The sequence below is a fragment of the Sphingobium sp. TomMM35A genome (genome assembly GCF_054771735.1).
Genome location: NZ_BSRC01000001.1, coordinates 1,415,289 through 1,472,012, shown reverse-complemented (window position 1 = coordinate 1,472,012; position 56,724 = coordinate 1,415,289). Strand labels below are relative to the sequence as shown.

Sequence of the window (56,724 nt, the reverse complement as noted above, 5' to 3'; positions counted from 1 at the left end):
AGATCGGCGGGAAGACCGTGATACACCGTCCCGGCCCAGTTCACCGGCGGCATCGGCAGCCTTTGATGATCGGAAATGGACACCAGGCTGTGGTTGGGGAAGGTCTGGTAGAAGGGGACCAGATCGGGAAGGTCCAGACGCCCATGCAAGGTGGTGATGCATCGGCCGATAATGTCCTGGAACAGCGGCATGTGAACCAGATCGATGTGAAAATGCAGCGCATCGAATTCGTCGGCTCGTTGGCGCACCGCGTCGAGCAGCATCATGTGATAGGGGATGGGGTCGCGGACATGGGGATTGAGCCGCAACGCCATGTCCGTCACCGGAACCAGTTCCGCGCGCGTGATGGAATCTCCGCTGGCGAACAAGGTCACGTCATGGCCCTGGTCGATCAGGGCTTCGGTCAGGTAGGAAACGATACGCTCGGTTCCGCCATAGAGCTTTGGCGGCACGCTTTCGGCCAGTGGAGCGATTTGCGCGATTTTCATTCGGTAACCCCATCATTGGACTTGAAAGCCGCCACAGCACGGAGCCGTTGACGTGGGTTAAAAACTTAAATGTTGGTTCGGTTGCATAGGATTGTACGGCCAGTCGCGGTTCAGGGGCGTACCGTGGAACGGTGCGCCGTCAGCAATGCGGCACATGCCTTTCAAAGCCCTCCAGCAACAATTTGTAACATTCGGCAAATTTCAGAGACATTTGCGCGTCCTATGCGTGAGCCGGTTGTCTTTCGTCGGCAGGAGTTGGTTCGGATGTTTCCCATCATTGTGTCAGCCGCAGCCTTGACATTGACCGCTCCTGTCCACAGCGCGGACATCAGCCACGGCGCCACGCGATATCGCGCCAGCTACGAGACGATATCGACGGTTCATTTCCAGCAAGTGGAGCCGCGCTTTGCCACGCGTTCCGCGACGCCCGTTTGCCGTTGGCAAGCGAATGTCGGCGTCGCTCGCACGGTCAATTCGGAAGGGCATGCTGTTTCCGCCTTGGGCAAAGCCATCCACCGCTTCACGCCGCTGTCGGGCAGCTATGCCGGCGCCTGCGCAAGTGCGCGCAGCCAAATAGATGCAGAGATGGATCGCTATGCACGGGCGAACGCGGCCGAGGCGCTGATGGTAGCACAGCAGGACAGCGCAACCGTTTCAGGAGAACTCCAAGCCCTCCACAGCCTGTCAGTGAAGGGTGGATGAGCGCACCCCTGATCCTGATTGCCGAGGAAAAGCCGGATCTGCGCGAGCAGGTACGCGAATATCTGGAGCAGAGCGGCTTTCGCGCGCTGCCCGCCGGATCGGCGGCGGACATATTCAACGCGATCAAAGCCGTGCCGGTAGGCGCGTTGGTGCTGGATGCGGCCTTGCGCGGTGCCGATGGCCTTGACCTGTGCCGGGACGTCCGGGAACGGAGCGACATTCCGATCATATTGGTAGGCGCGGGTGGCAGCGAGGTCGATCGGGTCGTCGGGCTGGAACTGGGCGCGGACGACTATATGGCCAAGCCCTATTCGAACCGGGAACTCGCCGCCCGGCTGCGCGCGGTGCTGCGCCGCAGCAAGAAAGACCGGCTCATCGGCCTGCGAGCCAGCACGCTTGCGCAGTTCGATGGATGGCAGGTCGATTTCGCCCGGCGTGAGGTGCGGGACGGGGAGGGCGCGCTGATCGCACTCACGGCGGCTGAATTCGCATTGCTGCAAGTGTTGCTGGATCATCCGCAAACGGTGATCCCGCGCCTTAGGTTGATGGAATTGGCTGGAGTTCGCGACGCGCCGTCGTCTGACCGCAGCATAGATGTGCTGGTCAGTCGCGTTCGCCGGAAGCTCAGCGTTGGCGGCAGGCCAGCACCGATCGTCACTGTCCGGGGCGCCGGATATATGCTGAGCGCCGCCGTTGAACGGCAGTGACGACAGAAAATCCAGTCAGACATAATATTTAACAAAAGCGCTGCGACGCAGCAAAGGGCCGTTCCTATCCTTCAAACTACGCCGGTCTGTCCCCCTGACCGGCAACCAGTAAAGAAGGATAGAAGCGATGAACGAGCTAATCGGTCGCGTCTTCAGTTTCGAAAGCCAGGTCTTTTCGAAGAAGAGCGCGCTCTACAACCAGCTTGCCAGCCATGGGCAGAACCCCAAGGCGCTGATGATATCCTGCGCCGATTCCCGCATCGTGCCGGAACATATCATGCAGGCCGATCCGGGCGATCTGTTCGTGTGCCGCAACGCGGGCAACATCGTTCCCCCGCATGCGAGTCAGCTGGGCGGCGTCACCGCGACGGTCGAATATGCCGTCATGGTTCTGGGCGTGCGCGACATCATCGTATGCGGTCACAGCGATTGCGGCGCGATGAAGGCGCTGGCGACTGACGCCGACCTGACGTCGATGCCCAATGTCGCCGCTTGGCTGCGCCATTCGCACGCCGCGCAGAAGGTGTGCCGGGAAAGCTACCCGTCCGACCTCAGCGACGCTGAAAAGCTGCGCAACATGGCGCTTGAAAATGTCGTGGTGCAGCTGAACCATCTGCGCACCCATCCGTCGGTGGCGTCGGGCATGGCGCGCGGGGAAATCGCGCTGCACGGCTGGTATGTCGATATCCATGCGGGTCAGGTGCTTGGGCTCGATGGCGAAACCGGGCGGTTCGTCGCCATGCGTGAAGGCCAGCCGCTTCCCGTCGCTCAGGCGCAGTCGCGCCGCCTTGCTGGCGAAACCAGCATCGCCGTGGCTGCGGAGTAAACCATGTTGAAAGCTCTTTCCGGCGGCACTTTCAGCCGCGACTTGACTGCTTCCATCGTCGTGTTCCTGGTGGCGATGCCGCTCTGCATGGGCATTGCGGTCGCATCCGGCGTGCCACCGGAAAAGGGCCTGATCACCGGCATCATCGGCGGCATCGTCGTTGGTCTGCTGGCCGGTTCTCCCCTGCAGGTCAGCGGCCCTGCGGCAGGCCTTGCCGTCATCGTCTTCGAAATCGTGCGCGAACAGGGGCTGTCCGCCCTCGGCCCGATCCTGATCCTTGCGGGCGCGATCCAGGTCGTCGCCGGCCTCCTGCGCGTCGGCGGATGGTTTCGCGCCATTTCGCCTGCGGTCGTCCACGGCATGCTGGCGGGGATCGGCGTCCTGATCGTCGTCGGTCAGTTCCACGTCCTGTTCGATGACAAGCCGTTGTCGAGCGGCCTTGCCAACCTGGTTGCGATGCCGGGCCAGATCTTCGGCCTCAGCAATCAGGACGCAGCGACTGCCTTTGCCATCGGTCTTGTCACAATCGGCGGAATGTTGGGTTGGGAAAAGATTCGCCCCGCTTCCATGAAGCTGCTGCCCGGCGCATTGGTCGGCGTCGTGCTGGCGACGCTCGTGGCATTCCTGTTCAGCCTGCCGGTGGCACGCGTCGTGGTGCCCGAATCCATCGTGGCGGCGGTGACCTTGCCGGGCGAGGGTCTGCTTCAGCAGTTGATGAACCCGACGATCATCACCACTGCCGTCGCGATCGCCTTCATCGCGAGCGCGGAAACGCTGTTGTCGGCGGCTGCGGTGGACCGGATGCATAATGGCGTGCGGACCAACTATAACAAGGAACTGAGCGCCCAGGGTGTCGGCAACCTGCTGTGCGGCGTGGCTGGTGCCTTGCCGATGACCGGCGTTATCGTCCGCAGCTCCGCCAACGTCCAGGCTGGCGCGAAGACCCGGCTTTCCGCGATCATGCATGGCTTCTGGATACTCGGCTTCGTCGCGTTGCTCCCCTGGCTGCTGCGCGAAATCCCGATGGCTGCGCTCGCGGGCATATTGGTGGTGACGGGTGTCCGGCTGGTCAGCCTGGATCATGCTAAGCACCTGCTGCACCGCTATGGTCCGCTGCCGGTGGTCGTCTGGGCCGCGACGTTGATCATGGTCGTTGCTACCGACCTGCTGACCGGCGTGCTGGTAGGCATCGGCCTGTCGCTTCTGGAACTGCTGCCCCATGCCCGCCGCCTGAAGCTTGGCGTGGACGACGAGCAGCGCGGCGATACGCATGAGCTGGCCCTGCATGGCACCGCGACCTTCCTGACCTTGCCGAAATTGTCGGCCAAGCTGGAAGCGGTTCCTGCCGAGCGCCCTGTCATCCTGAATGTCGAGCGATTGCTGCACATCGACCATACCTGTGCCGAGATGGTGCGGGAATGGATGGATCGGCGCCGGGGTGCCGGCAACAGTGTCGAACTGGCCGGCGCTGCAGGACGCCTGCGCAATCTAGCCGCCTGAACTGTCACCCCCCGTCAGGCGACGTTGCCGCCGCGCCCCTCCGAGGCGCGGCGGCATTTTTTACATTTATGTGCGATGTGGAAATGAAATAGACATATTCAGAATGAATATGGACAACAACCGTGCCTTTTGCGGCACGCTTTTGCTGTTGCCTTCGCAGGTGCAGTAAAATGGCATTCCGCTTTCGGGCGGCGCGACATAGCCTGCTGTCAATCCGCCGGTAATCGCAGGCAAGACGACCTAAGAACCAGCGCGGACGCAGGACGGAACATTCTTACCGAAAAAGGGGAATGTTCATGAAATACCAGATCGCCTGTGCGGCTCTCGCCCTCTTGTCGAGTGCCCCGGCCTTTGCCCAGGAAGAAGCCGAAGGACCCGTCACCGTATCGGGCAGCGTCGCGCTCGTTTCCGATTATCGTTTCCGCGGCGTGTCTCAGACTGACCAGGGCATGGCCATTCAGGGCGGCATTACCGCCACGCACGAAAGCGGCGCCTATGTCGGCACCTGGGCTTCGAACCTTGCTGGCTGGGGCCAGTTCGGCGGCGCCAACATGGAACTTGATCTGTTCGCGGGCTACGCCATTCCGCTCGGCGGCGCGACGCTGGACGTCGGCCTTACCTGGTACATGTATCCGTCGGGCGCGGACAAGACCGACTTCGCCGAGCCCTATGTGAAGCTTTCCAGCCAGCTTGGTCCGGTCAAGGGTCTGCTCGGCGTCGCCTATGCGCCCAAGCAGCAGGCTCTGGGTAACTGGTGCAGCGACGCGGCCTGCACGGTCGCAAATCCGGGTGACAAGGAAGACAATCTCTACATCTGGGGCGATATCAGCGGTTCCATCCCCGAAACCCCGCTCACGCTGAAGGCGCATTTGGGCTATTCGGACGGCAACCCCGGCCTTGGCCCGAACGGTACGTCGATCGCGCCTACGGGCAAGTATCTCGACTGGCTGGTCGGCGCTGACCTCGCGATCCCCGGCACCCCGCTGACGCTGGGCGTTGCTTATGTCGATACCGACATCAAGCGTTCGGAAGAAAACTACATCCGCCCGAACTTCATGGTTCAGGACGGCGACAATTTCGGCAAGTCGATCGCCCGCAGCCAGGTGGTCTTCTCCCTTACGGCCGCCTTCTGACAGAAGCATGCCGGGCCCTCATATGCGGGCCCGGCATGATAATCTGCATGATTTCGGGGGAAGAATGTCCCCGGCATGACAAAATATTGCTGAACCTGTTTCCAAGGGTTTCTGGGGCAAGCATCGGTTGACCCCCTTGGCAGCGCTCTCTATCCCGAACGGCATGAGCCGTTCCCGTTGCGCACCCTTTCCGGCATGACCGCTCCCACGATCATACTTGTCGAAGACGATCCGCCGCTGCGTACGCTGACCGCGCGCGCGCTTCAGGAACATGGCTATCAGGTCCGCCCTGCCTCTTCGGGTCCGGAAATGTGGGTTGCCTTTGATGCTGGACCGGTCGATCTGGTCGTGCTGGACGTCATGCTGCCCGGCACCAACGGCATCGATCTTTGCCGCCAGATCCGGCGCAAAAGCGACGTTCCCATCATCTTCATCAGCGCGAAAGGCAGTGAGACCGATCGCATCGTCGGGCTGGAACTGGGCGCGGACGACTATCTGCCCAAGCCGTTCGGCACCCGCGAGCTGATCGCGCGGATCAGGGCGATCCTGCGCCGTGTCGGCGTTGAGCGTGGCCCTGACGAACATCGGGAAAATGAAGCGCGCTTCGACGGCTGGATCGTGAACTTCCCGCGCCGCGAACTGCGTTCGCCCACTGGCGCGATCGTGGACCTGACCGGCGCCGAGTTCGACCTGCTCGGATCGTTCCTCAGCCATCCGCAGCGCGTCATCGCGCGCGAGCGCTTGATCGAATTGTCGCGCACCCGCATGGGCGACAGTTCCGACCGGAGCATCGACGTGCTCGTCAGCCGGTTGCGGCGCAAGCTTTCGACCGAAGGCTCGGCAGCACCCATCACCACGGTGCGTGGCGTGGGCTATATGTTCAACGCGGAAGTCAGTAGGGCTTGAGGCTGCATGTGAGCCGGTCGGTAGGCCTGGTTGGACGGCTTCTGGCAATCCTGCTGCTGGCGCTGACGCTCGAATTCGCCGTCGGGACTCTGATTTACGAGCGGGCAGGGCACCTGTCCCTGCAGGATGACGAAGCCCGGCGGTTGGCCGAGCATCTGGTGATCGCGCGCAAGCTGGTGACGGAGCAGCCGCCGGGCGAGCGGCACGCCATGGCCATCCAACTCACCACCGACCGCTACGACGTGCACTGGACACCCGCATCCCCGCCGCCACCAGCGCTCGCACCGGAGCTGGAGCGCATGCGGCGGCAGATCATCGCGTGGGAGCCAAGCCTTGAGCAGTCCAGCCTCTGGCTGCGCCTGGCGTCACCGGGCCGCAGTTCGCAGATCAATGGCGGCTTGCAGCTGCCTGATGGCAGCTGGCTCTATTTCGGCATGCGCCACACCGGGGGCCAATGGACCTTCACTATCGGCCGGATGGGGCTGGCGCTCATCCCGCTGGTGGCGTTGATGGTGGCGGGCGCGATGATGATACGGCGGACGCTCGCGCCGCTCAAGGACCTCACCAAGGCGACGGAGCATATTGGCCTGAGCGATGAGGTCGTGGTTGCGGAGGGCGGCACCAGTGACGTGCGGGACCTGATCCGCGCGTTCAACGCGATGCAAAAGCGCATCCACCGTCTGATCACTGAACGGACCGAAACATTGGCGGCGGTCGGACATGATCTGCGCACGCCGCTCGCCCGCCTGCAACTGCGTCTTGAGGCCATTAAGGATGACGAAGCGCGCGACGCCATGGCCGAAGATCTGGCGGAAATGGGCGCGATGATCGAATCCCTGCTCGCGTTCCTGGGCGGGGAAAAGAATGGCGAGGCTCCGGTCCGGGCCGATGTCGCCGTCACTGTGGCGACCGTGGTCGACGCTTTTCAGGATCAGGGCGCGGATGTCAGCTATGAAGGGCCCGATCATCTGGAGATGAATGCCCGGCCGCTCCACTTGCGCCGCGCGGTCATGAACCTGGTGGAAAATGCGCTTCATTATGGGCAGCGCGCCTATGTGACCGTTGAGCGCCGCACCGGCAAAGTGCTGATCCGGGTGGAAGATGACGGCCCCGGTATCCCGGAAGACAAGATGGAGGAGGTGCTGAAGCCCTTTGCGAGGCTGGACGAGGCGCGCGGGCGCAACACAAGGGGCTTGGGTCTGGGCCTGGCGATCGTCGCGAAGGCGGTGGAACAGGAGGATGGCGAGCTCATCCTGGCGAACCGGCCGACCGGCGGACTGAGCGCCGAAATCCGCCTGCCTCTGGGGTAAGCGGCTCCCGTCCGCTGCAGCAAGTGGCCCGCTTCGGCGAAAAGAGAAGCTTCGGGGCTGCAAGCAAAACTCGTTTACCGAACAGCCCGATCGCGGTCTATGCCACCCCTTGTGGAACAAGAGGCGTATATGACGGCAGAAGGCGAAGAAGATCCGGTGGTGGAAGGCTATTGGGACCTCGACCGGCTCGTGAGCGATCTTGGGGCGGTGCGCACCCGCTGGCGGGAAGCGCAGCAGCATCATGCCGAATATGGCGCTGAAGGTTTTCCCTCGCGCGCCAACCTCGCCAAGATCATGAGCTCGCTCTGCGGCGCACTCTTCCCGCTCCGCCTGGGGCCGAGCTTCGTGCGCATCCACAATGAAGATGCCTTTGTGGCGCAGACGTTGCAGACGGCGCTCAGCCGCCTCTACGGCCAGATCCGCCTTGAACTGCTCTACGCCATGCATGGCAGCCCTGCGGCGGAGATCGATCGTGAAGCGTCGCAGATCATCGGCAACTTCGCCCAAAGCCTGCCGGGTCTGCGCGAATTGCTGGACACGGACGTGGAAGCCGCGTTTCTGGGTGATCCCGCCGCGCGCAGCGTTGATGAGGTGCTGATCTGCTACCCGTCGATGCTGGCCATCATCCATCACCGGCTTGCGCATCGCCTCTATGATCTGGGCGCGCCCTTGGTAGCGCGCATCATATCGGAAATCGCCCATTCGCGCACCGGTATCGACATTCATCCGGGCGCGACGATCGGCCGCAGCTTCTTCATCGACCATGGGACCGGCGTGGTGATCGGCGAAACGGCGATCGTGGGAGACCGGGTGCGGCTATATCAAGGCGTGACGCTGGGCGCGCGCAGCTTCCCCGCTGACGAAAGGGGCGCGCTTGCCAAGGCGTTGCCCCGGCACCCGATCTTAGAGGATGACGTGGTGATCTATGCCGGTGCAACGATCCTAGGCCGCATTATCATCGGCAGCCGCTCCGTCATCGGCGGCAATGTCTGGCTGACCGACAGCGTGCCCGCGAACAGCAATGTCCGCCAGGCTAAGGCCCAATATGAAGTGACCAGCCGGGTCGAAGTCTCCGCCCCGCACCGCGTCCATGCTCTGGTCGACGCGGAGCGGGATGGGTTCGCGGAAAATATCTGACCTTATCTCCCGGCGCAGCTATCCTCTGGCCCGGCGATCAGGTCCAGGCACCGGCCGTCAATCTCGCTCCGGAGCACGGGCAAGCCAATCAGCGCGGCAAGCGTCGGCATGATGTCCACCGTCTCAACCCCCAGCGGCTGTTCGAAAGGGCGCATCCCCTTGCGCCAGAACAGGATAGGGACGCGGCGATCCGTGTCCCAGGGAGAGCCGTGCGTGGCGACGGAGCCGTGCGAGGGGTCGGTGATCGGCGTTATCCGGGGTTTCAGCAGCAACAGAAGGTCGCCCGACCGCTCGGGATCGAAACTGGCGCGCGCCTCCTGAATCAGGCTCCAGCTTTCCGGCGGCCCCGAAGGCGAGGGAGTGGCCGCAAGCTGCGCCTTGGTGAACACGGCTTCCACCTGGGGATGCGCGCGGAGCAGCGCGAGGGTCGCTGCTTCCACCTTGGCGCGCTGGGCAGGCGTCAGCCCAAGGTTGAAATAAAGGTCGCCCGAAGGCCCATCGCCCAGGATAAGCCCTTTTACCTCCATTCCGGTGCGAGCGGCCACGGCCTTTGCAAGCGCGCCGGGCAGCAGCGCCGCGTCGACGCGCTGCTCCATCGGCATGGCATTTTGCTGGTGGCGTTCGGGAAGGTCATGGCCGCCATGGTCCGCCGTCAGGACCACGACATAATCCAGACCCTGCTGGTCGAGCCGGTCGAAGAAGGCGCCCAGTTCGCGGTCCAGCCGATCGACCTGGATGCAGCTTTCCGTTCCTTCCGTCCCATAGGCGTGACCGATGACGTCCGTTGCCGAAAGTCCGATGGAGATGATGTCGGTCTGGGGCTGCTTGCCAAGGCCCATCGTCTCGATCGTGGCCGCCGCGAATGCGAGCGTCATCGCATCCTGTTCAGGCGACGCGCGGAACGCATCATAGCGGCCTGCGGGCCTTTCTAAGCGTCCTGTACCCACCGTGCGATCCGGCGCCACGCGCACCGGAAAGTCCTTCGCGGCGCATTGCGCAGGCAGTTCGAACCCGGCATTGGGCTCAGCCAAACGCTGCTGGAATATCTCATTGACCCGCGCGACCAGCGGCGGCGTGGCGATGCCGGGATAGCTGACATAGCCCTTGGAACTCAGCCACCAGATCTGGTCCGCCTTTGCGCCGCCCATCATGATGGCAGCGCGATCCTTGCCAGCGATGGCGATGTTGCGGGTTGCCGGATTTGCCGCTTTCATGCGCTCGCCCAGCGTGGGCACGCGCAGATGGATGGGGGAGGCGACATAGTTGGAGCTGCTGCTGCCCGCCTGGCTCTCATCCTCCGCGCAATAGATCGTCTTGTCGGCCCGGCCAGCCTTCTGATCGATCCAGCTATTGGCGATGATGCCCGTGCGGGAAGGGCGGCTGCCCGTCAGGATGGTGCTGTGGCCAGGGCAGGTTTCGGTCGCGGCATGGCTTTGATAGCCGCGCGGAAACACTGCGCCCCCACTCAATCGCTTCAGACCGCCCGTGTAATAAGGGCGATATTCGCTGAAGAGATCAGCGGAAAACTGGTCGACGGAGATGGCGATGATCAGGCGGGGCGGCGTGCCGGAACCCGTCGGCGCTGCCGGTTGCGCCAGCACGGGCAGGGGCGCCAGCAGCAGGAGGGTATGAAGCACTTTCCCGAACATCTTTTCCAATCCCTTCTGGCGCCTTGACGGCGCAACCCTGCGGACCTAGCCCGCTGTGATCTACGCGAACAGAGGCCCGATGCGGATTTTCCATGTCCTCTTGATGACGCTGGCGCTCTTTGTCGCGCCGGCCGCTAGCGCCCAGGGCGCATTCGGATCGGGCAGGCCGCACATCGCCCTGCAACTCGTTCCCGAAAGTCCAGCGCCTGCCCCGGGATCGGCGAGCCTGATCGCCTTCGCCATGACGCCCGAAGCGGGCTGGCACGGCTATTGGCAAAATCCGGGCGATGCGGGCTTGGGCATGACGGTCAAATGGTCGTTGCCAAAGGGCGTCAGCGTCGGCCCGCTCCGTTACCCCGTGCCAGAAACCCTGCTGATCTCCGGCCTCATGAACCATGTCTATGAAGGTCCCTACGCGCTTCTTGCGCCGTTACGCATTGCGCCAGAGGTGGCCGAGGGCACGCGACTGCCGATCCGTGGCAAGGCGGAGTGGCTGGCCTGCACTGACAAGATATGCGTGCCCGAAAGCGCGGACATCGCCCTTGATCTGATCGTAGGTGACGGCACCGTGTCGCCTGCCGTTCAGTCCCGGTTCGATACATGGCGCGCGCGCCTGCCCCGGCCGCTGGGGAGCGAGGCGGCCTATGCTGTTGCCGATGGCAAGTTGCTTGTGTCCATTCCCTTTCCCCGGGAAGCTGCGGCGGCTGAAGTCCATCTTTTCCCGCTGGCGGATGGCGTCGTCCGCTATGCCGCGCCGCAAAAGGTGCAGCGCGAGGGCGATCGGCTGCTGATCGAAACCGAAGCAGGGCAGGGCTTGAAGGAAGGCGCGGTCGAGGCGGTTGTTCGCACCGGCGATCATGTGGGCTTCCTGCTGACCGCGCGGCCGGGCGAGGTCGCCAGGCCAGCTTCCGGCCTGTTGTCCACAGCCATGCTGGCACTGGGCGGAGCGATATTGGGCGGGCTTATGCTCAACATCATGCCCTGCGTATTCCCGATCCTGGGGTTGAAGGCGCTCAAGCTGGCCCGAGCGGGGGGCGACGAAGCGGCGGTTCGGCGGGAAGCGCTTGGCTATGCCGCTGGCGTCATCCTCACCTGCCTGGCGCTCGGGGGCTTGCTGCTCGCGGTCCGGGCGGCAGGCGTCGCGGCGGGCTGGGCATTCCAATTGCAGGACCCGCGCATCATATTGCTGCTGTTGCTGCTGGTCACGGCGGTGGCGTTCAATCTTGCCGGGCTTTTCGAACTCAGCGCCTTTGGCGGCGGAGAAAAGCTGGCGGGAAAGCCTGGCGTTGCCGGTTCTTTCTGGACCGGCGCGCTGGTCGCCTTCGTGGCCACGCCATGCACCGGCCCCTTCATGGGCGTCGCGATGGGCGCGGCGCTGGTGTTGCCGCTGGCGGCGGCGCTCGCGGTTTTCGCTGGGCTCGGGCTTGGGCTCGCTCTCCCCTTCCTGCTGCTTGCTTATGTGCCTGCCTTGCGAGCAGGTTTGCCCCGGCCTGGCCCATGGATGCGTACCTTCCAGAGGATCCTGTCGATCCCGATGTTCGTGACCGCCTTGGGGCTCGCCTGGCTGCTGGGGCAGCAGCGGGGGGTGCTCGCCATGACGATCGGCCTCGGCACGGCGTTGCTGCTGGCGTTGCTGCTCTGGTGGCTTGGAGAGCGCCAACATCATGGCAAGCGTGGAGGCTTTGCCGTCGCAGCCGCAGCGCTGTTGCTGCTGGGCGCGGGTGCTACGGCCTTGCCTGCGCGCGCGGATGGCATTGCACAGGCGGAGAATGGCAGCGTCGCCTTCGATGAGGCGCGCCTCGCGAGGCTGCGCGCATCGGGCAAGCCTGTGTTTCTCTATTTCACCGCCGATTGGTGCTTGACCTGCAAGGCCAACGAGGCGGCAGCCATCGACCGTTCTGATACGTGGGAGGCCTTCAGAAAGGCAGGCGTAACGGTGATGGTGGGAGACTGGACCAACGCCGACCCCGCAATCACGCGCTTCCTGGAGAAGCAGGGGCGGTCGGGCGTGCCGCTCTACCTCTTTTATGCGCCGGGCCAGCCGGGGCGGACCTTGCCACAACTGCTGACCGTATCCACTTTGACCGGCTTGGTGCGCTGATGGCGAAGGTGCGGGCCGACCAGTTGCTCGTCGATCGTGGCCTGGCGGAGAGCAGGGCCCGTGCACAGGCGCTCATTCTTGCCGGCCTTGTCTTCCTGGGCGACCGGAAGATCGACAAGGCCGGACAACAGGTCGCCGAGGATGCCGCGCTGGAGGTGAAGGGCCGCGATCATCCCTGGGTGTCCCGCGGCGGCATCAAACTCGCCCATGCCATCGAGCATTTCGCGCTGGACGTGAGCGGCATGGTTGCCATTGACGTTGGAAGCTCCACCGGCGGCTTCACCGACGTGCTGCTGACCAACGGAGCGGCGCGCGTCTATGCTGTGGACAGCGGCACGAACCAGCTTGCCTGGAAGCTGAGGTCGGACCCCCGCGTCATCGTGCATGAACAGACGAGCGCCCGCATCCTGACCGCCGACCATATCCCCGAGCCCATCGACATCATCGTATGTGATGCGAGCTTCATCTCGCTCGCCAAGGTGCTGGAAAGGCCACTCGGCTTCGCGCGGCCGGGCGCGCATCTCGTCGCCCTCATCAAGCCGCAGTTCGAAGCGGGCCGTGAGGAAGTCGGCAAGGGCGGCGTCGTCCGCGATCCTGCCATCCATGCGCGTGTCTGCCAGGACGTGCATGACTGGCTGACATCGAACGGATGGAGCGTGTTGGGCGTTACGGCCAGCCCGATCACCGGACCACAGGGCAATGTCGAGTTCCTGATCTGCGCGCAGCGGGAGGGATGACCGGGGGATGGGGCGTTTGATTTTGTGACAGATGCTGAAACCCGGCCTTCATTCGCGGGTTGCGGGATGAAGTGTTTCACCGCAAACCATCGCCATACGGCTTGACAGCATTTTCAAGGGATTCGCTGGCGGCCGCGAAAGAGGATGAGTGGAGCTGCGCCGCCGATGAACGAAATCGCGTCCCCGGGTCAACTGCGCCTGGCCTATCTGCGCTGGGCACTTGTCACGGTCCCGGCCATCGTCTTCCTTGGCTTCCTGTCGGGCAAGCTCGCCAACAGCGGCTATGGCAACCGCTGGTTCGACGCGCTGGTGAAGCCAGATTTCATGCCGCCGGGTTGGGCGTTCGGCGTTGCCTGGACCATCCTCTACATTCTTATGGGGCTCGCGCTCGCCATCGTCATCCATGCGCGGGGAGCAAGGGGCAGGGGAGCAGCGATCATCCTTTTCCTGGTCCAGCTCGTACTGAACCTCGTCTGGTCGCCGCTTTTCTTCCGGGCGCATCAGGTCGACAATGCGCTGGCGCTCATCATTGTGCTGTTCGTCGTGGTGGCGGTGACGGCATGGCTTTTCTGGCGCATCCGGCGCCTCGCAGGATTGCTGTTGCTGCCTTATCTGGCGTGGCTGGCCTTTGCCTCGACGCTGAATTATGAGATCGGCCGCTTGAACCCGGGGGCCGAGACCCTTGTCGCACCGGCGCTCAAGACCCAGATATGATTTCGTGACGCGAAGGACGCGTCGGCAAACAAGGACATTTAAGATCATGCAGAGCGAAAACCGCTTTTTCGACGACCTTGCCAAGCTGGTGAACGGCGCTGCGGGAACAGTCGCTGGCATGACCCGCGAGTTCGAAACCAACGCCCGCGAAAAAGCGAAGGAATGGATCGGCGGCATGGATTTCGTAAGCCGCGACGAATTCGATGCGGTGAAGGCGCTGGCTGCCGCTGCCCGTGAAGAGATCGAACTGCTGAAAGCACGGATCGATGCTCTTGAAGGGCGTTCGGCTGAGCCGGTCACGAAAACCGTCCGATCCCCCAAAACCAAGCCGGGCGACGCGGAATAAGCAAGCTTCGCCGCCTGTCCGTTGGATTTGGGCAACGATCGGCTATTTTGATGCGTTTCCCTCAGTCGGTGGTTTCCTTGCCGCCGGGAAATGCTCTATGGCCCACATATGATGGACAGCGACGAATTTGAAAATGGCGGCCAGGAAGCCGCTCCGATCGACATGCTGGCCGCCTATTTCGAAGCGAATGGGTGGAGTTTCGATCAGGTCGGCGAGGATGAGATCGTCGCGAGCACCCAGGGCAGCTGGGCGCAATATGAACTGCGCGGCATCTGGCGCGATGAGGATCAGGTCCTGCAATTGCTGGCGCTGCCCGACATCCGGGTGACGGATGAAAAGCGCGCGTCGATCTACGAAACCCTTGGCCTCATCAACGAACAGCTCTGGCTCGGCCATTTCGAGCTTTGGTCGTCAAGCGGCATCATATTGTTCCGCCACGGTGCCTTGCTGGGTGCCGGCGGCGTGCTGACGCTCGACCAGGCGCAGCTGCTGGTCGAAACGGCCATCGACGAATGCGAACGCTTCTATCCCGTGTTCCAGTTTGTCCTGTGGGGCGGCAAGAGCCCGACCGAGGCGATCTCCGCCAGCCTGATCGAGACGCGCGGCGAAGCCTGAGGATTGTCCATGACGCAAGCATGGCCCGCGCACCTGTTCATGGTCGGCTGCGGCAATATGGCTGGTCAAATGCTCGCCCGGTGGCTGGCATGCGGCCTTGATCCAGCCCGCGTCACCGTGTTGCGCCCCAGCGGCCGTGCGGTCGCGGATGGGGTGCAGGTGGTGACCGATTACCCCGCCTCGCTCCCGGCACAAGCGATGGTCATGCTGGGTATGAAGCCCTATCAGTTGGACGATGTCGCGGTGTCGCTGGCACCGCTCTGCACGGCGGATACGCGCATTGTTTCTATTCTGGCCGGGACGCCGGTTGCCGACCTGCGGCAACGTTTTCCGGCCGTCCGGGACGTTATCCGGGCAATGCCGAACCTGCCGGTCGCCTTGGGACAGGGCGTCACCGGACTATATGCCGACCGCGATGTTTCGCCAGCAGCGCGATCCGCCGTGGACGCGATCATAAAGCCCTTGGGCGCGGCTGAGTGGATCGAAGACGAAGGACAGTTCAACGCGCTGACCGCCCTGTCGGGCTGTGGCCCTGCCTTCTTGTTCCGTTTCATCGACGCCTTCTCGCGCGCCGGAGAAGCCATCGGGCTTTCGGGCGATCAGGCCGCTAGGATGGCGCTCGCCACCGTGCAGGGCTCAGCCAACCTTGCTGCCCAGGCGGACGAAAGTCCAGCGACATTGGCTGACCGCGTGGCGAGCCCCGGCGGCATGACGCGGGAGGGGTTGAACATCCTCGACGCGGACGACCGGCTGCTCAACCTTCTCAGCGATACGCTGGCGGCGGCACGGGACCGGGGCGAGGAAATCGCCCGCGCGCGCTGATCCGCGCTCCCGATGCGAGTTTAGGGCGCCCGGCGTGGCTGTCCGGGCATCTGTGAATATTGGAGTTTGTCATGCTGCCTGCCGATACGCCCATCCTGCTCCTGACCACCGGCGGGACGATCGATAAAATCTATTTCGATGCCTTGTCGGACTATAAGGTCGGCGAAAGCGTGGTCGCCAAACTGCTGCAGATCGGCGGCGTCAAGCGTCCCTTCCGCATAGAAGAGGTGACGCGCAAGGACAGCCTGGAACTGGACGACGCTGACCGGGCGCAGATCCGCGAGCGGATTCTCTCCGCACCGGAAAGCCATATCGTCATCACCCATGGCACGGATACCATGACGGACACGGCCAGGACGCTTGAGGGCATAGCAGGCAAGACGATCGTGCTTGTCGGCGCGCTCGCCCCGGCTCGTTTCGGTGAAAGCGACGCGAGTTTCAACCTGGGCATGGCCTTCGCGACAGCCCAGATTGCCGGGCCCGGCGTCTATATCAGCATGAGCGGATCGGTGTTCCGCGCAGATCAGGTCGTGAAGGACCGGGCAAAAGGCGCCTTCGTCCCGCGATAAGGTGCCCATCCGCGCCAGCGCCATCTCCACATATCATTCGCGCTGAGCCTGTCGATCCGCAGGGCGGCGAAGCCTATGGCTCTACTTCCTTTAGGATAAGGCTTCGACAGGCTCCAGCCGAGCGGGTTGAATGATTCCGATCAACACTCTGCCCGAAGATCATCTCTCGCGTCTCCGCGTGAAACATCTATCCCGTGACCGTCGCCATATCTGACGCAGGAACCGCCTCCGCCATCGCGCATTATTCGTGCGGGTGGCGTAACGATGAGGAGGAAATTCATGGCCGATTATCAGGAGCGTCCAACGACGACGACTACGGTGATTGAAAAGCGCAGCGGCGGCACGGCGATTGCTGTCCTGCTCCTCGTGGTAGTAGTGGCGATCGCCGCCTTTTTCCTGATCAGCAGCCAGACGCGCAAGGACAGCGCGGTCGAGAGCGCTGCGACGCAAGTCGGCCAAGCCGCGAGCGACGTTGGAAGCGCTGCAAAGGACGCAGCGAACGGCGAATAGGCCGGAACAGCTTGGCCGCGCTGTGCCTAAACTCAGCGACCACAAAAAAGGGCGCCCCTGCTCGGAGCGCCCTTTCTACCTTGCTTCACCTGCCGTCATCGGCTCGGTTAAGGAAATTCAGCCTTCCACCTTGGCATATTTGGGGGCGGCTTCGTTCAGGATGCGCAGGATCTTCTTGAGGGCGCTCGGCTCGTCCGTCTCTTCCATCGCGGCCAATTCGCGAGCAAGGCGGCTGGACGCAGCTTCGAAAATCTGGCGTTCGGAATAGCTCTGCTCGGGCTGATCGTCAGCACGGAACAGGTCGCGCGTCACTTCGGCGATGGAAACCAGATCGCCGGAGTTGATCTTAGCTTCATATTCCTGCGCGCGGCGCGACCACATGGTGCGCTTCACCTTCGGCTTGCCCTTCAGCGTTTCGATCGCTTCTTCCAGGGTCTTGTTCGACGAAAGCTTGCGCATGCCCACGCCTTCGGCCTTGTTCGTCGGCACGCGGAGCGTCATGCGCTCCTTTTCGAACCGGAGCACATACAGCTCCAGCTCCATGCCCGCGATCTGCTCCTTCTGAAGCTCCACCACACGGCCAACGCCATGCTTGGGGTAAACGACATAATCACCAACGTCAAAGGACAGCGCCTTGGCAGCCATTTGAAACCTTTCTAATTCTACCGGAGACGAGCAACCGCCGGGTCACAGAAGCGCGGATGAGGCGCAACCGGGGGATCCACGGCGTTACCGTCAGGACATGAGCAAATACTCCAGGACGGATGCGACCATTTCCGCCTCTTGTCCTTCATTTAGCAGATTCGTAACAAAATTGCCACCCCCAGACGCAAAATCCGGGAGTAGGTGCGAGGGTGAGACGCTAGGGCTAGTAAGTTGCTCTTGCCCAGCCGCCGAATTTTCCGGCTGAAGGGCAGGACGCTCCCTGCCATGAGCGCGTCGATGATTTTATCGACGCCACGCTATGATCAGCTGCCGGAACCGGGCTCGGGAGAGAAGAACTTCTCCAGCTTGTTTTCAATGCCCTTCATTTCATCAGCGTCGGCGGGTGCGTCGCCCTTGACGGTGATGTTGGGCCATTCAGCGGAGAATTTGGTGTTCAGTTCCAGCCACTTTTCCAGGCCATTTTCCGTGTCGGGCAAAATGGCTTCGGCCGGGCATTCCGGCTCGCACACGCCGCAATCGATGCACTCGTTCGGATTGATGACCAGCATGTTTTCGCCCTCGTAGAAGCAATCGACGGGGCAGACCTCGACGCAATCCATATATTTGCAGCGGATGCAGTTGTCGGTCACGACATAGGTCATGGATCAGCACTCTAAAGGGGTTTCGACAGCGGCGGCCCTGCTATGCCGCGCGCGCGCGAAGGTCAATGAGGATATTGTTGCGGCCCTAATCGCCTAACTTCAGTTCCTCATAGCAGCTTTGCGCTTCGGGGGCAGGGCCACGGCGGCCGGGGAGCTGGACGACGCGCACCACGCGCACGCCATGATGATGGGGAAAGGTGATGAGGTCGCCCGTCCGCACCGGCGCATGGGCCCGCTCGATGCGGCGGCCGTTCAGCCGGATATGCCCATCCTCTGCCATTTTCTGCGCTACCGACCGGCTTTTGGCGAGCCGCACGAACCACAGGAATTTGTCGATGCGCAGGCTGGGCCCATGGTTGCCGGCAGGGGCGCTCTCAGCCATTGCGGCCCAGCAACTCCGCCAGGCCCGCAAAGGCATGATTGCCGTTGGCCGGTGCGGCACTCGCGGCGGCGGGGCGGGGCGATGCACCGCGCGCAGGCGCACCGCGCCGATTCGGCCCACGCCCCTGCTGCTGGTCGGGTCGAGCCTTTTGCCGTCCGCGGAACGTCCAGTTCGCGCCGCCTTCCGCCGCTGGTTCGATCGGCCGGAACCCGGCAAGGCGCATCAATTGGAGGAAGGAGGCTTCGTTGAGGCCGAGCGACACGATCTGCGGGCTAAGGGCTGTGAAGGCCTCGCCCTTCGCAATCGCTTCATGCGCCGCCCGCGCCATGCGCTCCGCCATGTCGATCCGCAGCATCTGGGTGTCAAAGCCCCTGAAGCCCGCGATGCGCGCGCCCATCTGCTCCGCTCTTTCACCTGCCGGGATCAGCGTCAGGCCGGGAAGGGGAAGCGGCAGGCAAGGCTTGGCGATGCGCGCCGCCAGCAATGCCGACCGCCACCGCGCGGCTCCCGGCTTCAAGAGCCCGGGATGATAGATGTCGAGCACGCCGATATCGATGCCCGCGCGGCGCAGCAGGTGGCGCTGGTCCTTGTCGAGATGATTGAGGGCGGCGTCCAGATCCGTCCGCGCCATCACCCCGCCAGCGTCTGCCAATTGGGCGAAGACCGCGCGCACCACCGCAGGCACGGCCGGATCGGCGGCACTGGCGGCCATTTTGACGAGGGGCAGCAGATGCTTTTCCTTCTGCGCCTCCACCCAGACGGAAAGGCGCGCAAGGACCTGCTTCTGCACATCCTGCCCAAGCGCCAGGAGCCCGCGATCCAGCCGGATTTCCGGCGCAAGCAGCGAGGACCCAGCAAGCAGCGCTGCGACCGCATTACCCTGCCAGCCGATACCCGGCGCCTGTCCCGGCTCGTCCATCAGCACGAAATCAGTGTCGGGCGCGCCCAGCAATTCGTCAGCCTTCACTCGCAATATCCTTCCAAGACGGCGTTCCGCCGCCGCCAGCAGCATCTTTCTATCCTGATGCCGCGTAGCCGGATCGACCGAGAAACGAAATCCGTCAAGTCGCCCGATCATCTCGCCATCGACGCAGACCGTCCCGTCCGGCTCCACATCGACCGGAAGATTGCTCGCATCCTGCCCCATGTCGCGCAGCAGGACAGAGGTGCGACGATCCACGAAACGCTGGGTCAACGCTGTATGCAGGGCATCGGAAAGCCGCTCTTCCAGAGCGCGCGTCCGCTCTGCCATCTCGGCGGGATGCGCCAGCCAATCGGGGCGATGAGCGATGTAGGACCATGTCCGCGCCGCCGCGATCCGCGCGGACAAGATATCGATATCGCCCTGAACCGAATCGAGTCGCGTCAGTTGCTGGGCGAACCAGTCCCTTGGAATATGGCCGCTGCCCTCCGACAGAAAGCGCCAGATCCGGCTCACCGTGCGCGCATGATGGTCCGCCCCAAGCTTCTGGAAGTCGGGAAGGCCGCAAGCGGCCCATAGCCGTTCGACCGCTTTCTTGCCCTGAACCCTTTCGATGACCAGCGGATCATCCGACAGCCGCCGCAGCACGGCAAGGTCGACCGCTTCGGGTGCGGCACGCAGTTCATCCCGGTCAGGCCGCGTCTCCAGTTCCATGATCAGCCGGTTGACGCTGTCCATGCGCGGCTTGCCCTCTCGCCAGAACAGCTGTTCGACAGGCGGGAAATGATGGTCTTCGATCGCTTCGATCTCTTCGGGCGTGAACGCCGCGTCGCCATCTTCATGGCCCAGGCTGCCGAAAGTGCCATCCTTGTGATGCCGTCCAGCACGCCCCGCGATCTGCGCCATTTCCGCTATGGTGAGCCGTCGCGTCCGCCGTCCATCGAACTTGCGCAGCGAAGCGAAGGCGACATGGGCGACGTCAAGGTTCAGCCCCATGCCGATCGCATCGGTGGCGACCAGATAATCGACCTCGCCATTCAGGAACATCTGCACTTGCGCATTGCGCGTGCGCGGGGAGAGCGCGCCCATCACAACGGCTGCGCCCCCGCGAAAGCGGCGCAGCATTTCCGCGACGGCATAGACTTCCTCCGCCGAGAAGGCCACGATCGCCGACCGCTTGGGCAGTCGCGACAATTTCTTCGCCCCGCCATAGGATAATGTCGAAAAGCGCGGGCGGCTGATGATTTCCACGTCGGGCACCAGCGCCTTCACGACGCGACCGATGCTGGCAGAGCCCAGGATCATGGTCTCTTCCCGCCCGCGCGCGCGCAGCAGCCGGTCGGTGAACACATGCCCACGCTCCGGGTCCGATCCGAGTTGCGCCTCATCCAGCGCCACGAAAGCGAAATCCCCATCGACCGGCATCGATTCAGCGGTGCACAGATAATAGAGCGCGCCGGGCGGGAGTATCTTTTCTTCCCCGGTGATCAGCGCGACCTGATGCGCGCCCTTGATCGCGACCACCCGGTCATAGACTTCGCGCGCCAGCAAACGGAGCGGAAAGCCCATCATGCCGCTGGAATGACCGCACATGCGCTCGACGGCCAGATGCGTCTTGCCGGTATTGGTGGGACCCAGCACGGCTGTGACGGGCGATCGGGCAAATTGAGCCATGATCCTCTCTATGTCGGGGATGAGCGCTGCAAGGGCAAGGGGAAGGCAGTGATTCTCCTCGGAGCGGTGGAGCTTGTGTCACTCAACGGCCGAAGGCCACGTTTCGTCGCGTGAAAAGAGTTAAAAAATCCGTCTTTATTTGACTTTAACCCTATGCGTTCACAACAATGCCCACGAACGCGCGGCGGGGGCCGGGCGAAATTGCAGCCCGTGGGGGGCTTTTCCAAAGTGTTTCACGGCAGTCAATTCAGCCCTCAGCAGGGGGGCGCATCCGCATCCCTCTGGGTGACTGACGCGATCGGCGGGCGTCCCTTCGCGGCTGCCGATAGCCGAGACTGGCGCACCCGCCTGCGCGAATGGGCGGACGATGTCGAGCTGGTTCCCGATCTTGGCCAAAATGTCGGCAGCCGCACCTGGTTCCGCGGCCTTGCCACCTGTTTCGGCCTCTGTGCGTCAGCGCTCTACCTCTCGCCGGGCTTCCAGCCGCTGCCGGGCGCACCGCAACCGCTGCTCGACGCTCCGCAGTTCGAGGAAGTGCGCAGCCAGATGATCACGCCGCTTGCCATGGGCGCGGACAGCGGGCGGCGCATGGGGCCCACCGATGCCGTCCAGCCCCTGCGTGAGACGCCGGAGCGCCCGCAGATCGAATTGCGCGCCCAGATCGGGGGGAGTGACTCGCTCGGCCGCGCCTTGTCGCGCGCTGGCGTCAGCAATGCCGACGCCGCGCAGGTGATGGCTCTTGCCAGCGGCGACATTGCCAAGGGCCTGAAGCCGGGTACGCCGCTCGACATCATTCTTGGCCGCCGCGCCAGCCGCGACATGCCCCGCCCGCTGGATCATCTCGCTTTCCGCGCCCGGCTCGACCTCGCGCTCGAAATCAACCGGGTAGGTGGGATGCTTCAGGTAAAGCGCACGCCTATCCATGTCGACAATACGCCGCTGCGCATCCAGGGTGTGATCGGCGACAGCATCTATCAGTCCGCGCGCGCGGCCGGTGCGCCGCCCAAGGCGATCCAGAGCTTCCTGCGCGTCATTGCGCAGCAGGTCGATCTGGGATCGATCCACAGCGGCGACCGCTACGACATCATCACCGAATATCGCCGTGCGGAAACCGGAGACGTCGAAGTAGGCGACCTGTTGTTCGCGGGCCTGCACCGCGCCAGTGGACGTGGCATCGACATGCTGAAATGGACCAGCGACGGCCGCAGCCAGTGGTTCGAAGCATCGGGCGTCGGCGAACGTCGCGGCGTGCTGTCCGCGCCGGTGCGGGGGCGCATGTCATCCGGCTTCGGCATGCGCCGCCATCCCATCCTCGGCTACACGCGCATGCATGCGGGCATCGACTTCGCCGCCGCCTATGGCTCGCCCATCTATGCGGCCACTGATGGCGTCGTGTCCTATTCGGGCCGCCATGGCGGCCATGGCAATTATGTCCGGCTGGAACATGGCAATGGCCTTGCCACCGGCTATGCGCATATGAGCCGCATCGCCGCACGCTACGGCCAGCGTGTCCGCCAGGGTCAGGTGATCGGCTATGTCGGCTCCAGCGGCCTTTCGACCGGCCCGCACCTCCATTATGAGCTGTATCGCAGCGGCCGCACGGTGAACCCGCTGTCGGTCAAGTTCACCACCACCGCGCAGCTTGCCGGTCGTGAACTGTCCGCGTTCCGCGAGCGGCTGAGGCAGCTCAAGAGCCTGCGGACGGGAATCCCCGTCACGGTCGCGCAGAACAAGCCGCAGGCTGCTGCGCCTGCCACATAGAGCAATTAGCCGCTTCCCGTCCCCGGACCGCTTCGCTAACCCGCCTCCATGACCAAGATCACCGCCCTGCTGCTCGCCGGATCGCGTCCCGGTTCCGATCCTCTGGCGCAGGCGGCCGGGGTCGCGGTCAAGCCTCTCGCTCCGGTCAGGGGCGAACCTATGATCAACTATCCCGCCCGCGCGCTGCTCGCGCATCCGTCGGTCGGACAGCTAGTCATTCTCACCCAAACGCCGGAACTTTACCGTGCGGACCCCGCCACCGCCTGGCTCGACGAGGACCCGCGCGTCCGCTTCGAACAGAGCGGCAGCGGCATAGCATCCACATTGCTCGAACTCCTGGACCGGCCCGATCTCCCCTTTCCGCTGCTCGTTACCACGGCCGACCATGTTCTGCTCGACGGCGACATGCTCGACCAGTTCGTTGCCGAGGCGGGAGGGGCCGACATCGCGGTGGCGATGGTCGAACGCGCAACGCTGCTTGCCCGCTATCCGTCGTCCCGGCGCACCTGGCTCAAGTTCCGCGACGGCTGGTGGTCCGGCGCCAACCTCTTCTGGTTCGGCAGCGCCAAGGCCCGCGCGATCATCTCCCTCTGGCAGGAGGTGGAGCAGGACCGCAAAAAGGGGTGGAAGATCCTCGCCGCATTCGGCCCGATCGCCTTGCTCGGCGCCGTGCTGCGCGTCTCCACATTGCGCGGGGGCATAGCGCGCGTCGGCCGCCGCTTTGATCTCCTCGCCAGACTGGTGCCCATGCGCAAAGCGGAAGCCTGCATCGATGCCGACAAGGTCGAGGACGTCGCCCTCATCGAACAGATATTGGACGGAAGCGCCTAGAGCTTGGGGCTATTAAATGGCACGCCGCCCGATACCGTTCGCCCTGAGCCTGTCGAAGGGCTCAGCCTGAACGGGCGGGGTGATTCAGATTGATCGCTCCCAAATCCAAACGCCAACAGCCGCTTCAAGCTTTTGCCACTTTGATGGGTAGCAAATGGCTGAACGAGGCGCTAAGGGCCTCATGCGCGCGCCCCCATAATGATTATCGGCGCGGACGGAGGACATCTTAAACCATGGCCGAATTCACCCTGCCCAAGAACAGCAAGATTTCCGGTAAGGGCGTGACCCACAAGGCTCCCGACGGCGCGAGCAACGTCAAGAGCTTCAAGGTCTATCGCTACGATCCCGACTCGGGTCAGAATCCGCGCTATGACACCTTTGAGATCGACCTCGACAATTGCGGTCCGATGGTCCTCGACGCGCTGCTGAAGATCAAGAATGAATATGATCCGACGCTGACGTTCCGCCGTTCCTGCCGCGAAGGCATTTGCGGTTCCTGTTCGATGAATATGAACGGCAAGAATGGACTCGCCTGCACCACCGCGATCGAGGATTGCGCGGGCAAGGAAGTGCGCGTTACGCCGCTGCCGCACATGGACGTGATCAAGGATCTCGTCCCCGATTTCACGCATTTCTATGCGCAATACAGCTCGATCAAGCCGTGGCTGCAAACCGTCACCCCGTCGCCGAGCGGCAAGGAGCGGCTCCAGTCGCCCACCGACCGTGAAAAGCTCGACGGCCTGTACGAATGCATCCTGTGCGCCTGCTGCTCGACCAGCTGCCCCAGCTATTGGTGGAACTCCGACAAGTTCCTCGGCCCGGCCATTCTGCTCCAGGCCTATCGCTGGCTGGCCGACAGCCGTGACGAGTATACCGGCGAGCGTCTGGACGAACTGGAAGATCCCTTCCGCCTCTATCGCTGCCACACCATCATGAACTGCGCGAATGTCTGCCCGAAGGGTCTCAGCCCCGCCAAGGCGATCGCCGAAACCAAGAAGATGATGGTCGAACGGCAGCTTTGATGCAGTGAGTGACGATACTGGCCCTGTAAGCCTGGTGCTGGAAGGTCCTTGGGCTGACTGGCTGCGCTGGAGCGATCCGGTTTCGGAGACGTTTCTCAGCACATCCGTGGGGCCCAGCTATTCGCAAGGTGCCGGTGATCGCCGCGCCACGGTGATGCTGGAAACCCGCCAGTCGCACGCCAATCGGAACGGCGCGCTGCATGGCGGTTTCCTCGCCGCCTTTGCCGATCATGCCTATTTTGCCGCGCTGGCGGCCATGGGGCGTCCTGAACAGGCCGCTGCCGTCACCGTCGACCTTTCCATGCAATATTGCGGCTCCGGAAAAGTGGGGCATCCGCTGCGCGCGGATGTGGAGGTCTTGCAGGAAACCGGGCGCTTGTTCTTCATGCGTCTGACGCTTCATCAGGAAGACGCGCTGGTCGCGTCCTCCACCGCCACGGTGCGAAAGGTGCCGGTCCCCAAATGAGCAGCGTGATCGAGCGTTATCACGCGCTCGTCGCGGCCGGGGAATTGCGCCCCGATCCGGACCAGCAGGCCGCCGCAGCGCGGCTGAACATCCTTCAGCAGGAACTGGAAGCGGCTCCTCCGCGTGGTTCGACCTTGTGGAAACTGCTGCGGAAAGCGCCCGAACCGCCGCGCGGCCTCTATATGTGGGGCGGCGTCGGCCGGGGCAAGTCGATGTTGATGGACCTGTTCTTCGACACCGTGCAGGTCCGGAACAAGAAACGCGCTCATTTCCACGAATTCATGCTCGACGTCCATGCGCGGCTTGCGGAGGTGCGCAAGGCGGAGAAGGGCGATCCCATCCCGCCGGTCGTGGACTCGCTCGCCGAAGAGGCGCGGCTGCTCTGCTTTGATGAGATGGTCGTGAACAACATGGCCGACGCCGCCATCATGTCGCGCCTGTTCACCGGGCTGCTCGACAAGCGCGTGACGGTCGTCACCACCTCTAACCGCGCGCCTGATGAACTCTACAAGGACGGCCTCAACCGGCAACTTTTCCTGCCGTTCATCGACCTCATCAAGGATCGGCTGGACGTTCTGACGCTCGACGGGCCGACCGACTATCGGCTGGATCGTCTGGGCGACGCGCAACTCTGGCATTCGCCCAACGGCCCGGAGGCGACAAAGGCGCTCTCCGACGCCTTCTTCCGCCTGACCGACTATCCGGTGGAAAATCGGGCGAAGGTGCCTGCGGAGGATATTGAAGTGCAGGGCGGGCGCACCCTGCATGTGCCAAAAAGCCTTAAGGGCGTGGCGGTCTTCTCCTTCAAACGCCTATGCGCCGAAGCGCGCGGCGCGCCTGATTATCTGGCGATCGCGCGGCGGTTCCACACGGTCATCATCGTCGGCATCCCGGTACTGGGTCCGGAGAACCGCAACGAAGCCGCCCGCTTCGTCACGCTGATCGACGCCTTGTACGAATATAAGGTCAAACTGCTCGCATCGGCTGATGCGGAACCTGCACAGCTTTATCCCCGTGGCGACGGCGCGTTTGAATTTGAACGCACGGTTTCGCGGCTGATGGAGATGCAGTCGGACGATTATCTCGCGCTCGGACACGGGCCGAAATAACGCTCTTCGGCGCGGCGACGCCCTCATCCATCGCATTGAAAATGGCCCGGACGCTTCCTTATGAGAGGAAGCGTCCGGCAGGTGGCCGCTGCGGGACAAGTCAGCGCCAGGGTAGGAGCGCGTAACAAACAGGGGCGGAAACGCTCTTAATGAAACTGCGAATGAATTGCAAAGATAAATCTCCCAGAGGTCTTTTAGTTGGTTGAATCATTAATGAGATCGGCCTAAGCGGGCGGGCAATCCCGTGTTTTCCATGCTTGGAGGATGATTGCATATGGCCCGTAAGAAGATCGCGCTCATCGGCGCTGGCAATATCGGCGGTACGCTCGCGCATCTCGCAGCCTTGAAGGGTCTGGGCGACGTCGTCCTCTTCGACGTGGTCGAAGGCGTGCCCCAGGGCAAGGCGCTCGATCTGTCGCAGTGCGGCCCGGTCGAAGGCTTCGATGCGAAGATCACCGGCACCAACGACTATGCCGACATCAAGGACGCCGACGTCATCATCGTCACCGCCGGTGTCGCTCGCAAGCCCGGCATGAGCCGCGACGATCTTCTGGGCATCAACCTCAAGGTCATGAAGGCCGTGGGCGAGGGCATCAAGAACAACGCCCCCAACGCTTTCGTCATCTGCATCACCAACCCGCTCGACGCGATGGTGTGGGCGCTGCGCGAGTTCTCCGGCCTGCCGCACAACAAGGTCGTCGGCATGGCGGGCGTCCTCGACTCTGCGCGCTTCAGCCACTTCCTGGCCGAAGAGTTCCAGGTGTCGGTCAAGGAAGTGAACAGCTTCGTCCTCGGCGGCCATGGCGACACCATGGTGCCGGTCGTGCAATATTCGACCGTCGCCGGTATCCCGATCCCCGACCTCATCAAGCAGGGCCGCTCCACCAAGGAGCGCATCGACGCCATCGTGCAGCGCACCCGTTCGGGCGGCGGCGAGATCGTCGGCCTGCTCAAGACCGGTTCGGCCTTCTATGCGCCCGCCACCAGCGGCATCGCCATGGCTGAAGCCTATCTGTTCGACCAGAAGCGCCTGCTGCCCTGCGCCGCGAACCTGACCGGTCAATATGGCGTCGACAATCTCTATGTCGGCGTGCCCGTGATCATCGGCAAGGACGGCGTTGAGCAGGTCATCGAGATCGAACTGGACGACGAAGCCAAGGCGAACCTTCAGGTATCGGTCGATGCCGTCAAGGAATTGCTCGAAGCCTGCAAGGGCATCGATCCCTCGCTCGCCTGAGCCAAAGAGCTGCACCAGTGCGTCCCAGGTGAGTGAGCAGCCTGGGACATGCTGCCTTCCACCTGAAGTGCCACGTCCACAGAATGCAAAGGGACTGACATGTCCATTCTGGTGAACAAGAACACCAAGGTCATCACGCAGGGTATGACCGGCGCCACCGGCACCTTCCACACCGAACAGGCGCTGGCCTATGGCACGCAGATGGTTGCGGGCGTCACCCCGGGCAAGGGCGGCACGAGCCATATCGGCCTGCCCATGTACGACACGGTTGCCGAAGCCAAGTCGAAGACCGGCGCCGACGCTTCGGTCATCTATGTTCCGCCGCCGTTCGCGGCCGACTCGATCCTGGAAGCTATCGATGCGGAAATCCCGCTGATCGTCTGCATCACCGAAGGTATTCCGGTGCTCGACATGGTGCGCGTCAAGCGCGCCCTGTCCGGCAGCAAGTCGCGCCTGATCGGCCCGAACTGCCCCGGCGTCCTGACGCCTAACGAATGCAAGATCGGCATCATGCCGGGTTCGATCTTCTCCAAGGGTTCGGTCGGCGTCGTCTCGCGCTCCGGCACGCTGACCTATGAAGCGGTGTTCCAGACCACCAATGCTGGCCTGGGCCAGACCACCGCTGTCGGCATCGGCGGTGACCCGGTCAACGGCACCAACTTCATCGACGTGCTGGAACTGTTCCTGGCCGATGACGCAACCGAATCGATCATCATGATCGGCGAAATCGGCGGCGACGCAGAAGAGCAGGCTGCCCAGTTCCTGATCGACGAAGCCAAGCGCGGCCGCAAGAAGCCGATGGCTGGCTTCATCGCCGGCCGCACGGCGCCTCCGGGCCGCCGCATGGGCCATGCCGGCGCGATCGTGTCGGGCGGCAAGGGCGACGCGGAAAGCAAGATCGCGGCGATGGAAGCGGCCGGGATCAAGGTCGCGGCCAGCCCGTCCGAACTGGGCTCGACGCTTGTCGAAGTCCTGAAGGGCTAAGGCAGAACGGACAAGGCGGTCGGGCTGCACCTCGACCGCTTTACATACCCCGCTCCGCGACTGCACGCGGCAGGCATGGGACTTGAAAGCATGGGTTACGAGAACCAGGACTTTGAAGCGGAACGCGGGCCGAGCTGGGCGCGTCCCAATTGGCCGCTGACGGACACCGATGACCTGACCGGTGCGCTCGACCCGACGCAGATGCAGGTGGCGGTGAAGGCCGCAGCGAAGTCTGCGGGCAAGCCCGTTTCGGATGCCGACGCAGTCAGCGCCGCTGACGATGCGATCCGCGCGCAATTGCTGATCCGCACCTATCGCGTGCGCGGTCATCTTGCGGCCAATCTCGACCCGCTGGGACTCGTCCAACGTGATCTGCCTGCCGACCTGACCCCGGAATATCACGGCCTCACCGATCCTGAGAAGAAGATCTATCTCGGCGGTACGCTGGGCCTGCAATATGCCACGGTGCGCGAGATCGTTGCGATCCTGCGCGCCAATTACTGCGGCAATGTCGGCCTTGAATATATGCACATCGCGGATGTGGAGGAGCGCCGTTTCCTGCAGGACCGCATGGAAGGCAAGGACAAGGAAATCCACTTCACGCCGGAAGGCAAGAAGGCGATCTTGGCCAAGGTGATCCACGCCGAACAATATGAGAAGTTCCTGGGCCGCAAATATGTCGGCACCAAGCGCTTCGGCCTGGACGGCGGCGAGTCCATGATCCCCGCGCTTGAAGCCATCATCAAGCATGGCGGCGCGAGCGGTATCCGCGAAATCGTCTATGGCATGGCCCATCGCGGCCGCCTGAACGTGCTCGCCAATGTGATGGCGAAGGGCTTCCGCGTCATTTTCCACGAATTTTCCGGCGGTACGGCCAACCCGGAAGATGTCGGGGGATCAGGCGACGTCAAATATCATCTCGGCACCTCGACCGACCGTGAGTTCGACGGCGTCAAGGTCCATATGTCGCTGGTGCCAAACCCGTCGCACCTTGAGACAGTCGATCCCGTGGTGCTCGGCAAGGTGCGCGCGCAGCAGACCTTCCGCGACGATCTGGAAAAGCATGAGCAGGTCCTGCCGGTGCTGATCCACGGCGACGCCGCCTTTGCGGGGCAGGGCATCGTGTGGGAATGCTTCGGCTTTTCCGGCGTGTCGGGCTACAATACCGGCGGGTGCATCCACTTCATCGTGAACAACCAGATCGGCTTCACGACCAGCCCGCAATTCTCGCGCGGCTCCCCTTACCCGAGCGACGTCGCCAAGGGCGTTCAGGCGCCCATCCTGCACGTCAATGGCGACGATCCGGAGGCGGTCACCTTCGCCTGCAAGCTGGCGATCGAATATCGCCAGACCTTCCATCGCGACATCGTCATCGACATGTGGTGCTATCGCCGCTTCGGCCATAATGAAGGCGACGAGCCGAGCTTCACCCAGCCGCAGATGTACGCGAAGATCCGCCAGCACGCGCCGGTCAGCGACGTCTATTCGGCACGGCTGAAGGCTGAAGGCGTGGTGGATGATGATTTCGTCAGCAAGGTTACGGGCGACTTCGTCAATCATCTCGAAGAAGAATTCGAGGCTTCCAAGAGCTACAAGGCCAACAAGGCGGACTGGTTCGCAGGCCGCTGGTCCGGGCTTCACAAGCCCGCCGATGCCGAAACGGCGCGGCAGAATGTCGAAAGCGCGATCAGCCAGAAGCTGTTCGACAGCCTTGGCAAGACGCTGACTACCGTCCCTGAAGGGCTCAACGTTCACAAGACCCTGAAGCGGGTGATCGAGGCCAAGGCCGAGATGTTCAAGAACGGTGTGAACTTCGACTGGGCCACCGGCGAAGCACTGGCCTTCGGATCGCTCCTCTCGGAGGGCTATGGCGTCCGCCTGTCGGGTCAGGACTCGGGACGCGGCACGTTCAGCCAGCGTCACGCCGTCTGGGTCGATCAGGACAGCGAGAACAAATATATCCCGCTTTCGACCGTCCCGCACGGCCGGTTTGAAGTGCTGGATTCGCCGCTGTCGGAATATGGCGTTCTCGGCTTCGAATATGGCTATGCGCTGGCGGACCCCAAGAGTCTGGTGCTCTGGGAAGCCCAGTTCGGGGACTTCGCCAACGGCGCGCAGATCGTGTTCGACCAGTATATCGCTTCATCGGAAACGAAGTGGCTGCGTTCCAACGGTCTCGTTTGCCTGCTGCCGCACGGCTATGAAGGGCAGGGACCGGAACATAGCTCGGCGCGCCTAGAACGCTTCCTGCAGCTTTGCGCAGAAGGAAACATCCAGGTCGCGAACATCACGACGCCCGCGAACTATTTCCATGTTCTGCGGCGGCAGATGCTGCGCCCCTTCCGCAAGCCGCTCATCATCATGACGCCCAAGTCGCTGCTGCGGCACAAGCTGGCGGTTAGCAAGGCAGAGGACTTTGTTGGCGAGACGCACTTCAAGCGGATCCTGTCCGACCCCAACGGCGCTGCGGATGCCGAGACGAAGCGGCTCGTCCTATGCTCGGGCAAGGTATTCTACGACCTTATGGAAGCGCGCGACGCAGCCGGGGATACGAACGTGCAGATCCTGCGCATCGAGCAAATCTATCCCTTTGCCACCGAGGCGCTCGCCACGCGCATCAAGCGCATGACGAACCTTGAAGAGGTCGTCTGGTGCCAGGAAGAGCCCCGCAATAATGGCGCCTGGTTCTTCGTGGAGCCTTACGTCGAAGAAGCTTTGGCCCAGGCGGGCAAGGCGCCAATGCGTGCTCGCTATGCCGGGCGCAAAGCGGCCGCGTCGCCTGCCACCGGCCTTGCCAAGCGCCATGTCGCCGAACAGGGCGCGCTCGTCGCCGATGCGCTGGGTCACAGCGTCCGTGAAGAAATCCGCCGCCAGAAGAAAGGCTGACACAGCTCATGGCAACTGAAGTCAAAGTCCCCACGCTGGGCGAATCCGTTACCGAAGCGACCGTTGGCCAGTGGCTGAAGAAGCCTGGCGACGCTGTGAAGGCTGACGAGCCGATCGTCAGCCTGGAAACCGACAAGGTCGCAGTCGATGTGCCTGCGCCGGTCGGTGGCACCTTGGGCGACATCATCGCCAAGGAAGGCGACACGGTGAATGTCGGCGCACTGCTGGCGATGATCAACGAAGGCGCAGCGGCCGCAGCAGCTCCCGCAGCGCCGACCGCTCCTGCTCCGGCCGCGAAGGCCGAGGCTGCTACCCCCGCGCCCGCCGCATCGGCGCCAGCGGATGAGGAAGAGGGCGGCAACCTTACGCTGTCTCCCGCCGTTCGGCGCCTGGTGCTGGAGCATGGGCTTGACCCGAGCAAGATCAAGGGCACTGGCAAGGACGGGCGCCTGACCAAGGACGATGTCATGGCTGCCGTGGCCGCTGGCACTGCGAAGGCGACGGCGTCGGCTCCGGCCGCTGCGCCTGCGGTTGACGCTCCTGCGTCAGGCCCCAGCCGCAAGCAGGAACGGGTTAAAATGACGCGTCTGCGTCAGACGGTCGCCAAGCGCCTGAAGGAAGCGCAGAACACCGCCGCGCTGCTCACGACCTACAATGACGTGGACATGACCAACGTCATCGAAGCGCGCGCCAAATATAAGGACCTGTTCGAGAAGAAGCATGGCGTCCGTCTCGGCTTCATGGGCTTCTTCACCAAGGCCGTGTGCATGGCGCTGCGGGACATCCCCGGCGTCAACGCGCAGATCGAAGGCGACGAGATCGTCTATAACGATTTCGCTGACATTTCGGTCGCCGTCTCGGCTCCGAACGGACTGGTGGTGCCGGTCATTCGCAACGCCGAGTCCTTGAGCGTCGCGGACATCGAGAAGACGATTGGCGGCTTTGGCAAGAAGGCCAAGGAAGGCACGCTGACCATGGACGATATGAAGGGCGGCACCTTCACCATCTCCAATGGCGGCGTTTTCGGTTCGCTGCTGTCCAGTCCGATCATCAACCCGCCGCAGTCGGCGGTGCTTGGCCTGCATCGCATCGAAGACCGTCCGGTCGTCCGCGATGGGCAGATCGTCATTCGTCCGATGATGTATCTGGCGCTGAGCTACGACCATCGTCTGATCGACGGTCGTGAAGCGGTCACCTTCCTCGTTGCGGTGAAGAATGCGATCGAGGATCCGACCCGTCTGCTGATCGACCTGTAACATACACCACTTATCGTCACCCCAGCGCAAGCTGGGGTCTCCCTTGTTCTTTTGAAGGAAAAGAGAGATGCCGGTTTCCGCTGGCATGACGGGAAAAGGGAATATCCCATGTCTGAATTCGATTATGACGTCCTGGTGATCGGCGCTGGTCCGGGCGGCTATGTCGCTGCGATCCGGGCAGCGCAGCTTGGCCTCAAGACCGCTTGTGCCGAGAGCCGGGAGACGCTGGGCGGCACGTGTCTCAACGTCGGCTGCATCCCGTCAAAGGCGCTGCTGCATGCGTCGGAGCTTTACGAAGAAGCCGCTGGCGGGGCGCTCGCGAAGCTGGGCGTCAAGATCGACAAGATGAGCCTCGACCTCGACACCATGCAGGGCCAGCGCAAGGATGCCGTAAAGGGCCTGACCGGTGGGATCGAGTTCCTGTTCAAGAAGAACAAGGTTGACTGGCTGAAGGGCCGGGCGAGCTTTACCGGTGCGAACACGGTCGAGGTTGGTGGTCAGACCGTTACTGCCAGGAACATTGTCATTGCAACAGGATCGTCCGTAACTCCGCTGCCGGGCGTGGAGGTCGACAATGACAAGGGGCTGATCGTCGACTCCACGGGCGCTCTGGAACTGGACAAGGTGCCGGATCATATGGTCGTCATCGGCGGCGGGGTGATTGGGCTGGAGCTTGGCTCGGTGTGGCGCCGTCTGGGTTCCAAGGTGACCGTAGTCGAGTTTCTCGACCAGATCCTCCCCGGCATGGATGGTGAAGTCCGCAAGGAAGCGAACAAGATCTTCAAGAAGCAGGGCTTCGAATATAAGCTCGGCACCAAAGTCACCGGTGCCGAAGCGCACAAGAAGGGCGTTCGCCTGACTGTGGAACCTGCCGCCGGTGGTGCTTCGGAGACGATCGAGGCTGATGTCGTGCTCGTATCCATCGGCCGTCGCCCGAACACTGACGGGCTGGGTCTCGACAAGATCGGACTTGAACTGAACGCGCGCGGGCAGATCGAAGCCGATCATGACTTCGCGACCAAGGTGCCGGGCATATGGGCCATTGGTGACGTGATCCCGGGTCCTATGCTGGCGCATAAGGCCGAGGATGAAGGGATTGCAGTCGCTGAGAATATCGCCGGGCTGACCGGCATCGTGAACCATGCAGTCATACCTTCGGTCGTCTATACAAAGCCCGAGATTGCGGGCGTCGGCCTGACCGAGGAAGCTGCCAAGGAGCGCGGTGCTGTCAAGGTCGGCAAGTTCCCAATGCTGGCGAACAGCCGCGCCAAGACCAATCATGAGCCCGACGGCTTTGTGAAGGTGATCGCCGATGCCGAGACCGATCGCGTCCTTGGCGTGTGGATCATCGCGACCGTGGCCGGAACGATGATCGCGCAGGCTGCGCAGGCGATGGAATTTGGCGCGTCTAGCGAGGATATTGCCTATACCTGCCACGCGCACCCGACACATAGCGAAGCGATCAAGGAAGCCGCGATGGCGGTCACCGGCAAGCCGATCCATATGTGAGCAACGCCGCTTCTGAAAAGTTCGGAAAGGGCCGCCACCGCGCGGCCCTTTCTTTGTTCAGGCGCTGACAACGCGGGGCATGGACATCCTCTCCCTCTGGGGCGAGGATAAAGCGCGCCGGACGCAAACACGATTTCGTCCCCGCGCCTTCGCCTCGTAAAGGGCTTCATCCGCGCGAGCGATAGTGTCGTGGATGGATCTGTCACCCGATTGCATAGTCGAGAGCCCGAAACTCGCGGTCAGTTGCCGGTCCTGCCCTAATTGCTGTGCGGCGGATTGGGCGAAAGCTTCGCGCAGCATGTTCGCGATTTCCGCTGCACGTGCCGCATTGGTTTCGGGCAGGAACAGGACGAACTCCTCTCCTCCGAAGCGAGCGGCAATCGCGCCCGGAGGTGCTATTTGGATCAGCAGATTGGCAAGCGCCTTGATCACCTGATCGCCTAGCGCATGCCCATATTCGTCGTTGACGGCCTTGAAGTGATCAATGTCGCAGACAAGGAGGCTGCCTTCCGGCAACCCGTTCGCCTCGCTTCCGGCAATGGCGTTATCGAATCCGCGACGGTTGAACAGGCCCGATAGCGGATCGACCATGGCCTCCCTCTGATAACGGGCCAATATGTCCATGACTTGCGTCGCAAGGGCGGAGAGGGCCAGGAACATGCCGAATATGCAAGCAAGCGCCTGCATCAGGAAAGCATATTCGCTCGTGAGAAAATCGCCATTGTTCGGCAAGGTAAAGGGTACGCTATAGCCCCTCACAAAATTGTCCAAGGCGACGAGCGACGCCGCCGCGAACAGCGTCCGGTCGGCGGGATTATGAAGATGGCTTCTTGCTGCGACGAGTGGAATGCTGATCAGCAGGAAGCAGCCGAAATCCGAAGCCACCAGTTCAAGCGGCAGATCACCCCGAACGGAAGCCAGCGCGGAAAGCGATATTGAGCCGCCCCATATCGCCAATCGCAGGGGCAGCATCCAGGAAGGGCGCCAGCGCTCCAGCAGCGCTTGGCTGAACAGGAGAAATCCGGTTGCGAACAGGAAATCGGCCAGGATGCTCCACCACGGTCCAGGCATCGCGGCAGCACCGACCGGGACAGAAAATCCCGCAGCGACAGAGAAGAAGGCGGCGCTCCACCACGCAGCAGCGCGCACATGCCAGTTGCAGATGATCAAAAAGGCGATCCCGAAACTCGCCATCATGACCGGAAGGAAGAAAGCGAAATTTTCGCCCATGCTGACTTCCTTTATCTGCTGTTGCCGGGACATGGGCAGGGACAAGGCTGCCGCTCGGGCGGCGTATAAGCCTTTGTTTAACAAATACTTCCATATCTGATGAAATGTTCATCCGATATGGATTGAACGCTGGTGATCAGCCCGGCCAATTTTGAAGGAGCGACAGAAGCTCATCGAAATGATCGATCACCGCATCCGCGCCAAGCGTTTCGACGGCTCCATCCAGGAAACCGAAGCTGACCGCAACACTCGGTATGCCAGCGTTGCGAGCGCCCGCAATGTCGTTGATCGTGTCGCCGAGGAAGATCGTCCGACCGCCGCCTGCGCGCTTGACCATTTCGTGAATGGGCGCGGGGTCGGGCTTTGCAACGCCGAGCGTGTCGCCGCCGACAACGCTGGCAAACCTCTCGAAAAGGCCAATCTGGTGGAGCAGGGGAATGGTGAAGCGTTCTGCCTTGTTCGTGCAGATCGCCAGCTTTACGCCCGCTTTCTCCAGCCCCTCGATCACGGCCATGAGCCCCGGATAGGGCACAGAATGGATGGCCAAATTCTGTTCGTAGTAATCGAGCAATATCGGCAGCATGCGGGCGAGCAGCGCCTCATCATAACCGCCCGATGCTGACAAAGCCCGTTCCAGCATGACCTTCGCGCCCTTTCCAACGAAGGGCCGGATCGCATCGACGGCAAATGGCGGGCGGCCGTCGGTCGCGATCGCGTAATTGACCGCCGCAGCCAGGTCACCACTCGTATCGAGCAAGGTGCCGTCAAGGTCGAAGCCCACAATATCGAAAGGAATGCTGGTCATCGGCGGCTCATGGGGCCTCTGCGGTGGCAAAGGCAAGGCAAACGTGGCAGAGAGCGATGAGATTCATACCTTTCCATAAAAGAGGACGCGTTCCGCCGTGACCGCCACCCGCCCACTCGCCGTCATCATCCTCGCCGCTGGGCAGGGTACGCGCATGAAGTCAGCAAAGCACAAGGTGCTGCATCCGGTCGCGGGTCGGCCGATGCTGCTGCATCTGCTGGCGAGCGTCGCTGAGCTCCGGCCGGAGCGGCAAGTCGTGGTTGTCGGCGCTGGGCGCGAACAGGTCGAGGCGGCTGTCGCCGGGACGGGCGCAGTAATCGCGGTGCAGGAACAGCAGCAGGGGACGGGCCACGCCGTCGCTCAGGCGCATGACGCGCTTGCCGGGTTCGCTGGCGACATATTGATCCTCTATGGCGACGTGCCGCTGGTGCGGACGGAAACCATGCGGGCCATGCTCGACCGGTTGAACATGGGTGACGAATTGCGCGCGGTGGTGCTGGGGTTCAGGCCTGAAGACGCCGGTGCCTATGGCCGGATCATCACCAATGGTCAGGGCATCATCGGCAAGATGGTCGAATATAAGGATGCCGATGCCACTGAGCGCGCGGTGACGCTGTGCAATTCTGGCCTCATGGCTGTGCGGTCCACCGATCTTTTCGTCCTGTTGGACCAGATCGGCAATCATAATGCCGCTGGGGAATATTATCTGCCCGATATCGTCATGCTGCCCGGCGCGCAGAGTGCGGTGATCGAAACGGAGGCCTGGGAAGTCGCTGGGGTCAATAGCCGTCAGGAACAGGCGGTGATCGAAGCCGCCTGGCAGGACCGGCGCCGCAGCGAGGCTATGCGGGATGGCGTGACGCTGATTGCGCCGGGAACAGTTTTTTTCGCTTATGACACACAGCTGGGGCGCGATGTCTTGGTGGAGCCGAATGTCGTCTTCGGACCTGGCGTGAAAGTGGCCGATAACGCCGTCATCCGCGCCTTCTCCCATCTTGAAGGCACGGATGTCGGGCAGGGCGCCGAGATCGGCCCCTATGCGCGCCTGCGCCCCGGAGCGAACATCGGCGCCAAGGCGAAGGTCGGCAACTTCGTCGAGATCAAGAAGGCCAAACTGAATGAGGGCGCGAAGGTCAATCACCTTTCTTATATCGGCGACGCCACCATCGGAGCAGGCGCGAACATCGGCGCGGGCACGATCACCTGTAACTATGACGGCTTCTTCAAATATCGGACGGAGATCGGCGCAGGGGCCTTCATAGGATCGAACAGCGCGCTGGTCGCGCCGGTGAAGATCGGCGCGGGCGCGATCGTGGGTGCGGGAAGTGTGGTCACCAGGGACGTGGAGGCCGAATCACTTTGCCTCGTCCGTCCCGCGCAGGAGGGCAAGCCGGGCTGGGCAGCGCGGTTCCGCGCAGGGATGCAGGCGCGTAAAGCGGCCAAGTGAAATCCCTGTCGCGCCGTCGAGGGTGCCTGAGGGCGCTCTTGCTGCTTTTCCTGATCGTCGTGGGCGCGTGCCTGTGGTTGTTCGGCAATGCGCGGGCCATGCCGGTCGTGCGCCGGATGGAGATTGCGCTTCCCTCCCCCAAAGATGCGCCTCGAAAGCCGGTGACTATCGCCCTGATGACCGACACGCATCTGTCCGGGCCGGATAACAGTCCCGAAAGAATGGCCCGCATCGTACAGCAAGTGAATGGCCTGAAGCCCGACCTCATTCTTTTGGGCGGCGACTATATCGGGGATGATAAGGGCGGAGCCGTCTACGGACCGCAGGCGAGCATCGCATCCTTTGCGGCGCTGCGCGCGCCGATGGGGGTGCTGGCGGTTCTGGGCAATCATGACTCGCGGCGGCATGCATTGATCGGTCACAAAGAGTGGCGCGCGCTCTTCCGGCGGATTGGCGTCACGCTCCTCACCGATCAGGCTGTGCGGCGGGGTCCGCTGGTGATCGGCGGGCTGCGCGATATCTATACCGACCATCCCGATGTCGAAGGTTTAGCACGGAAAATGGCCGATCTGGGCGGAGCTCCGATCATTCTTTCGCATGGGCCGGATGTGTTTCCCGCTTTGCCGGACCGGCCGCTGCTGACGCTGGTGGGGCACACGCATTGCGGCCAGGTGGCGTTGCCCTTTGCCGGGATCGTCTATGTGCCTTCCCGTTTCGGCACCCGCTATGCTTGCGGAGCTTTTCGAGAGGGCGAGAAGTCCATGATCGTGTCGGCAGGGGTGGGGACAAGTGGCCTGCCGATCAGACTGCTCTCCCCGCCGGATGTCTGGCTGGTTACAATTCGTCCAGAATGACTCTCTACCCTGTCGCCACCTTGCCGATCATGGCATAGGTGAAGGCCAGGCGGGACTAGCCATTTCTTCGCATAGCTTTGGGGCTCAGGATTCATGTGCGGTATCATTGGTATCATCGGTAAGGACGATGTGGCGGAGCGGCTGGTAGAGGGGCTGAGGCGCCTGGAATATCGCGGCTATGACAGCGCCGGGGTGGCGACCATTTTTGAGGGCGCGATCGAGCGGCGGCGGGCCGAGGGGAAGCTTGCCAATCTGGTGAAGGAATTAGCGAATAATCCGCTGCCGGGAACGACCGGGATCGCGCACACCCGCTGGGCGACGCATGGGGCGCCGACGACGAGCAATGCGCATCCGCATGCCACCAGGGAAGTGGCGCTGGTGCACAATGGGATCATCGAGAATTTCAAGCCGCTTCGGGAGGAACTGACCAGCCGGGGACGTCGTTTCGATAGCGAAACGGACACTGAAGTAGTCGCGCATCTGGTGAGCGAGCTGGTGGAGCAGGGCGCTTCGCCGAAGGACGCGGTGGCCCAAGTGCTGCCCCGCCTGCATGGCGCCTTTGCGCTGGCCATTCTGTTCCGCAGCCATCCCGGCATGCTGATCGGTGCGCGGCTTGGGTCTCCGCTGGTCGTCGGCTATGGCGAGGGCGAGACCTATCTGGGGTCCGACGCATTGGCGCTGGCCCCGCTCACCCAGCGCATTGCCTATCTGGAGGAGGGCGATTGGGTCGTCATCACCGCCGAGGGCGCGGAGATTTTCGACAAGGACAATAATCCCGTCGAGCGGCCGATTACCATTTCCGGCGTGACCGGAGAGCTGATCTCCAAGGGCAATCACCGCCATTATATGCTCAAGGAGATTTACGAGCAGCCGGTCGTGGTCGCACAGACGCTGAAGTCCTACCTTCAGCGGATGGAGGACCGGGTTTCCCTTCCTATCCCCGACTTTGACCTCGGCGCGATCCGCCGCGTCACCATCGTCGCGTGCGGCACCAGCTATTATGCCGGGATGGTCGCCAAATATTGGGTGGAGCAATTCGCCCGCGTACCCGTCGACATCGATGTGGCGAGCGAGTTCCGCTACCGCGCGCCGGTGATGGAGGATGGCGGGCTGATGATCGTCATCAGCCAGTCTGGCGAGACCGCCGATACGCTGGCGGCGCTGCGCCATGCGCGGAGCGAAGGGCAGAAGATCGCGGCGGTAGTCAACGTGCCCACCAGCACCATGGCGCGCGAGGCTGACCTGCTGCTGCCGACCCATGCAGGCCCGGAAATCGGCGTCGCTTCAACGAAGGCCTTCACCTGCCAGTTGGCAGTTCTGGCGGCGTTTGCTGCAAATCTGGCGCGGGCAAAAGGGCGACTTGATGAAAAGGCGGAGAAGGAACTCGTCCGCCACCTCGCCGAAGCGCCCGCCGCTCTCAACGGCGCGCTTGCCTATGATGAGTCGATCGAGGGCATGGCGCACCTGATCGCGGGCGCGCGGGATGTACTCTATCTTGGCCGTGGCCCGGATTATCCGCTGGCGCTGGAAGGGGCGCTGAAGCTCAAGGAAATCAGCTATATTCACGCCGAAGGCTATGCCGCTGGCGAGATGAAGCATGGGCCGATCGCGCTGATCGACGACAAGGTGCCGGTGATCGTGCTGGCGCCCAGCGGGCCGCTGTTCGAAAAGACCGTCAGCAACATGCAGGAAGTGCAGGCGCGCGGCGGCAAGGTGGTGCTGGTGTCCGACTATGACGGCGTCGCCGCGGCGGGCGAGGGGTGTATCGCGACGATCACCATGCCCAAGGTGCATCCGCTGATCGCGCCGATGGTCTATGCAGTGCCCGTGCAGCTGCTCGCCTATCATGTGGCTGTTGCGAAGGGCACGGATGTGGACCAGCCGAGGAATTTGGCCAAGTCCGTGACGGTGGAGTGAAGGCTGCGCTCCGTTGGAGAGCTAGTTCAGTTTCGTAAAGCGATAGCGGTCGCGGATCTGGCGATTGAAGAAGCTGCCCTTTGACGTTGCATTCCGCATGCCGAGAGCCAGCTTTTCCGGCACATCATGATAGCTGTAGCGCTTGCCGCTGACGAATTGCACGTCGAGCCGATGCTTGGCCGCGTCATATTCGAAGTGACGGATGACCGTGGAGGGCATGGCTGGATAATGATTGGCCGCCATGTTGTTTCCCGGCGACCGATTTACACGTGGCTTTGCTCAGCTTGAACCGGCGTCGATCTAGAGCGCGCTGCGTTCAATCGGACGCAGGTCGCGCGCTCTAGTTTTTTGTTATCGCATCGTTTTAGGCGCAAAACCGGTTCCCACTTTTGCGCACGATGCTCTAGAAAGTCGCCGTCAGCGCCGTCGCGAGATAGTGCGTATTGCCTGTCGCAGGAGCATTGGGCGTCCTTTCGAGGAATCGCCCCTTGGCCAGCCACAGAGCGTTCACCTCGCCGCGCAGGAATTTGGGAATCAGCCAATAGCGTACCCGCGCCTCGATCTGATGCCCGGCGAAACTGCCGCTTCTGCCCGCGGCATCCCTGACGCCCGTGGTGGAGAAGGCGTCTGTACGGCTGGCAAGCCACATCGCCCGGTAAACGGCAAAGGCGTCAAACTTCTTGCCCGGTGCGATTTCAACCCGCAGGCCCGGCGTGCGAATGTTGGCGCGACCGATCGCATTGTAGATGCCCGCAGGCGCAAGGTCGGCCCTGCGCATGCCGAACAGCGTGTCGAAGCGGGTGAATTTGCGTGCCGGGCCATCCCCGCTCGCCTGATCATATTCCAACGAGAGCCGCAGCTTGGCAGGGCCTGGAAAGCTGTAGCCCGTGTCGATGTGGAAGAACCAGGCGCCGACGGGTAGTTGCGCCGCTGATGGCGCAACGCTGGCCCGGATATGTCCGAACTGGTAGAAGCCCTCCGCCTCAAAATCCCAGCGGCCCGGTTGGGGATCGCGGATAAGGCGGCCGCCGACCGTGTGCAGATTGCGGTTGCGGGTAGGGCGATCCGGGCTGTCACGCTCCTGAAGCCTGAAATAGCTGAGTTCCGCCGTTGCGCCCGCAATCATATTGGGCCGCGCCATCAGCCCGCCCCACAGTTTCAGGTCGAAGCTTTCGCGATCCCAACGCACCTTCTCCCGCTGGATTGAAGGCAAGTCGTCGGGCAGCCTGATCTGGGGCAATGTGTAGATCAGCGTTGCCGATCCCCCCTTAAGCTTGATGTCGGCGCGCACGCCTGTGTAGCCGTTGGTCGTGTTGCGGTAATCATCCGCCGCCACCAGCCGCCTTGATCCCAGGTTGAGCATCATGCGCCCGAGTTGCAGCCCTAGCGCGCTATTCGGCCCGAACGGGTTTTTCCAGTCCGCGGCGACATAGGCTTGCACCAGTTCGAAGGTGTTGACCTCGTTCGCGCTGATGGCGCTGCCCGGCTTATCGAGATAGGCGCGGCTGTCGAACAGCTCTCCTCCGATCCGGAACGCTCCCGTCCGATATTCGGCGGCCAAGGTGCTGCGGAGAGCAAGCTGCTCATCCTCGCTTCTGAGGCCAACCCTGGGCTGGCCATCCAGCAATTCATGGCGCACCCGCACGCTGCCAGCGAGCTTGAAATCGGACGGATTGCCAATGGCGGCCTGAAGTGTTGGAACGTCGGCCATCGCCTGGCGTGGCAGGAGGAGGGAGGAGGTAGCGGTGAAAAGCGTAGCGCCCAGACGCCAAACCATAAGACATGCTCCTTCGATCGGCGAAGGCCGATAGAGAAGCAACGCTTGAGCACGCGCTGTGCTTGACCGGGAGGTTGCACTGCCCCGGTGCGGTGCCGATATCATCGGGAAACCTGTTTGCCAAGTTCGGCAATGAGTTGGCGATGTTCGTTACTCGGAGAGGCTGCGTGCCGGGCTAGCCGCCGCCGGGCGCATTATGGCCACCCGCAGGCACCGGACCACCGCTGGGCGCGTGCGTATGATCGGGGCTGCTGTCCCAATCGATATGGTAGAGGTCGAACCGGCGGTCGCGCAGGTTGCGCACCGTGCCCTCGGCTCGGGCCCAGCTGAGGTCGGCGAGGTTGACGTCCGCCATGGTCAACGTTTCGACATTTTCCGTGGACTCCGCCGCTATGCCGTCGCGGGCAAAGGGCAGGTCGCAGGGTGTCAGGATGGCGCTCTGCGCATATTGGATGTCCATATTGTCAACATTGGGCAGATTGCCGACATTGCCGGACATGACCACATAGCATTGGTTTTCAATCGCCCGGGCCTGCGCACAATAGCGCACGCGCATATAGCCAAGACGCGAGTCGGTGCAGAAGGGCACGAAGATGATGCGCGCGCCCTGGTCCACCAAGCGGCGGGCGAGTTCGGGAAATTCGCTGTCATAACAGATGAGGACGCCGATCGGGCCGCAGTCGGTCTGGATCACGTCGAGCGAATCGCCGCCCTTGATGTTCCACCAGAAGGCTTCGTTGGGCGTCGGGTGAATCTTTTCCTGCGTATGCACCGATCCGTCGCGCAGGGCGACATAGGCGATATTCTGGATGTCGCCATCATCCGCGCGCGTGGGATGTGAGCCGCCGATGATGTTGATATTATATTCCAGCGCCATCCGCGTCAGTTCCTTGGTCAGGCGCGGGGTGTAGGCGGTCAGCTTGTCTATCGCTTCGAGCGGCGAGAGCTTCTTCGTTTCGAAGGACAGCAGCGGCAGCGTGAACAGTTCCGGGAAGATGATGAAGTCGGACCGATAATCCGCTGCAACATCAACGAAATATTCGATGTTGCGGATAAATTCATCGAAGTCCGCGACCGCGCGCGCCTGAAGCTGGCAGGTGGCGAGGCGGACGCTTTCGACGCCGCGCGGCACCCGCATTTCGGGTGCCTCGTCGGGATCGACATAGGGGTTACGCCAGACGAGATGGGCGGCGTGGCCGTCCGACTGCTTGTCTTCGGGCAGATAATTTTCAAGGACGCCGAGTGGTTCGAACTGGTTCTTGAGCTGGAAGCTGATGACCTGGTCACGCAACCTGCCTTGGACGACCTTGTCGAGATAATCCGCAGGGCCATCGACCCGGCGTTTCGCGCGCATGTAACCTGGCATGCGGCCCGCGATGACGATGCCGTGCAGATCCAGCTGTTCGGCCAGTTCCTTGCGCTCGTCATAAAGGCGCTGGCCGATGCGCAGGCCGCGCAGCTTGGGATCGACCGCCATCTCATAGCCGTAGAGCCATTCACCGGCCGCGCTGTGCCGGGTGCCGAAACCGTTGGCGGTGATTTCCTCCCAATCGTGGAAGGAGAATGCCATCGACCGGCTGACCCGCATGGTCGCGCAATAGCCGACGACCTTGTTGTCGTAGAGCGCGACGAAGCAGCCGTCGGGGAAATTGTTGATCTGGCCGCGAAGGGTGGCGAGCGAGTAATTGGCCATGCCGGGATAGACGCGCGCGATCAGCCGCTGAATGCCGCGCACGTCGGAAGGAACCGCAGTGCGGACCTCCAATCGCTTGCGTGTTGCTGTCGTCATCGCCGATCTCCCGCCATGGAAAAGGCGGCGCCGTGGTGCGGCACCGCCTTATTCCGTTTCCGTACTGAATGCCTGGAAGGCTGCATCAGTTCCGAGAAATCAGTTCCACTTGCCCATGGCGGTTTCGAGGTTCGCGCGGATCGCCTCGAAGAACTGCTCGGTGGTCATCCATGCCTGATCCGGACCGATCAGCAGGGCAAGATCCTTGGTCATCGCGCCGCTTTCGACGGTTTCAATGCAGACCTTTTCCAGCGTCTCGGCGAACTTGGTGACGTCCGGCGTGTCGTCGAATTTGCCGCGATAGGCCAGGCCCTGCGTCCAGGCGAAGATCGACGCGATCGGGTTGGTCGACGTCTGCTTGCCTTGCTGGTGCTGGCGATAGTGGCGGGTGACGGTGCCGTGCGCGGCTTCCGCCTCGACCGTCTTGCCATCGGGCGAGAGCAGGACGGAGGTCATGAGGCCGAGCGAGCCGAAGCCCTGCGCCACGGTGTCGGACTGCACGTCGCCGTCATAATTCTTGCACGCCCAGACGAAGTTGCCGTTCCACTTGAGTGCGGATGCGACCATGTCGTCGATCAGGCGGTGTTCGTAGACGATGCCGGCAGCCTTGAACTTGTCGGCGAATTCGGCATCGAACACTTCCTGGAACAGGTCCTTGAAGCGGCCGTCATAGGCCTTGAGGATCGTGTTCTTGGTGGACAGATACACAGGCCAGCCACGCAGCAGGCCATAGTTGAAGCTGGCCTTGGCGAAGTCGCGGATCGATTCGTCGAGGTTGTACATGCCCATGGCGACGCCCGCATCGGGGAATTCGAACACGTCGAATTCCAACTGGTCGCCATTGGTGCCCACCCACTTCATGGTCAGCTTCCCCGGGCCGGGGACGCGGAAGTCGGTGGCGCGATACTGGTCGCCAAAGGCGTGACGGCCGATGACGATCGGGTCGGTCCAGCCGGGGACCAGGCGGGGCACGTTCTGGATCACGATCGGCTCGCGGAAGACGACGCCGCCCAGGATGTTGCGGATCGTGCCGTTGGGCGACTTCCACATCTTCTTGAGCTTGAATTCCTCGACGCGGGCTTCGTCGGGCGTGATGGTGGCGCACTTCACGCCGACGCCATATTGCTTGATCGCATTGGCGCAATCGACGGTGACCTGATCTTCCGTCGCGTCGCGATTCTCGACCGACAGATCATAATATTTGAGGTCGATGTCGAGATAGGGGAGGATGAGGCGCTCACGGATCCACTGCCAGATGATCCGCGTCATTTCGTCGCCGTCGATCTCCACGACAGGGTTTTTGACCTTGATCTTCGCCATGCGCCTCTTCGCCTTCTTCGTTTGGATGGAATTGCGACACGCCCTAGGGAAAGCGGCGGCAATGTTCAACAGCGCAATGGCTGCTGATGGGGCGTCGCACTTGCCATGCCCCGGTGCAGGATCGGGCGTTGTCACTGCAAGTGACTGTCCCTAAAGACAGGTGCCATGGAAAATGACGAAATCACCGTCGCCTTGGGCGGCAATGTGAAGTGGCGCTTCCCTACGGTCCATCCGGAGGGGATGAAATTCGGCCTGATCGCCGCCGCGATCACGGCAGTGCTGTTCCTGGTGGGGTGGACGATACCCGGCTGGCTGATGGTGATGGTGACGATCTGGGTGTTCGCCTTCTTCCGCGATCCGGTGCGCGCCGTGCCGCAGGATGAAAGAGCGATCATCGCGCCTGCCGACGGCCTGGTGACGCTGATCCAGCGCGTGCCGCCCCCGCGCGAGATGGCCGGAGCCGATGGCCTTGGCGACCAGCCGATGATCCGCGTGTCGATCTTCATGAGTGTGTTCGACGTCCATATCAACCGCACGCCGATAGGCGGGACGGTGAAGTCGGTGGTCTATATCTCGGGCAAGTTCCTGAACGCAGACCTCGACAAAGCGAGCGAGGATAATGAGCGCCAGCATATCCTGGTGGAACGCCATGACGGCTTGCGCGTCGGCTTCACCCAGATTGCGGGGCTTGTGGCCCGGCGGATCGTGCCGTTCGTGAAGCCTGGCGACATGATCGCTGCGGGGCAGCGCATCGGGCTCATCCGCTTTGGCAGCCGCGTCGACGTCTATCTCCCAGCCGGAACGGCGCCGCGCGTCGTTCTGGGGCAAAGGACCGTTGCAGGCGAGACCATCCTCGGCCAAATTGGCGACATGCGGGTCATTTCGGGTATCCAGCAATGAGGCAGCGGCGCGCTATCCCCCGTGGGCTTCGCCGGGGCATCACGCTGCGGATGGTAGCGCCCAATGCCGTCACGGCCATGGCGCTATGCTTCGGCCTGACCGGGGTACGCTATGGCATTTCCGGCGAGTGGGAGAGGGCGGTCCTCTCCATCCTGATCGCAGGCGTGCTGGACGGGCTCGATGGCCGCATCGCCCGGCTGCTGCGTGGGGAAAGCCGATTCGGCGCTGAACTCGACTCCTTGTCGGACTCCATTGCCTTCGGTGTCGCGCCAGCATTGATCCTGTACCTCTGGTCGCTGCAAGCGATGCCGAAATTCGGCTGGATCTTCGCGCTGGCGCATGCACTGTCCTGCGCGCTCCGCCTGGCGCGCTTCAACGCCAATATCGACGCGGACATACAGCCGCATAAGTCGGCGGGCTTCCTGACCGGGGTCCCCGCGCCTGCGGGCGCAGGGCTGGCGTTCGTGCCGCTCTATCTGTGGCTGGTGACTGGCGAAGAACTATTCCGGGCCTGGTATGTGGTCGCGCCCTGGACAGCCTTTACCGCTTTCCTGATGATTTCGAGCATTGCCACCTACAGCTGGTCGGCGCTGCGGCTGCGCAAGCGGATCAGGCTGGAGGCTATTGCGGTCGCTGGACTGCTCGCGGCGCTGCTGCTCACCGATCCCTGGCTCACCTTGCTGGCGATCTGCGCGGTTTATCTGGCGACCATCCCGTTCGGGATCATGTCCTATGCTCGCGTCCGGAGGCAGAGGCTGGCAGCCGCGTCCTGATCAGATCAGGCGGCGAAGACGCCCGACGGCGCTACTGCAGGAACAGTGCGCCGGTCCGGGTTCACGCGGCGGCGGCTGATCCGCAGATGATAGACCGGCGGCTGTTGGGGAATGGGTTCGAACAGCAAGGCGGCCGCCATCTTTTCATGATAGAGCGCGAACATGCCGACGATGACGCCTGCGGCCAGAAGGAACGCCGCGAAAAATACCGTAGCTGCAACAATGGTGAACATGAGACCGCTCACTCTTCCTGTCCTAAGAACCATGGGTTCTGATTGAAGGAGCAAACCGGCCAAGGCTTCGTTTTGTTCCCATGTTCACTATATGTTCTAGTTTCAAGCGCCCGTCAAGTCTTGCGTTGCTGCTCGCCACCCGTTAAGGGCCGCGCCATTCCACATGGGAATCGCACATATCCGGTGCTGATGGCGTGATGCTGCCAGTTCCTGATTCCCAGAGGTCAAACCGGAAGGAGATAAGATTATGGCGGCACCTGTCGTCACCATGCACCAATTGATCGAGGCTGGCGCCCACTTCGGGCACCAGACCCACCGTTGGAATCCGCGCATGAAGCCGTACATTTTCGGCGAGCGCAACGGCATCCACATCCTCGACCTGTCGCAGACCGTGCCGCTGTTCGGCCGTGCGCTCGACTTCGTGTCGGCGACTGTCGCTGCTGGCGGCAAGGTGCTGTTCGTCGGCACCAAGCGCCAGGCGCAGGACCCGATCGCTGAAGCTGCCCGCAAGTCGGGCCAGCACTTCGTCAACCACCGCTGGCTGGGCGGCATGCTCACCAACTGGAAGACGATTTCGGGTTCGATCAAGCGTCTGAAGACCCTTGAAGAGAAGCTGTCGGGCGACACCCACGGCTTCACCAAGAAGGAAGTCCTTCAGATGACCCGCGAGCGCGAGAAGCTCGAACTGTCGCTGGGCGGCATCCGCGACATGAACGGCATCCCCGATGTCATGTTCGTGATCGACGCCAACAAGGAAGAACTGGCGATCAAGGAAGCCAACACGCTCGGCATCCCGGTCGTCGCGATCCTCGATTCGAACGTCTCGCCCGACGGCATCGCTTTCCCGGTTCCGGCGAATGACGACGCCAGCCGCGCGATCCGCCTCTATTGCGACGCCATCGCCGCCGCCGCCACCAAGGGCAACCGTGGTGCGCAGCAGGCTTCGGGCGTTGACATCGGCGCGCTGGACGAGCCGGAAGCCGAAGAGGTCGCCGTCCAGGCCTGATCCCGCGGTCTTTGAACTGCAAGATTGACAGGCTAGGGCGCGCTCCACCGGACCGCGCCCTAGTCCATATTTGAACCATTAAACTTTAGGAGCCGAAACATGGCCGAGATTACCGCCGCCGCCGTCAAGGAACTGCGCGACCGTTCGGGCGCGGGCATGATGGACTGCAAGAAGGCGCTCGCCGAAGCCAATGGCGACATGGAAGCCGCCGTCGACTGGCTGCGCGCCAAGGGTCTTGCCGCTGCGCAGAAGAAGTCGAGCCGCACCGCCGCTGAAGGTCTGGTCGGCGTTGCCGTCGCTGGCACCAAGGGCGTTGCCGTCGAAGTGAACAGCGAAACCGACTTCGTCGCCAAGAACGACCAGTTCCAGGATTTCGTCCGCACCGTGGCCCAAGTTGCTCTGCAGAGCGGCGCGACCGATGCCGAGACGCTCTCGTCGCAGGCTCACCCGGCCGGTGGCACGATTTCCGAAAAGCTGGTGTCGAACATCGCCACCATCGGTGAGAACCAGACGCTGCGCCGCGTCGGCCAGCTGGAAGTGAGCCAGGGCGTCGTTGTGCCCTACGTTCACAACGCAGCTGCTCCTGGCCTTGGCAAGATCGGCGTGCTGGTCGCGCTGGAAGGTGATGCGCCTGCCGACGTTCTGGAGCCGCTGGGCAAGCAGATCGCGATGCACATCGCCGCCGCCTTCCCGCTGGCGCTGTCGGCTGCCGACATCGATCCGGCCCTGCTGGAGCGTGAGCGCGCGATTGCCGCGGAAAAGGCTGCCGAATCGGGCAAGCCTGCCGAGATTGTCGCCAAGATGGTCGACGGTTCGGTCGCGAAGTACGCCAAGGAAAATGCGCTGCTCAGCCAGCTGTTCGTGATGGACAACAAGACGCCGATCGCCGACGTCGTTGCCAAGGCAGCGAAGGACGCAGGCAAGTCGATCACGCTGAAGAATTATGTCCGCTTCCAGCTCGGTGAAGGCATCGAGAAGGAAACGAGCGACTTCGCGGCTGAAGTTGCTGCGGCTGCGGGCGTCTGATCCCGGCCTGACCTGACAGAGCGTTCGGTTCGGGCGGCGCGTGGGAAGCAACGCTTCTCGACAAGCGGCTCGAACACGCTAAGGACTTCACAGAATGGCGCGCGCTGCCTAAGGTGCGCGCCATTCCTTTGTCTGCTCGAATAGATGGAATTTTACCCCGCATGACTCGTCCGCCGTTCAAGCGCATATTGCTGAAACTCTCGGGCGAAGTGCTGATGGGGCAGGGGCAGTTCGGCATCGAGCCGGAGACGGTGAACCGCGTCGCGACGGAGATCGCGGCGGCCAAGGACGCAGGCTTTGAAATTTGCGTCGTGGTTGGCGGGGGTAATATCTTCCGGGGCCTGGCAGGCGCGGCCAAGGGCTTCGACCGCACCAGCGCCGATTATATGGGCATGCTCGCGACCGTGATGAACGCATTGGCGGTGCAGAACGCCCTGGAAAAGATCGGCTATGACACGCGTGTGCAGTCGGCGATCCCGATGGCGTCGGTGTGCGAGCCCTATATCCGGCGCAAGGCCGTGCGGCACATGGAAAAGGGCCGGATCGTCATCTTCGCGGCGGGTACGGGCAGCCCCTTCTTCACCACGGATACCACGGCGGCGCTGCGGGCGGCCGAGATGAACTGCGACGCGCTGTTCAAGGGCACCAGCGTCGATGGCATCTATGATGCGGACCCAAAACAGGTTCCGGACGCGGCGCGCTATGATCAGATCAGCTTCGACAAGGTGCTGAACGACAATCTCAAGGTGATGGATGCGAGCGCCATTGCCCTGTGCCGCGAAAACAATATCCCCATCGTCGTTTTCAACATCCGCGAAACCGGCAATCTTGCAAAGGTGCTGGCCGGTGACGGGGTTGCGACGATCGTACAAAATCAGGAGCGCTGAAAGACCATGGCTCAATATGACAAGGCCGACCTCGAACGCCGCATGCACGGCGCTGTCGAATCGCTGAAGGGCGATCTCTCCGGCCTGCGCACCGGCCGGGCCAATATCCAGCTGCTCGATCCTGTGACGGTCGAGGTCTATGGCGCCCACATGCCGCTCAACCAGGTGGCGACCGTCTCTGCGCCTGAACCGCGCATGCTGTCGGTGCAGGTCTGGGACAAGAGCAATGTCGGTCCCTGCGACAAGGCGATCCGCTCGGCGGGGCTTGGCCTCAATCCGATCGTCGACGGGCAGACGCTGCGCCTGCCGATCCCGGACCTCACCGAGGAACGGCGCAAGGAACTGGCCAAGCTTGCCAGCAAATATGCTGAAGGCGCGCGCGTCGCCGTGCGCAACGTGCGCCGCGACGGTATGGACAGCCTGAAGACGGACGAGAAGAAGGGCGAGATCAGCGAAGACGAGCGCAAGCGACTGGAAACCGAGGTGCAGAAGCTGACCGATAGCACCATCGCCGACATCGACGCTGCGGCGGCGGCCAAGGAGAAGGAAATTCTCGGTCACTGAGCCGGGGTCCTTGTCCGTGTCCACCACGCTCCGACACTTCTGATGGCCACCCAAGCCAAATCCGACTTCGCTCATGACGGTGCGCCCGGCCATGGTGCGCGGCACGTCGCCATCATCATGGACGGCAATGGCCGCTGGGCAAAGAAACGGTTCATGCCGCGTATCGCCGGTCACAGGGCGGGGGTGGAGGCCGTGCGCAAGGTAGCGCGGGCGGCGCGTGAGCTTGGGCTGGAGTGCCTGACGCTCTACGCCTTCTCGTCGGAAAACTGGAAGCGCCCCGCGGGCGAGGTTGCGGACCTGATGAGCCTGCTGCGGCGCTTCATTGAATCCGACCTCGACGAATTTCATGCCAATGGCGTGCGCTTGCGGGTGATCGGCAACTACCGAGCGCTTGACGCTTCATTGGTCGACATGATCGACGGGGCGGTTGCGCGGACGGCGGGGAACAGCGGCCCGATCGTGGCGATTGCCCTCAACTATGGCGCCCAGGACGAACTTGTCCGGGCGGCACAGGCTATTGCGCTGCGGGTGCGCGCAGGCGAGGTCGATCCGGCCGCGATCAGCTTGGAAGATGTGGCGGCAGGGCTCGACACGGCCGATCTGCCACCCCTGGACTTGCTGATCCGCACTTCGGGTGAGCAGCGGCTGAGCAATTTCATGTTGTGGCAGGCCGCCTATGCCGAGCTTTATTTCACCGATACGCTCTGGCCCGATTTCGACGCGCGGGCACTTGCCAAGGCGCTGGATGCCTTTCGCCTGAGGGACCGCCGTTTCGGCGGGCTTTGACCCATGTCGAATGAGCTTCGCATCCGCGCGGTCGTTGGCCTGCTGCTTATCCTTCTTGCCTCCGCCGCGCTCTATTTCGGGGGCTTCTTCTTCTGGCTGTTGCTCGTTGTGGCTGGCGTGCTGATGCAGGGCGAGTGGGGCGATTTGGCCCGTGCATCGCCCGAGCATCGTCGGCTTTCGATGTTCGCGGTCTCCGTGCCGCTGGCGCTACTTTGCCCCTTGGCGGCGGGGCTGTCGTGGACGGCCTTCACCCTTGCGGTGGCAGCCTTCTTCTTCGTGATCCTCGTCACGCGATCAGGCAGGCTGGCGCTCGGCGTGCTTTACGTCTTCGTGCCGGTCGCGGCGCTGATTTTCCTTCGTGAGCAGCAGCCGGGCGGCTTGCTGCTCGCCTTCTGGGCATTGTCGCTGGTGTGGGCGACGGACATCGGTGCCTATTTCGTGGGGCGCGCGATCGGGGGACCCAAGCTCGCGCCTCGGGTCAGCCCCTCCAAGACCTGGGCAGGGCTCGGCGGCGGCGTGTTGGCCGCCCTCGTCCTGGGCTTTGTCCTCCACCGCTTCGCCGGATTGCCGATCCAGCTTGCCGCCGCGAGCGGGCTTCTGGCGGTTGCCGCGCAGCTTGGCGATCTGCTGGAAAGCGCGATGAAACGCCGGGCGGGCGTCAAGGACAGCGGCAATCTGCTGCCCGGCCATGGTGGCGTGATGGACCGGCTGGACGGCGTAGTGGCCGCCGCGCCGATTGCCGCTCTCTTCTATCTTTTTCTGGTGTTTCCATGACGCGCAAAGTTTCCATCTTCGGCGCGACGGGTTCCGTCGGCATGTCGACGCTCGACCTCATCCAGCGCGATGCGCAGGCCTTTCAGGTGGTCGCTCTCACCGCCCATAGCGATGTCGATGGTCTTGCCAAGCTGGCACGCGCATGCAGTGCCCAGATGGCGGTAGTCGGCGACCCGGCGCGCTATGATGCGTTGAAGTCCGCCTTGGCGGGATCCGGCGTCGAGGCCGCCGCGGGCGAGGCCGCTCTGGTCGAGGCAGCGCAAGCAGGCGCGGACTGGAGCATGGCCGCGATCGTTGGATGCGCAGGGTTGCGGCCGACAATGGCTGCGTTGCAGGCAGGCGGAACGGTTGCGCTCGCCAACAAGGAATCACTTGTCTCGGCGGGCGCTCTGATGATGGACGCGGCGGTCCAGTCGGGGGCAACCCTGCTGCCGGTCGACAGCGAACATAATGCCATTTTCCAGTGCCTTGCCGGTAGCCGCCTGGATGATGTGGCAAGGATCATCCTGACCGCGAGCGGCGGCCCCTTCCGCACGCGCAGTCGGGAAGAAATGCGCGACATCACGCCAGCCCAGGCCGTGGCGCATCCCAATTGGTCGATGGGCGCGAAGATCAGCGTCGATAGCGCGACGATGATGAACAAGGGCCTGGAACTGATCGAGGCCGCGCATCTGTTTCCGGTGGGGTTGGATCGCATCGAGATATTGGTCCATCCCCAATCGATCATCCACTCTATGGTCGAATATCGCGATCGTTCGACGCTGGCGCAGCTGGGATCGCCGGACATGCGCATTCCCATCGCCAGCGGCCTTGCCTGGCCTGGCCGGATGGAGACACCCTGCCAACCGCTCAACCTCGCGCAGGCAGGGCGCCTCGATTTCGAGGCTCCGGACGAAGTTCGCTTTCCCGCGCTCCGCTTGGCGCGGCAGGCGGCGGAGCAGGGCGGGCTGGCGCCTGCGATCCTGAATGCGGCCAATGAAGTGGCGGTGGCGGCCTTTCTTAAAGAGGCCATCGGCTTCCTTGATATCGCCATGATTGTGGAGGACGTTCTGAACCGCTATAGCGCCCCAGAGCCAAGCGGTATCGACGATGTGCTGGAAGCGGATGCACAGGCGCGACGCATGGCGGGCCAAGTGATGGAAAGATTGACTGCTTGATCCAAAATCCCGGGTTCCTGCTGACGGTCCTCGCCTTTGTAGCGGTCATCGGGCCGCTGGTGTTCGTGCACGAACTCGGCCATTACCTCGTCGGCCGCTGGTTCGGCGTCAAGGCGGAGGCTTTTTCGATCGGCTTCGGCCCGGAACTGGCGGCATGGGTTGATAAGCGCGGCACACGCTGGCGCATCGGTGCACTTCCCCTTGGTGGCTATGTCCGCTTCAAGGGCGACATGAACGCCGCCAGCCAGACGGACCCCGCCTGGCTTCAGCTTCCGCCAAGCGAGCGCGCCGAAAGCTTCCCGGCCAAGCCCTTGTGGCAGAAGGCGGCGATCGTCGCGGCGGGGCCCTTTATCAATTTCCTCTTCGCCATTCTCATCCTGTCCACATTCGCGTTCGTTTACGGTGAGAGCCGGACACCCGCCGTCGCGGGGAAGGTGCAGGCCGGTAGCGCGGCCGCTGCGGCGGGCATACAGGCTGGAGATCGCATCCTGTCGCTGAACGGTCGGGAGATGACGACCTTCGACGACCTTCGCCTCTATGCGCAGATCCGTCCCGGCGAGCCGGTGACGATGGTCATCGAAAGATCGGGCAAGACGATTGAGAAGCAGGGCCGGGTCGGTGCTGTTCAGGAGCAGGATGGCTTTGGCAACAGGTTCAAGGTCGGGCGGCTCGGCATTGCTCCCGCGCAGCCGGTGATCGAGCCGGTCGAACTTTGGCGCGCGCCTGCCGTTGCGCTCAAGCAGACCGGGCAGATCATTCGCACCATGGTCGAAACGCTAGGGCAGATATTGGGCGGCGGCCGGTCTGTGAAGGAACTGGGCGGCCCGCTCAAGATCGCAGAGGTTTCGGGCCAGGCGGCAACATTGGGGGTGGAGAGCTTCGTGTTCTTCATGGCTCTGATCTCGATTAACTTGGGGTTCATCAACCTGTTGCCAATCCCCATGCTGGATGGCGGACATTTGCTGTTTTACGGGGTGGAGGCGATACAGCGCAGGCCCGTCAGTGCGCGGGTGCAGGAATGGGCGTACCGATCGGGTCTGGCGGTCCTTTTGGCCATGATGATGCTGGTGACTTTCAACGATTTATCTTCTTTCGGGCTCTGGGAACGCCTGTCCGGCTTGATCGGCTAAGCTGTATCGGGCAGGGAGGCGCGATTTAGCGCCGTGTTTCCCGGCGTGAACGAACATATGCTTTTTTGTAAAAGGGTAGAGCGGGTGACAGCGATGATGAGCAGCAAGAGACAGCGCCCGGTTGTCGCGGCCCTTCTGGCAACGACGATGATGGGCGGCCTGTCCGCAGTTCCCGCTCTGGCACAGGACGCGGCGCAGCCTGCCGCTCCCGTTCCGGCCGTCGCGCCCGCGGCCGGCACGATCCGCAGCATCAGCGTCGTGGGTCAGCAGCGCCTGGAACCCGATACGGTGCTATCCTACACCAAGCTTCGCGTCGGCCAGCCCTTTACCCAGGAATCGCTCGATCAGGCGCTGCGTGATCTTTACGAGACCGAACTGTTCGCAGACGTTCAGATCCGCAACGACAATGGCGCGCTCACCATCGAAGTGAAGGAAAATCCGGTCATCAACCGCATCGTGCTGGAAGGCAACAAGCGGTTGAAGGAAGACAAGATCCGTCCGGAGATCAAGCTCGCCCCGCGCCAGATCTATACCCGGTCCAAGGTCCGCGCCGACGTCGCCCGCATCATCGAACTTTACCGCCGCCAGGGCCGCTTCGCCGCGACCGTCGAGCCCAAGATGGTGCAGCTCGACCAAAACCGCGTCGATATCGTCTTTGAAATTTCGGAAGGGCCCAAGTCGAAGGTCCGCCAGATCAACATCATCGGCAATGACAAGTTCAACGATGGTGAGCTGCGCAGCCAGATGGTGACGAAGCAGTCGCGCTGGTTCCGCGTCTTCTCCTCCGGCACCAGCTACGATCCCGATCGCCTGGCCTATGACCAGCAGAAGCTGCGCCAATTCTACCTGACCGAAGGCTATGCGGATTTCCGCGTGATTTCGGCCGTCGCGGAGCTGACGCCCGACAAGCAGGACTTCATCATCACTTATGTGGTTGAAGAAGGTCAGCGCTACAAGTTCGGTGACGTGAAGGTCGAATCCGACATTCGTGACCTGTCGGGCGCGTCGCTCACCAAGACGCTGCCGATGAAGAAGGGTGATTGGTACAACGCCAAGCAGGTCGAGGACACAGTCGATACGCTCAGCCAGACGGCGGGCCTGTTCGGCTATGCCTTTGCCGACGTGCAGCCGGACTTCAACCGCGACAAGGACAGCCTGACGATGGGGATCAATTTCCGCATCGCCAACGCGCCGCGCGTCTATGTCGAACGGGTTGACATCAACGGCAACACGCTGACCCAGGACAAGGTGGTCCGCCGCGAATTCCGACTGGCGGAAGGTGACGCGTTCAACAGCTTCCTCGTCAAGCGCTCGAAGGACCGCATCAACTCGCTTGGCTTCTTCCAGGAAAAGCTGGACATCGAACAGAAGCCGGGCTCGGCGCCCGACCGCATCGTGCTGGAAACCAACGTCCAGGAAAAATCGACCGGCGAGCTGTCGCTGTCGGCAGGCTTCTCCTCGCTGGAGCGCTTCATCGTTGCGGCTTCGATCACCCAGCGCAACTTCCGCGGCAAGGGCCAGGAACTGCGCACCAGCGTCAATTATTCCAGCTATTCCAAGTCGGTCGAAGTGGGCTTCACCGAGCCCTACTTCATGGACAAGAATATCGCGCTGGGCGGCGATATCTATCGGCGTGATTTGAACAGCTTCCGTTATCTCAACAACAATGATCGCGACACAACATACAAGCAGACCACGACCGGGTTTCAGATCCGCGCTGGTGTGCCGATCACCGAATATATGTCGCTGGCGCTGCGCTACAGCCTCAACCTGGATGATGTGAGCCTCGATGAGGACACATATTACACCAACGGGGCTTGCGATCCGATCCTGGCGGGCCGCTATCTCTGCGACGCGATCGGCAAGCGGACGACGTCATCGCTTGGCTATTCGCTCATCTACGACAATCGCGACAACCGCATTCGTCCGACGCGCGGCCATAATGTTGTGTTGAGTCAGGATTTCGCGGGCCTGGGCGGCAGCGTCAAATATATCCGCACGCGTTTCAATGGGTCGAAGTTCTGGCCATTGGGCGGCGGGTTTATCTTCTCGCTTTCGGCTGAGGGTGGATATATTCATTCCCTCGAAGGGGAGCGCCGCGATGCGTCCGGCGCGCTGGTCGACAAAGTGCGCCTGACCGACCGCTTCTTCCTCGGCAACCCGCAAATTCGCGGGTTCGACATTCGCGGTATTGGGCCGCGTATCAAGCGTTACTCTCTGGTGGCGGATCC

At 62.7% G+C, this 56,724-nt stretch carries 53 protein-coding genes (2 of these 53 running past the window's edge); 40 read left to right on the top strand and 13 right to left on the bottom strand.

The window, feature by feature from the left end; translation table 11 throughout:
* A protein-coding gene (locus ACYU8T_RS07270) for a glycosyltransferase family 4 protein (RefSeq protein ID WP_461158963.1) crosses the window boundary here: on the bottom strand, window positions 1–488 show its 5' end (the start). Its footprint begins 613 nt before the window's first position; only the first 488 of its 1,101 coding nucleotides appear in the window; its start codon is at window positions 486–488; its stop codon lies beyond the left edge, outside the window.
* 264 nt (window positions 489–752) lie between these two features.
* On the opposite strand from ACYU8T_RS07270, the gene ACYU8T_RS07265 reads away from it, so the two are divergent.
* The 8 genes from ACYU8T_RS07265 to epsC all read left to right on the top strand — a co-directional run bounded on the left by ACYU8T_RS07265 (window position 753) and on the right by epsC (window position 8,709).
* Complete coding sequence (locus ACYU8T_RS07265; RefSeq protein WP_461158962.1) at window positions 753–1,190, top strand: hypothetical protein; 438 nt, start codon at window positions 753–755, stop codon at window positions 1,188–1,190.
* Window positions 1,187–1,897 carry a response regulator gene (locus tag ACYU8T_RS07260; protein WP_461158961.1) on the top strand — a complete coding sequence of 237 codons (711 nt, stop codon included), beginning with the start codon at window positions 1,187–1,189 and terminating at the stop codon, window positions 1,895–1,897. Before ACYU8T_RS07265 ends, ACYU8T_RS07260 begins: the two co-directional genes overlap by 4 nt.
* 127 nt (window positions 1,898–2,024) lie before the next feature.
* On the top strand, window positions 2,025–2,723 hold the full coding sequence (locus ACYU8T_RS07255) for a carbonic anhydrase (protein ID WP_461158960.1): 699 nt from the start codon (window positions 2,025–2,027) through the stop codon (window positions 2,721–2,723).
* A gap of 3 nt (window positions 2,724–2,726) precedes the next feature.
* Window positions 2,727–4,223 (top strand): SulP family inorganic anion transporter, encoded by a 1,497-nt coding sequence (locus ACYU8T_RS07250; protein WP_461158959.1) that lies wholly within the window; start codon window positions 2,727–2,729, stop codon window positions 4,221–4,223.
* A 290-nt stretch (window positions 4,224–4,513) separates the two neighbouring features.
* Window positions 4,514–5,356 (top strand): TorF family putative porin, encoded by an 843-nt coding sequence (locus tag ACYU8T_RS07245; protein ID WP_461158958.1) that lies wholly within the window; start codon window positions 4,514–4,516, stop codon window positions 5,354–5,356.
* A gap of 195 nt (window positions 5,357–5,551) precedes the next feature.
* Window positions 5,552–6,262 (top strand): response regulator, encoded by a 711-nt coding sequence (locus ACYU8T_RS07240; RefSeq protein ID WP_461158957.1) that lies wholly within the window; start codon window positions 5,552–5,554, stop codon window positions 6,260–6,262.
* An 8-nt stretch (window positions 6,263–6,270) separates the two neighbouring features.
* Entirely contained in the window at window positions 6,271–7,572 is a 1,302-nt protein-coding gene (locus ACYU8T_RS07235) for an ATP-binding protein (RefSeq protein ID WP_461158956.1), read from the top strand.
* Between the two features lie 129 nt (window positions 7,573–7,701).
* Complete coding sequence (epsC, locus tag ACYU8T_RS07230; protein WP_461158955.1) at window positions 7,702–8,709, top strand: serine O-acetyltransferase EpsC; 1,008 nt, start codon at window positions 7,702–7,704, stop codon at window positions 8,707–8,709.
* A gap of 2 nt (window positions 8,710–8,711) precedes the next feature.
* Here epsC and ACYU8T_RS07225 read toward each other — a convergent pair whose 3' ends face one another.
* Window positions 8,712–10,358: an alkaline phosphatase family protein gene (locus ACYU8T_RS07225; protein ID WP_461158954.1), complete on the bottom strand. Its 1,647-nt coding sequence runs from the start codon at window positions 10,356–10,358 to the stop codon at window positions 8,712–8,714.
* Window positions 10,359–10,437: 79 nt separating this feature from the next.
* Between ACYU8T_RS07225 and ACYU8T_RS07220 the strand changes: the two genes are divergently transcribed.
* From ACYU8T_RS07220 to ACYU8T_RS07185, 8 genes are all read left to right on the top strand, one after another.
* Entirely contained in the window at window positions 10,438–12,459 is a 2,022-nt protein-coding gene (locus ACYU8T_RS07220; RefSeq protein WP_461158953.1) for a protein-disulfide reductase DsbD family protein, read from the top strand.
* A complete protein-coding gene (locus tag ACYU8T_RS07215; protein ID WP_461158952.1) occupies window positions 12,459–13,196 on the top strand; it encodes a TlyA family RNA methyltransferase in 738 nt (245 codons plus the stop codon). The genes ACYU8T_RS07220 and ACYU8T_RS07215 overlap by 1 nt, the downstream gene beginning before the upstream one ends.
* A gap of 165 nt (window positions 13,197–13,361) precedes the next feature.
* Window positions 13,362–13,910 carry a TspO/MBR family protein gene (locus tag ACYU8T_RS07210; protein ID WP_461158951.1) on the top strand — a complete coding sequence of 183 codons (549 nt, stop codon included), beginning with the start codon at window positions 13,362–13,364 and terminating at the stop codon, window positions 13,908–13,910.
* A gap of 46 nt (window positions 13,911–13,956) precedes the next feature.
* Entirely contained in the window at window positions 13,957–14,256 is a 300-nt protein-coding gene (locus ACYU8T_RS07205) for an accessory factor UbiK family protein (protein WP_201513505.1), read from the top strand.
* A gap of 108 nt (window positions 14,257–14,364) precedes the next feature.
* Window positions 14,365–14,871, top strand: a complete 507-nt coding sequence (locus ACYU8T_RS07200) for a type III secretion system chaperone family protein (RefSeq protein WP_097092726.1) — start codon at window positions 14,365–14,367, stop codon at window positions 14,869–14,871.
* A 9-nt stretch (window positions 14,872–14,880) separates the two neighbouring features.
* Window positions 14,881–15,693 (top strand): pyrroline-5-carboxylate reductase, encoded by an 813-nt coding sequence (proC, locus tag ACYU8T_RS07195; protein WP_461158950.1) that lies wholly within the window; start codon window positions 14,881–14,883, stop codon window positions 15,691–15,693.
* A gap of 71 nt (window positions 15,694–15,764) precedes the next feature.
* Complete coding sequence (locus ACYU8T_RS07190) at window positions 15,765–16,262, top strand: asparaginase domain-containing protein (protein WP_461158949.1); 498 nt, start codon at window positions 15,765–15,767, stop codon at window positions 16,260–16,262.
* A gap of 279 nt (window positions 16,263–16,541) precedes the next feature.
* Window positions 16,542–16,772 (top strand): hypothetical protein, encoded by a 231-nt coding sequence (locus ACYU8T_RS07185; protein ID WP_097091260.1) that lies wholly within the window; start codon window positions 16,542–16,544, stop codon window positions 16,770–16,772.
* 117 nt (window positions 16,773–16,889) lie between these two features.
* On the opposite strand, the gene ACYU8T_RS07180 is transcribed toward ACYU8T_RS07185, so the two are convergent.
* The 4 genes from ACYU8T_RS07180 to ACYU8T_RS07165 form a co-directional block, all read right to left on the bottom strand.
* A complete protein-coding gene (locus ACYU8T_RS07180; RefSeq protein WP_097091261.1) occupies window positions 16,890–17,417 on the bottom strand; it encodes a CarD family transcriptional regulator in 528 nt (175 codons plus the stop codon).
* Between the two features lie 323 nt (window positions 17,418–17,740).
* Entirely contained in the window at window positions 17,741–18,079 is a 339-nt protein-coding gene (fdxA, locus tag ACYU8T_RS07175) for a ferredoxin FdxA (protein WP_097091262.1), read from the bottom strand.
* Between the two features lie 85 nt (window positions 18,080–18,164).
* Window positions 18,165–18,461 carry an RNA-binding S4 domain-containing protein gene (locus ACYU8T_RS07170; protein ID WP_461158948.1) on the bottom strand — a complete coding sequence of 99 codons (297 nt, stop codon included), beginning with the start codon at window positions 18,459–18,461 and terminating at the stop codon, window positions 18,165–18,167.
* Complete coding sequence (locus ACYU8T_RS07165; protein WP_461158947.1) at window positions 18,454–21,057, bottom strand: helicase-related protein; 2,604 nt, start codon at window positions 21,055–21,057, stop codon at window positions 18,454–18,456. The genes ACYU8T_RS07170 and ACYU8T_RS07165 overlap by 8 nt, the downstream gene beginning before the upstream one ends.
* A 228-nt stretch (window positions 21,058–21,285) precedes the next feature.
* Here ACYU8T_RS07165 and ACYU8T_RS07160 point away from each other — a divergent pair, with 228 nt between their 5' ends.
* From ACYU8T_RS07160 to lpdA, 10 genes are all read left to right on the top strand, one after another.
* Window positions 21,286–22,818 (top strand): peptidoglycan DD-metalloendopeptidase family protein, encoded by a 1,533-nt coding sequence (locus tag ACYU8T_RS07160; RefSeq protein ID WP_461158946.1) that lies wholly within the window; start codon window positions 21,286–21,288, stop codon window positions 22,816–22,818.
* A gap of 48 nt (window positions 22,819–22,866) precedes the next feature.
* The gene (locus tag ACYU8T_RS07155) at window positions 22,867–23,649 is read left to right on the top strand and encodes a nucleotidyltransferase family protein (RefSeq protein WP_461158945.1); all 783 of its coding nucleotides are present in this window, start codon (window positions 22,867–22,869) and stop codon (window positions 23,647–23,649) included.
* Between the two features lie 233 nt (window positions 23,650–23,882).
* Window positions 23,883–24,671 carry a succinate dehydrogenase iron-sulfur subunit gene (locus ACYU8T_RS07150; RefSeq protein ID WP_461158944.1) on the top strand — a complete coding sequence of 263 codons (789 nt, stop codon included), beginning with the start codon at window positions 23,883–23,885 and terminating at the stop codon, window positions 24,669–24,671.
* 4 nt (window positions 24,672–24,675) lie between these two features.
* Window positions 24,676–25,137, top strand: a complete 462-nt coding sequence (locus ACYU8T_RS07145; protein WP_247231570.1) for a PaaI family thioesterase — start codon at window positions 24,676–24,678, stop codon at window positions 25,135–25,137.
* Window positions 25,134–26,246 (top strand): cell division protein ZapE, encoded by a 1,113-nt coding sequence (gene zapE / locus ACYU8T_RS07140; protein ID WP_461158943.1) that lies wholly within the window; start codon window positions 25,134–25,136, stop codon window positions 26,244–26,246. Before ACYU8T_RS07145 ends, zapE begins: the two co-directional genes overlap by 4 nt.
* Before the next feature lie 274 nt (window positions 26,247–26,520).
* Entirely contained in the window at window positions 26,521–27,483 is a 963-nt protein-coding gene (mdh, locus tag ACYU8T_RS07135; RefSeq protein ID WP_247231566.1) for a malate dehydrogenase, read from the top strand.
* A gap of 99 nt (window positions 27,484–27,582) precedes the next feature.
* Window positions 27,583–28,467, top strand: coding sequence for a succinate--CoA ligase subunit alpha (gene sucD, locus ACYU8T_RS07130; protein WP_097091271.1), 885 nt, complete (start codon window positions 27,583–27,585; stop codon window positions 28,465–28,467).
* 90 nt (window positions 28,468–28,557) lie between these two features.
* A complete protein-coding gene (locus ACYU8T_RS07125; RefSeq protein WP_461158942.1) occupies window positions 28,558–31,353 on the top strand; it encodes a 2-oxoglutarate dehydrogenase E1 component in 2,796 nt (931 codons plus the stop codon).
* Between the two features lie 8 nt (window positions 31,354–31,361).
* Window positions 31,362–32,609, top strand: coding sequence for a 2-oxoglutarate dehydrogenase complex dihydrolipoyllysine-residue succinyltransferase (gene odhB, locus ACYU8T_RS07120; protein ID WP_247231564.1), 1,248 nt, complete (start codon window positions 31,362–31,364; stop codon window positions 32,607–32,609).
* A gap of 108 nt (window positions 32,610–32,717) precedes the next feature.
* The gene (gene lpdA / locus ACYU8T_RS07115) at window positions 32,718–34,118 is read left to right on the top strand and encodes a dihydrolipoyl dehydrogenase (protein ID WP_247231562.1); all 1,401 of its coding nucleotides are present in this window, start codon (window positions 32,718–32,720) and stop codon (window positions 34,116–34,118) included.
* A gap of 57 nt (window positions 34,119–34,175) precedes the next feature.
* On the opposite strand, the gene ACYU8T_RS07110 is transcribed toward lpdA, so the two are convergent.
* Window positions 34,176–35,348 carry a GGDEF domain-containing protein gene (locus tag ACYU8T_RS07110; protein WP_461158941.1) on the bottom strand — a complete coding sequence of 391 codons (1,173 nt, stop codon included), beginning with the start codon at window positions 35,346–35,348 and terminating at the stop codon, window positions 34,176–34,178.
* A gap of 136 nt (window positions 35,349–35,484) precedes the next feature.
* Window positions 35,485–36,153 (bottom strand): HAD family hydrolase, encoded by a 669-nt coding sequence (locus ACYU8T_RS07105; RefSeq protein WP_461158940.1) that lies wholly within the window; start codon window positions 36,151–36,153, stop codon window positions 35,485–35,487.
* 154 nt (window positions 36,154–36,307) lie between these two features.
* Between ACYU8T_RS07105 and glmU the strand changes: the two genes are divergently transcribed.
* The 3 genes from glmU to glmS all read left to right on the top strand — a co-directional run bounded on the left by glmU (window position 36,308) and on the right by glmS (window position 40,371).
* On the top strand, window positions 36,308–37,600 hold the full coding sequence (gene glmU / locus ACYU8T_RS07100; protein WP_461159772.1) for a bifunctional UDP-N-acetylglucosamine diphosphorylase/glucosamine-1-phosphate N-acetyltransferase GlmU: 1,293 nt from the start codon (window positions 36,308–36,310) through the stop codon (window positions 37,598–37,600).
* A 26-nt stretch (window positions 37,601–37,626) separates the two neighbouring features.
* The gene (locus tag ACYU8T_RS07095) at window positions 37,627–38,454 is read left to right on the top strand and encodes a metallophosphoesterase (protein ID WP_461159771.1); all 828 of its coding nucleotides are present in this window, start codon (window positions 37,627–37,629) and stop codon (window positions 38,452–38,454) included.
* A 93-nt stretch (window positions 38,455–38,547) separates the two neighbouring features.
* Entirely contained in the window at window positions 38,548–40,371 is a 1,824-nt protein-coding gene (gene glmS / locus ACYU8T_RS07090) for a glutamine--fructose-6-phosphate transaminase (isomerizing) (protein ID WP_461158939.1), read from the top strand.
* A gap of 21 nt (window positions 40,372–40,392) precedes the next feature.
* Here glmS and ACYU8T_RS07085 read toward each other — a convergent pair whose 3' ends face one another.
* The 4 genes from ACYU8T_RS07085 to ACYU8T_RS07070 all read right to left on the bottom strand — a co-directional run bounded on the left by ACYU8T_RS07085 (window position 40,393) and on the right by ACYU8T_RS07070 (window position 45,257).
* The gene (locus ACYU8T_RS07085) at window positions 40,393–40,614 is read right to left on the bottom strand and encodes a KTSC domain-containing protein (protein WP_255254712.1); all 222 of its coding nucleotides are present in this window, start codon (window positions 40,612–40,614) and stop codon (window positions 40,393–40,395) included.
* Window positions 40,615–40,774: 160 nt separating this feature from the next.
* Window positions 40,775–42,148: an alginate export family protein gene (locus tag ACYU8T_RS07080; RefSeq protein WP_255254713.1), complete on the bottom strand. Its 1,374-nt coding sequence runs from the start codon at window positions 42,146–42,148 to the stop codon at window positions 40,775–40,777.
* Between the two features lie 175 nt (window positions 42,149–42,323).
* Window positions 42,324–43,937, bottom strand: a complete 1,614-nt coding sequence (locus ACYU8T_RS07075) for a carbon-nitrogen hydrolase family protein (RefSeq protein WP_097091277.1) — start codon at window positions 43,935–43,937, stop codon at window positions 42,324–42,326.
* A gap of 99 nt (window positions 43,938–44,036) precedes the next feature.
* Window positions 44,037–45,257 (bottom strand): NADP-dependent isocitrate dehydrogenase, encoded by a 1,221-nt coding sequence (locus ACYU8T_RS07070; protein ID WP_097091278.1) that lies wholly within the window; start codon window positions 45,255–45,257, stop codon window positions 44,037–44,039.
* Window positions 45,258–45,422: 165 nt separating this feature from the next.
* Here ACYU8T_RS07070 and ACYU8T_RS07065 point away from each other — a divergent pair, with 165 nt between their 5' ends.
* The gene (locus ACYU8T_RS07065; RefSeq protein WP_201513524.1) at window positions 45,423–46,157 is read left to right on the top strand and encodes a phosphatidylserine decarboxylase; all 735 of its coding nucleotides are present in this window, start codon (window positions 45,423–45,425) and stop codon (window positions 46,155–46,157) included.
* Window positions 46,154–46,930: a CDP-alcohol phosphatidyltransferase family protein gene (locus ACYU8T_RS07060; protein ID WP_201513525.1), complete on the top strand. Its 777-nt coding sequence runs from the start codon at window positions 46,154–46,156 to the stop codon at window positions 46,928–46,930. The genes ACYU8T_RS07065 and ACYU8T_RS07060 overlap by 4 nt, the downstream gene beginning before the upstream one ends.
* Window positions 46,931–46,935: 5 nt before the next feature.
* On the opposite strand, the gene ACYU8T_RS07055 is transcribed toward ACYU8T_RS07060, so the two are convergent.
* A complete protein-coding gene (locus tag ACYU8T_RS07055) occupies window positions 46,936–47,163 on the bottom strand; it encodes a hypothetical protein (RefSeq protein WP_097091281.1) in 228 nt (75 codons plus the stop codon).
* A gap of 247 nt (window positions 47,164–47,410) precedes the next feature.
* Here ACYU8T_RS07055 and rpsB point away from each other — a divergent pair, with 247 nt between their 5' ends.
* The 9 genes from rpsB to bamA all read left to right on the top strand — a co-directional run.
* On the top strand, window positions 47,411–48,169 hold the full coding sequence (gene rpsB, locus ACYU8T_RS07050; RefSeq protein WP_097091282.1) for a 30S ribosomal protein S2: 759 nt from the start codon (window positions 47,411–47,413) through the stop codon (window positions 48,167–48,169).
* Window positions 48,170–48,268: 99 nt separating this feature from the next.
* Window positions 48,269–49,195, top strand: coding sequence for a translation elongation factor Ts (gene tsf / locus ACYU8T_RS07045; RefSeq protein ID WP_097091283.1), 927 nt, complete (start codon window positions 48,269–48,271; stop codon window positions 49,193–49,195).
* 161 nt (window positions 49,196–49,356) lie between these two features.
* Window positions 49,357–50,082, top strand: coding sequence for a UMP kinase (gene pyrH / locus ACYU8T_RS07040; protein ID WP_247231544.1), 726 nt, complete (start codon window positions 49,357–49,359; stop codon window positions 50,080–50,082).
* Window positions 50,083–50,088: 6 nt separating this feature from the next.
* On the top strand, window positions 50,089–50,646 hold the full coding sequence (frr, locus tag ACYU8T_RS07035) for a ribosome recycling factor (RefSeq protein WP_097091285.1): 558 nt from the start codon (window positions 50,089–50,091) through the stop codon (window positions 50,644–50,646).
* Between the two features lie 42 nt (window positions 50,647–50,688).
* The gene (uppS, locus tag ACYU8T_RS07030; RefSeq protein WP_461158938.1) at window positions 50,689–51,432 is read left to right on the top strand and encodes a polyprenyl diphosphate synthase; all 744 of its coding nucleotides are present in this window, start codon (window positions 50,689–50,691) and stop codon (window positions 51,430–51,432) included.
* A gap of 3 nt (window positions 51,433–51,435) precedes the next feature.
* Window positions 51,436–52,206, top strand: coding sequence for a phosphatidate cytidylyltransferase (locus ACYU8T_RS07025; protein WP_461158937.1), 771 nt, complete (start codon window positions 51,436–51,438; stop codon window positions 52,204–52,206).
* Window positions 52,203–53,363, top strand: coding sequence for a 1-deoxy-D-xylulose-5-phosphate reductoisomerase (locus ACYU8T_RS07020; RefSeq protein ID WP_461158936.1), 1,161 nt, complete (start codon window positions 52,203–52,205; stop codon window positions 53,361–53,363). The genes ACYU8T_RS07025 and ACYU8T_RS07020 overlap by 4 nt, the downstream gene beginning before the upstream one ends.
* The gene (rseP, locus tag ACYU8T_RS07015) at window positions 53,360–54,493 is read left to right on the top strand and encodes an RIP metalloprotease RseP (protein ID WP_461158935.1); all 1,134 of its coding nucleotides are present in this window, start codon (window positions 53,360–53,362) and stop codon (window positions 54,491–54,493) included. The genes ACYU8T_RS07020 and rseP overlap by 4 nt, the downstream gene beginning before the upstream one ends.
* A gap of 93 nt (window positions 54,494–54,586) precedes the next feature.
* A protein-coding gene (gene bamA, locus ACYU8T_RS07010) for an outer membrane protein assembly factor BamA (RefSeq protein WP_461159770.1) crosses the window boundary here: on the top strand, window positions 54,587–56,724 show its 5' portion. It continues 502 nt past the right edge of the window; 2,138 of the gene's 2,640 nt are visible here — the first part of the coding sequence; the start codon lies at window positions 54,587–54,589; its stop codon lies off the right edge, out of view.

Bases quoted from the DNA above. Each gene is read 5' to 3' on its own strand.
- ACYU8T_RS07265 (WP_461158962.1), top strand. From the start codon at position 753: ATGTTTCCCATCATTGTGTCAGCCGCAGCCTTGACATTGACCGCTCCT.
- ACYU8T_RS07260 (WP_461158961.1), top strand. From the start codon at position 1,187: ATGAGCGCACCCCTGATCCTGATTGCCGAGGAAAAGCCGGATCTGCGC.
- ACYU8T_RS07255 (WP_461158960.1), top strand. From the start codon at position 2,025: ATGAACGAGCTAATCGGTCGCGTCTTCAGTTTCGAAAGCCAGGTCTTT.
- ACYU8T_RS07250 (WP_461158959.1), top strand. From the start codon at position 2,727: ATGTTGAAAGCTCTTTCCGGCGGCACTTTCAGCCGCGACTTGACTGCT.
- ACYU8T_RS07245 (WP_461158958.1), top strand. From the start codon at position 4,514: ATGTTCATGAAATACCAGATCGCCTGTGCGGCTCTCGCCCTCTTGTCG.
- ACYU8T_RS07240 (WP_461158957.1), top strand. From the start codon at position 5,552: ATGACCGCTCCCACGATCATACTTGTCGAAGACGATCCGCCGCTGCGT.
- epsC (WP_461158955.1), top strand. From the start codon at position 7,702: ATGACGGCAGAAGGCGAAGAAGATCCGGTGGTGGAAGGCTATTGGGAC.
- ACYU8T_RS07225 (WP_461158954.1), bottom strand. From the start codon at position 10,358: ATGTTCGGGAAAGTGCTTCATACCCTCCTGCTGCTGGCGCCCCTGCCC.
- ACYU8T_RS07220 (WP_461158953.1), top strand. From the start codon at position 10,438: ATGCGGATTTTCCATGTCCTCTTGATGACGCTGGCGCTCTTTGTCGCG.
- ACYU8T_RS07215 (WP_461158952.1), top strand. From the start codon at position 12,459: ATGGCGAAGGTGCGGGCCGACCAGTTGCTCGTCGATCGTGGCCTGGCG.
- ACYU8T_RS07210 (WP_461158951.1), top strand. From the start codon at position 13,362: ATGAACGAAATCGCGTCCCCGGGTCAACTGCGCCTGGCCTATCTGCGC.
- ACYU8T_RS07205 (WP_201513505.1), top strand. From the start codon at position 13,957: ATGCAGAGCGAAAACCGCTTTTTCGACGACCTTGCCAAGCTGGTGAAC.
- ACYU8T_RS07200 (WP_097092726.1), top strand. From the start codon at position 14,365: ATGATGGACAGCGACGAATTTGAAAATGGCGGCCAGGAAGCCGCTCCG.
- proC (WP_461158950.1), top strand. From the start codon at position 14,881: ATGACGCAAGCATGGCCCGCGCACCTGTTCATGGTCGGCTGCGGCAAT.
- ACYU8T_RS07190 (WP_461158949.1), top strand. From the start codon at position 15,765: ATGCTGCCTGCCGATACGCCCATCCTGCTCCTGACCACCGGCGGGACG.
- ACYU8T_RS07185 (WP_097091260.1), top strand. From the start codon at position 16,542: ATGGCCGATTATCAGGAGCGTCCAACGACGACGACTACGGTGATTGAA.
- ACYU8T_RS07180 (WP_097091261.1), bottom strand. From the start codon at position 17,417: ATGGCTGCCAAGGCGCTGTCCTTTGACGTTGGTGATTATGTCGTTTAC.
- fdxA (WP_097091262.1), bottom strand. From the start codon at position 18,079: ATGACCTATGTCGTGACCGACAACTGCATCCGCTGCAAATATATGGAT.
- ACYU8T_RS07170 (WP_461158948.1), bottom strand. From the start codon at position 18,461: ATGGCTGAGAGCGCCCCTGCCGGCAACCATGGGCCCAGCCTGCGCATC.
- ACYU8T_RS07165 (WP_461158947.1), bottom strand. From the start codon at position 21,057: ATGGCTCAATTTGCCCGATCGCCCGTCACAGCCGTGCTGGGTCCCACC.
- ACYU8T_RS07155 (WP_461158945.1), top strand. From the start codon at position 22,867: ATGACCAAGATCACCGCCCTGCTGCTCGCCGGATCGCGTCCCGGTTCC.
- ACYU8T_RS07150 (WP_461158944.1), top strand. From the start codon at position 23,883: ATGGCCGAATTCACCCTGCCCAAGAACAGCAAGATTTCCGGTAAGGGC.
- zapE (WP_461158943.1), top strand. From the start codon at position 25,134: ATGAGCAGCGTGATCGAGCGTTATCACGCGCTCGTCGCGGCCGGGGAA.
- mdh (WP_247231566.1), top strand. From the start codon at position 26,521: ATGGCCCGTAAGAAGATCGCGCTCATCGGCGCTGGCAATATCGGCGGT.
- sucD (WP_097091271.1), top strand. From the start codon at position 27,583: ATGTCCATTCTGGTGAACAAGAACACCAAGGTCATCACGCAGGGTATG.
- ACYU8T_RS07125 (WP_461158942.1), top strand. From the start codon at position 28,558: ATGGGTTACGAGAACCAGGACTTTGAAGCGGAACGCGGGCCGAGCTGG.
- odhB (WP_247231564.1), top strand. From the start codon at position 31,362: ATGGCAACTGAAGTCAAAGTCCCCACGCTGGGCGAATCCGTTACCGAA.
- lpdA (WP_247231562.1), top strand. From the start codon at position 32,718: ATGTCTGAATTCGATTATGACGTCCTGGTGATCGGCGCTGGTCCGGGC.
- ACYU8T_RS07110 (WP_461158941.1), bottom strand. From the start codon at position 35,348: ATGGGCGAAAATTTCGCTTTCTTCCTTCCGGTCATGATGGCGAGTTTC.
- ACYU8T_RS07105 (WP_461158940.1), bottom strand. From the start codon at position 36,153: ATGACCAGCATTCCTTTCGATATTGTGGGCTTCGACCTTGACGGCACC.
- glmU (WP_461159772.1), top strand. From the start codon at position 36,308: ATGAAGTCAGCAAAGCACAAGGTGCTGCATCCGGTCGCGGGTCGGCCG.
- glmS (WP_461158939.1), top strand. From the start codon at position 38,548: ATGTGCGGTATCATTGGTATCATCGGTAAGGACGATGTGGCGGAGCGG.
- ACYU8T_RS07085 (WP_255254712.1), bottom strand. From the start codon at position 40,614: ATGGCGGCCAATCATTATCCAGCCATGCCCTCCACGGTCATCCGTCAC.
- ACYU8T_RS07080 (WP_255254713.1), bottom strand. From the start codon at position 42,148: ATGGTTTGGCGTCTGGGCGCTACGCTTTTCACCGCTACCTCCTCCCTC.
- ACYU8T_RS07075 (WP_097091277.1), bottom strand. From the start codon at position 43,937: ATGACGACAGCAACACGCAAGCGATTGGAGGTCCGCACTGCGGTTCCT.
- ACYU8T_RS07070 (WP_097091278.1), bottom strand. From the start codon at position 45,257: ATGGCGAAGATCAAGGTCAAAAACCCTGTCGTGGAGATCGACGGCGAC.
- ACYU8T_RS07065 (WP_201513524.1), top strand. From the start codon at position 45,423: ATGGAAAATGACGAAATCACCGTCGCCTTGGGCGGCAATGTGAAGTGG.
- ACYU8T_RS07060 (WP_201513525.1), top strand. From the start codon at position 46,154: ATGAGGCAGCGGCGCGCTATCCCCCGTGGGCTTCGCCGGGGCATCACG.
- ACYU8T_RS07055 (WP_097091281.1), bottom strand. From the start codon at position 47,163: ATGTTCACCATTGTTGCAGCTACGGTATTTTTCGCGGCGTTCCTTCTG.
- rpsB (WP_097091282.1), top strand. From the start codon at position 47,411: ATGGCGGCACCTGTCGTCACCATGCACCAATTGATCGAGGCTGGCGCC.
- tsf (WP_097091283.1), top strand. From the start codon at position 48,269: ATGGCCGAGATTACCGCCGCCGCCGTCAAGGAACTGCGCGACCGTTCG.
- pyrH (WP_247231544.1), top strand. From the start codon at position 49,357: ATGACTCGTCCGCCGTTCAAGCGCATATTGCTGAAACTCTCGGGCGAA.
- frr (WP_097091285.1), top strand. From the start codon at position 50,089: ATGGCTCAATATGACAAGGCCGACCTCGAACGCCGCATGCACGGCGCT.
- uppS (WP_461158938.1), top strand. From the start codon at position 50,689: ATGGCCACCCAAGCCAAATCCGACTTCGCTCATGACGGTGCGCCCGGC.
- ACYU8T_RS07025 (WP_461158937.1), top strand. From the start codon at position 51,436: ATGTCGAATGAGCTTCGCATCCGCGCGGTCGTTGGCCTGCTGCTTATC.
- ACYU8T_RS07020 (WP_461158936.1), top strand. From the start codon at position 52,203: ATGACGCGCAAAGTTTCCATCTTCGGCGCGACGGGTTCCGTCGGCATG.